Source organism: Edaphobacter aggregans DSM 19364 (assembly GCF_000745965.1).
GTDB classification, from domain to species: Bacteria; Acidobacteriota; Terriglobia; order Terriglobales; family Acidobacteriaceae; genus Edaphobacter; species Edaphobacter aggregans.
Window position 1 is genome coordinate 1 of record NZ_JQKI01000035.1, and the last position, 57,671, is coordinate 57,671.

Here is a 57,671-nt window from a genome sequence, read left to right on the forward strand (position 1 = left end):
TCTCAACCTGATGCGCAACGCCATTGAAGCCTCGCCGCAAAGCGGGTCCATTCTGATTGCCGTCCTAAAGCAGTCCAGACAGAGTCTTCAGATCAGAATTGAAAATGCGGGTCCTGCGATTCCGCTCCGTGTGGTGCATCATATCTTTGAGCCATTCTTTACCGCGAAAGAGGGTGGTACCGGTCTTGGCCTTGCGATCGCCAGAAGCATTGTAGACAGGCACCATGGTGAACTGCATCTGGAGCGGAACGACACAGACCACATCGTCTTCACGATCAGGGTTCCTTCCATAGATAGAGAAGATACGGTGCAAACGCACACAGTGAGGGAGCTTTAGCATGGCCCGAGTTCTCATCGTTGAAGACGAATCCAATATGCGGAAGGTACTTTCCGCAAACCTTCGGCAGGACAGGCACGTCCTGGTGGAAGCAGCAACAGTCAAAGAAGGGTTGCAGGCGGTCAATGGCAATGACTTCGAAGTCGTCCTGCTCGACCAGAAGCTACCTGATGGCGAAGGCTCCGAGGTTCTCAAAGCAATCCAGCAGCCGGAACCATCTACAGCAGTAGTTTTGCTAACCGCCTACGGCACAGTTCAACTCGCAGTCGACGCAATGCGTAACGGAGCGTTCGACTTCCTAACCAAGCCATTTTCTTCAGACAACCTGCGGGCAGTTGTTCAGCGCGCGGCAGAATGGGCCTCGTTGCAGCGCGAAAACCATCTGCTACGCAATACCGTCGACAGGCTTGAAGGACAATCGGAGATCAGGGGCAGCAGCATACCTGTCGCAAAATTGCGCCAACTCATCTCACGGGTCGGACCGACAGAAGCAACGGTACTGATAACCGGAGAAACAGGAACAGGGAAAGAACTCGTAGCAAGAGCAATCCACAAAAACAGCACGCGAGCAAACACGCCGCTCATCAGCGTCAACTGCGCAGCATTTTCCGAAACACTGCTGGAGAGCGAACTCTTTGGGCATGAACGAGGCGCATTCACCGGAGCCGACAAGACACGCCACGGACTCTTTGAAGCGGCACACCAGGGAACGCTTTTCCTGGATGAAGCGGGAGAGATGTCCGCCGCGGCCCAGGCCAAGCTCCTGCGCGTTCTGGCGGAAGGAAAGATCACCCGCGTTGGCTCTACGGTTGCGCGGGATGTCGATGTCCGCGTGCTGACGGCAACGCACCGCGATCTGAGGAAAGAAGTGCAGGAAGGAAACTTCCGCCAAGACCTCTACTACCGGCTCGCCATTGTCCCTATCGCGGTCCCACCGCTGCGCGAGAGAATCACAGATATTCCTGAGATCGCAGAATACCTGCTGCACCAGATCACAAGCGACCTAAAAACGACAAAGCGTACGCTTCACCCGGATGCTCTGCAGCAACTCATGTCATACAGCTTTCCTGGCAATGTGCGAGAACTCCGCAACCTGCTGGAGCGGGCCTGCATTTTGACGAACGGCCCGGAGATACTCTGGTTTGATTTACCGGAGGTTCTACAGAATGAGACAGACGCAGAATCCGGTCCTCCCGTGTTTAATGGAGCGTCGCTGCCGGAAGAATTTCACTTGCGCAGCACGCTCGCGTCCTGGGAGCGAAGGATCATTGAGCAGACGCTGACGAAGACCAATGGATCGAAGACGGAAGCGGCAAGGAGGCTTGGTCTTTCCAAGAGCGATCTCAGCTATAAACTCTCGAAATATGGCTTGTAGCAGGACTTCACGTTGTTCAAAACTTTGGACGCGGGTTTGAATGTTTGTCCACATTGGAAACCGTGCGGTCGTAATCACCCGTTATTGCAATAGCCTGGTACATGATTTGTTTGGCCTTTCAGTTGCCTTATCCACGTCAGGCATATGAAGCAAACAATATCCAGATGGCTAGTTTCTCTGACTGTAGTGATTGCCGTTTTGGTTCTCTTCTCGCCCTGCGGCTTCGCGGAGGATCCATCAGCGCAGGCGCTCTCTCTTAGCGACGCGATTACGTCGGCCATGAGCAAGCGGGCAGAGCTGCAGGCGGCGGCGCAGGTTGAGGCATCAAGTGCCCAGCTGCGCCGCCAGGCGGGATTTATTCCCAACCCCAGGCTTTTTTATCAGTCGGAAAATCTGCGGCCTGACATGAACTTCACCCAGAACGTCGATACGTACGCCTACGCGACCGAAGCGCTTGAGGTGTCTGGAAGACGGGGAGCGCGCATTGCCACGGCCAACAGCGCCGTTTACCGGTCTCAGCTCACGCTCGAGCAACGGAAGAGGTCAATAGAACTTCGCGTAGCTCAAACTTCCTGGGATGCCCTGCGCCTTCAGTATCTGCAACTTCTGGCGGAGCAGAGTGTCGGGTACTATCGCGAGATTCTTGACTATAACGAGAAGCGCTTCAACGAGGGAAAGATTGCCGCAGTCGATCTTCTGCGCGTGCGACTGGAAGAGGCTCGCGCCGAAGCGAATACTGAATCCAGCAGATTGGCAGAATCCGAGGCAAAGCAGCAACTTGCCCGTGAGATGGGATTGGCCCAAGCAGGGAACTGGCGGTTGAGCGAACCCTTTGAATTACTCAACGAGCCAAAGAATCCTGATTCTGCGGACAGTCCACAGAACGAGCGTATCGAAGTTAAGCTGGCTCAGCAGGCAATCGATACCGCCCGCGCGAATCTTATGACGCAGAAGGCTCAAGGGCGACCTGACATTGATGCACTCGTCGGATACAAACGCACGGCTGGCTTGAATACGATGGTTGCCGGCTTTCAGATGAACCTGCCCGTCTTTGACCGCAATCAGGGAGCGGTAGCCGCAGCGCGATTCGATATCGAAGCCAACAGGTCCACGCTCGCTGCTGTCCAACAGCAGAGTGCGAGCGATCTGACGTTGGCCCGCATGTCCTATGGGATGTGGAAGCGTCAGGTTACGGATCGTTATCGACCTCTTCTCGACCAGGCAGTTGATATTGCAAATATCTCGCGTGCGGCATATCGCGAAGGCGGCACCGATCTACTCCGGCTGCTGGATGCGGAGCAGTTGCGTGTGGACACCCAGAGCGCATGGGTGGAGGCGCTGGGCAATTACCACCAGAGCGTTGTTTCACTGGAATACGCAGAAGGACTAGAGCCATGAATATAGAAACTGATTTGGAACTGCAACGGCGAGAATCTATGAGATTGTGCGCGGAACAACAGAAATGGAAATGGTATGTCATAGCGATGCTGGTGCTTTCGGTCCTTGCAGCGATCGCAGGCTTCGCGAGCGGTTGCCACAGTGCGGCAGCAAGTGAGTCCAATGCTCGAGCCAATGCCTCGAGTCAGATTGCAGCATCGAAGAGCGCAAGCGACGGAGCGGAGATAGTGCTTCCCGTCGCCGAACAACGGGGAGCTATCGCCACCACAACGCTCGCTGTCCAGCAGGAGTCGGACCTGCTTCAGTCTCCGGGGAAAATTGTGTTACCCGACAACGAGAGCTGGCATGTTGGTGTGCTCACGACCGGGCGCATCGAGCGTGTCTACGCCAATCTGGGAGATTACGTACATAAAGGCGCGGTGCTGGCGCGCATGCACAGCCACGCCATACACGAAGCTCAGGCCGCATATGCGATGGCTGTTGCCGAGAAAAGCCGCCTGCAGTCCGCTGAGTCTCTGGCGCAAGTGAACTTCGACCGCATGCAGCGTCTTTATGCTCTCCGCGCCGCTTCGGTCGAACAAACAGAGCAGGCGCGGCAGGAACTGGTCAATGCGAAAACAGCCCTTGAGAATGGCCAGACCGATGTCGTCCGCAGCAGAACACATCTGGAGGAAAACCTCGGTATTTTCGCCGACCTGCCGGCAAACGCAAATGACGAAACTGCGGAACTGATCCCGATTGTCGCACCGGCGAGCGGATACGTTCTGCAGAAGAATGCGACTCCCGGTACGACCGTGGCGCCAGTCACCGACATCTTCGTTCTCGGAGACCCGAAGCACTTGTGGATGCTCGCCTCCGTAGGTCAGGAACAACTCAGTCAGTTGAAGGTTGGCCAGAGCGCATGGGTGACGCTTCCAGGGGGCACGGGGCAACGATTCGCTGGACGGATTAGCAATCTCGGTCAGGAGTTCGACCCAACAACGCGCCGTCTTCAGGTTCGTATCGACATAGAACACAGCGGGGGAATTCTGCGCCCCGAGATGCTGGCAACAGCAGAGATCGCTGTCGGTGAAACACGTCCGCTTATCCTGATTACGCCAGAGGCCGTGCAGCAGGTGAACGGCCAAGACGTTGTCTTTGTTCGCCAGGCAGCCGACCGCTTCACGCCGCGCCCCGTGCGGGTTGGCAGTTCCGTGAATGGCAAAGTCGCCCTCGCTGAGGGCGTGCGCCCAGGTGAAGAGGTGGTGACCCAGGGCAGCTTTCTACTGAAATCTCAACTCCTCAAAGCTTCCATGCAGGGGGACTGATCCGACATGTTCGCAAGAATTCTTACTTTCTCGCTTGCACATCGCTGGACCGTACTGCTTGGCGTTCTTGTGCTGACTGCGGCAGGCTGCTGGGTTATTTACACCATTCCTGTCGATGCCTTCCCTGACCTGACCAACAATCAGGTCGTTATCGTGACCGAAGCGCCGTCGATGCCTCCCACGGAAGTCGAGCAGCTTGTCACCTATCCTGTTGAGCGCACGTTGATGGGAATGCCGAAGCAACAGGAGGTGCGCTCCCTCTCCAAGCTGGGGCTATCGATGGTGACCGTGGTCTTCGACGACACTGTTCCTACCTATTTCGCGCGCCAGCTGGTCAACGAGCGTCTGCAACAGGTGGCAACTTCGCTTCCCGCGGGGATACAGCCAGTCCTCAGTCCGCCATCGACCGCCTTTGGGGAACTCTATCAATACACGCTTACAGGAAACGGACTCTCACCCATGGAACTGAAGGATGTGCAGGAGTGGGAGATCAAGCCGCAGCTACGAACGATCCCCGGTGTCAGTGATATAAATACCTGGGGCGGCGAGACAAAGCAATATCAGATCAAGGTAGATCCAGCCCTTCTACAACAGTATGGACTCACGCTCAAGGACATGGCCACGCGAGTCGCCGAGAACAACACCAACTTCGGTGGCGGATACATCGAGCACGCGTATGAACAGTACACCTTGCGCGGCCTTGGCAGGACCACCAGCGTCGGCGATATTGGCAACATTGTTCTGCTTGCCAACCAGGGCACGCCGGTCATGCTGCAGGATGTCGCGCAAGTGACGATTGGACCAGCGCCCCGCCAGGGCGCAGTCCTACGAAATGGCGAGGCCATCTCGGGCATGGTCATCATGCTGAAAGGCGAGAACGGCAAAAATGTCATCGAACTGGTGAAGCAAAAGATCGCCAGCCTCCATTTGCCGGCGGGCGTCACGCTCAAGCCCTTCTACGATCAATCGACTGTCATTGACGGAACCATTCACACGGTCGAGCATAATCTTTTTGAAGGCTTCATCCTGGTCACAGTCGTATTGCTGCTCTTTCTCGGCAGCTTCCGCGCCGCACTGGTGACGGCATCGATCATTCCACTCTCTCTGCTCTTCAGCTTCCTGGGGATGAAATTCTTCGGCATCACCGCTAACCTGATGAGCTTAGGCGCTATCGACTTCGGCATGATCGTCGATGGCGCGGTCGTGATGATCGAAAACTCAGTGCATCGAATGCAGGAACATGGAGAAGAGGAGTTTCCGACGACTTCGATTGCCACTGCGGGCCTTGAGGTCGCTCGGCCAATGGCATTTGGCGTCGGCATTATCATCGCCGTCTATCTTCCTATCCTCTTTCTGGAGGGGCTGGAGGGACGCATGTTCCGCCCCATGGCCATCACGGTCTGCACGGCGCTGCTCGGCTCCTTGCTGCTAGCCCTCACCGTCATTCCCGTGTTCAGCTCCTTCGTATTTCGCAAGGGACTTCGCCGGAAGAAAAAGGAGACGAACCAGCACTGGATGGAGCCGTTGAGCCACCGTTACATCGCAGGCCTGTCCTGGGTGATTAGCCACCGCATCGCCATCATCGCCGCAATGGCCGTCGTCATGATCGCCTCGCTGGCTTCACTGGCATTTATCGGCACCGAGTTCATGCCGCGTCTCGACGAAGGCTCCATCTTGGTTGAGACACGCAAGCTCCCGGGTGTCTCGCTCACTGACTCCATAGAGATCTCGAAGCGGGTCGAGAAGACACTTCGCGCCTTTCCAGAAATTGAGGATGTTACGACCAAGATCGGCCGCCCCGACTTTGCCACCGAGGCCATGGGCATTAACGAAGGCGACGTCTATGTTGCCCTCGCCCCAACTCACGAGTGGAAAAGGTTCCACTCCAAAGAAGAACTCATCGATGCCATGGACAAAGCGCTCACGCAGATTCCCGGCATTAGCTACGACTTTACCCAGCCAATGGCCATGAGGCTCGACGAGACCGTGTCCGGCGTGAAAGCCGATCTGGCCGTCAAGGTATTCGGAAACGACTTCCAACAGCTCGACTCGCTCGCGCAACAGGTGCTCCGCCAGGTAAATGCCGTACGCGGCGCTGCCGACGCGCAGATGGAAATCAACTCCGGCGTTGCGGAGCTGACCGTGAAGATTCGAAGGGACGCGCTGGCGCGCTATGGATTGAATGTCCTCGATGTGCAACAGGCAGTGGAAGCGGGCGCTTCGGGAGCGGTGGTCTCGCAGGTGATCGACGGCCAACGCCGTTACACTATAGCGCTACGCCTGCCCGATCGGTATCGCTCCGACTTCGCATCGATGCGTGAAATCCCATTGCATGCTCCAGGCGGAGAGATGGTGACGCTGAGTCAGGTCGCGGACGTCGATGTGACGCGCGCAGCCGAGAAGATCAATCGCGAACAGGGACAGCGGCGCATTGTCGTCATGTCGAATGTGAGAGGCCGCGACCTTGGCAGTTTTGTTGCGGAAGTCCAGCAGAAGGTGAATAACAATGTGAAGCTGCCTGCCGGTTACACCATCACTTATGGCGGTCAATTTGAGAACCAGCAGCGCGCAACGCGGCGACTCCTGTTGGTGGTCCCGCTGGCGCTCGCGATCGTATGCGGCCTGCTTTATATGACATTCCATTCCATCAAGCAGGCCATGCTGATTCTGGTCAACGTGCCATTCGCACTGGTAGGCGGCATTGCCGCTCTATGGATATTCCACCTCAATCTGAATCTCTCCGCTTCGGTAGGCTTCATCGCCCTGCTGGGGGTCGCAGTACTTAATGGTGTAGTGCTCGTTAGTTCCATCAACCAATTGAGAGACGAAGGCGCCTCGCTACACCATGCAGTCCTGCAAGGAGCAGGCCGCCGTTTGAGACCGGTACTGATGACAGCCCTTGTCGCCAGTCTCGGATTCGTTCCCATGGCTATTTCCACTTCAACTGGAGCCGAAGTCCAGCGGCCCTTGGCGACAGTCGTGATCGGCGGACTGATCAGTTCAACTTTGCTGACTCTATTTTTGCTGCCCACATTCTACGATTGGTTCGATAGATCCCCTAAATCTCAAGACGCAGCACACAATAGGGATCTGACAGCTGTCTGATCCGAAGCTCAAAAAAAGGTCACTGCGTGAGTCCTTGAACCTCACATCAAAGGTCACGCTTGAACAAGTTTGACGGCCTCGGCTTCTATTTTCCGTTGATCCTGCACAGACAGCTTCTTCCATGACTCCCAGTCAAATCGAAACATTTGATGAAGAACGCTGGAACCTTCAAGGGTAATCGGAACGCTTGGCAACTCAGGCACGGTATTTCCCTCCAATCAATCCCAACCATCAGTCTAAGCGCCGTCCTCAACCTTCCATCGTCGAGGCGCATTGGTTACGCGCGTCTCAAGAGCAGCGCCAGGCTCAGGACGTTGCTGCTTTTACAAAGTGGTTGCGAACCGTAGCGGAATCGATCGCAATGCCGGATGCATAGAATCTCGCACGAGCCGCGTCAATGTTGCGCTCTCGCAGCTATTCGGAAAATGCAATATCAACTATAGCTCAGCCAATCTACCTCCACGCTTGCTGGTGCGATACGCTCAAGTTGTTTCGATGAGCAACCTGCGCACAGCAGACGCAAAAAGGGAAGAGAACGCCGCTCGCATCAAGAATTCGATCTCTATGGGCAACCGTTCCGGGGACTCCCGCTGCGGCTTGAAGTGAGGGAGCGGCCTGGAAACCAACAACCAACTATGAAAGAGAGGAGAATCATGAAGAAACTGACAACAGCGTTCGGCGCTCCAGTTAATGACAATCAGAATATTAAGACCGCTGGCAAACGCGGGCCGGCCTTACTCGAGGACGTATGGCTGATCGAAAAGATGGCCCACTTTGACCGCGAGGTGATTCCAGAGCGGCGTATGCATGCCAAGGGCGCAGGCGCTTTTGGAACCTTCACCGTAACGCACGACATCACCCAGTACACCAAGGCGAAGATCTTCTCCGAGGTGGGCAAGGTGACTCCGATGTTTGCTCGCTTCTCGACGGTTGCCGGTGAGCGTGGTGCGGCCGATGCCGAGCGCGACATCCGCGGCTTCGCGCTGAAGTTCTATACCGAGGAAGGTAACTGGGACCTGGTTGGAAACAACACCCCTGTCTTCTTCCTTCGTGATCCTCTCAAGTTCCCCGATCTCAACCACGCCATCAAGCGCGATCCGCGAACCGGCATGCGCAGCGCAGATAGCAACTGGGACTTCTGGACGAACCTTCCCGAGGCTCTGCACCAGGTCACTGTTGTCATGAGCGATCGTGGAATCCCGCGCTCCTTCCGTCATATGCACGGCTTTGGCAGCCACACGTACAGCTTCATCAGCTCGGAGAACAAGCGTTTCTGGGTGAAGTTCACCTTCAAGACCCAGCAGGGCATTCAGAACCTCACAGATCAGGAGGCGGAAGCCCTTGTGGGTAAGGATCGTGAGACCCACCAGCGCGATCTGTACGAGGCCATCGAGAGGGGCGACTTCCCCCGCTGGAAGCTGTATGTGCAGATCATGAACGAGGAGGATGCGAACACCTACCACATCCACCCGTTCGATCTCACGAAGGTGTGGCCTCACGCGGACTATCCTCTGATCGAAGTCGGCGTCATGGAGTTGAACAGGAATCCCGAGAACTTCTTCGCGGATGTCGAGCAAGCCGCCTTTGCTCCGACGAACATCGTCCCGGGAATCGGCTTCTCGCCGGATCGGATGCTTCAAGGACGTCTGTTCTCGTACGGCGACACGCAGCGCTACCGCCTCGGTGTCAATCATTATCAGATTCCGGTGAACGCTCCAAAGTGCCCGTTCCATGCTTATCATCGTGACGGCGCGATGCGCGTTGACGGAAACTATGGCGGCACGACCAGCTACGAGCCGAACCGTCATGGCGAGTGGCAAGAGCAGCCCGATTACTCGGAGCCGCCATTGGCAATCAACGGAGATGCTCAGAAGTTTGATTTCCGTGAGGACGATCACGACTACTACTCACAGCCTGGCAATCTCTTCCGGATGTTCAGCGCGGAGGAAAAGCAGCGTCTGTTTGAGAACACGGCTCGGGCCCTCGGTCCGGCCTCCAAAGTAGTCCGGGATCGCCATGTTGCGAACTGCGCCAAGGCGGACCCAGCTTACGGGAAAGGTGTTGCAAAGGCTCTTGAAGCTTTCCTCGCAGGCACAATTAGCGCAGAATCAATACCCGTAACCGTATAAGTGACTCACCTGGCTCCGTAACAAGCACTCTGTTGCGGAGCCGTTTTTCCATTGGCTTCCCCTGAGGGGAGAGGAGAGGACAGTTGTCGAAGAATGATTTTGGATCCGATCCACGAGGCAGGGAATCTATAGCTCGGCCGGAACTGTAAGCCTCCTCTCCAGAGTCTCGTAGCTTTTCAATCGCTACTACGCCAGTTCCAAAGACGGCTATCATAGAGATGGCCATGGAACTTCAACAGCTTAGGTACTTTTGTTCGGTCGTTCGATATGGCAGCTTCACAAAGGCTGCAGAGCAGGAAGGGATAGCTCAGCCGACGCTCTCTCTGCAGATTCGCAGATTAGAAAAATCAGTTGGATCGACCCTCTTTGTGCGGCTGGCCAGGTCAGTACGCTTGACGCACGCCGGGGAGATCTTCTACTCCCACGCAAAGGAAATACTGAGCCGATCCAAGGTCGCTGAGTCGCAAGTCCGGCAGCTGGAGGATGGCATCCGTGGACCGCTTCGCATTGGCGTGATCCCGACGGTCCTTCCCTACCTGCTCGCACCCCACCTTCCCGAATTCTCGACCCTGTATCCGGAGGTCGACATGATTTTGACGGAAGACATCACAACGAACCTCGTCGATAAGCTCCATGCAGGCGATCTCGACGTGATCATCGTGAGCCTGCCTCTACGTCAACCTGATCTTGTCTGCAGCGAATTATTACGCGAGCCCCTTGTTCTTGTGGCTCCAAAGGGGCACACACTTTGTCAGGCACAACCCGCCAAACTGGATCTTTCAGGCGAGCGGCTTCTCCTTTTGAAGGAAGGTCATTGCTTTAGGGACGACATGCTTATTGCCTGCAAGCGAGGCAGCGCGGAGATGGCACCCGTCTTCGAGTCCGATCACTTTGGATCCATCTTTCCTCTGGTAGCCTCGGGAGCCGGAATAACGATCGCGCCGCGAATGGCGGTGATCCAGGCTGATGGCTGTGCTGTCATGCCCCTGCCTAAGGAGCAGTCGAGGCGCATTGGTTACGCGCGTCTCAAAAGCAGCGCCAAATTCAAGACATTGACTGCTTTTACGAAGTGGTTGCGAACCGTAGCAGAATCGGTCGCAAAGCCAGACGCATAGAAACTCGCACTAGCCGCGTCAATGGTGCGCTTTCACAGCTACTCGGAAAATGCAATATCAACCATAGCCCAGGCGATCTACCTCCACGCTTGCTGAGGCGATATGCTCAAGTTACTTCGGTGAGTAACGGCGCGACTGCAGATGCTCTTGCCCAACAGTTGGACGATCCGGAGATACTCGGGATTTTGAAACTGGCCCCAAAGGCCGATTGAAGATGTGAATGCAGTAAACGGTGTGCACCGATCTGGTGGTGAATGGAGTTGAGATGAAAAAGGAAATTCAAGCTAACCCAAAAGAAGCGGTCCTGTTGCTCGCGCACGGAACTCCGGACGTGCTCGGAGAGATGGAAGAGTACCTCAAGCTTGTAACCGGTGGACGCGGTGTTCCGCCTCAGGTTGTGCATGAGCTTCAGGAGCGATACGCTGCAATCGGCCTCCGTGACACACCCTCAATTGCAGGTCCGCACCTGACTCGCTGGACGATGCGGCAAGCAGACCGTTTGCGTGAGCGCCTGGGCTACCCGGTGTATGTCGGCATGCGTAATTGGAAGCCGTTCATCCGCGACGTCGTCGATGACATGAGGTTGGCTAGTATCGAAAGAATAAGGGCGATTTGCCTGGCGCCTCAGAACTCACGGACCAGCGTTGGTCTGTTCAAACGGGCAGTCGAGAATGCGGTTTCTGGATCGTTCTCTGTCGACTTCGTCGCAGGTTGGGCGGACCATCCCATGCTCATCGATGCCTTCGCGCAGAGGATGCAGGCAGCGTTGAGTGCCGCTCGATCGAAACGTCACGACCGTGTCGCCGTTTTGTTCACGGCGCACTCAGTTCCGACATGTACTATCGAACCTTCCGAGGCCCCGGTTGAATACCACGGGATGATCCTGGCGCACGGTCCCGACAGCTATGCGGATGACTGCAAAGAAACAGCCCGGTTGGTTGCTGAGGAGTTGAAGGATATCCTGAGCCCCGATGACTGGTGCTTCGCGTTCCAGAGTCAAGGCATGAGCGGTGGGCCGTGGATCGGTCCAACCGTCGAGGACACCTTGTCGCAGCTGAAGGCGGATGGTTACGAAACGGTTGTCATCCAGCCCGTTGGCTTTCTCTGTGATCACGTTGAAGTCCTCTACGACATCGACATCGCGTTTCAGGAGACAGCAAAGAATCTGGGACTGAAGTTGATTCGCGCTGGGAGCCTCAACGACTCCAGTCTTCTCATCGATGCGCTAGCGGACCTTGCGCTGTACGGCAAGGACTATCCCGCCTCCAGTTCATCAGCTTCGGTAGATGCATTCCTCCACCGGAATGCCGGTAGTCCCAATTTGAATAAGCTCACTGCTTGACACTCGCGCAGCGGCCGAGATCTGAGAGACGAGATCTCGGCCGCACACCGAGTATGTCCTGCGTGACACAAACAGCCTGTCGGCGTTTCATCCTGTCAGCACACGCTTGAATTGCCCAATCCTCTTCAAGGACAATTTCCCTCTGTATGTTGGCGGATGCAATGGATCAACTGAATCAAGCTCCAATTAGTGCGACGCCGGTTGCGGACTCAATTTGGCAACAAGCTGTTGCCAAATTAAGTCCCCGTGTTGGGAACAAGAGGTTCGCTCGCACTTCCAAGATTCTCCAATTGGCATGGCGACAAGGAAGTGCAGCGTTGTCGATGAGCGTGTATTCGACGGATGCGGTGGGGCAGGGAAGTCCGTTTTGACTTTGACTAACCGTGCTGACCTCTATATCGTCCTATAGCGCGTAGCCTACAGACTGCAACGGGCGCGACGATAGGGGAGGGGAGTTCACAAAGATCCTCCCATCCGCACTTGCGGTTACGCCATTCCAGATCGTGATCGCTTTGAGCGATCGCCTCAAGCCCGTCGTTTGGATTCTCCGGGACTGCCGCCATGGACCTAACGGCAAGCATGGCGAGCCACGCGAAACATACTAACCGTGCAAACTTGCCGCCACGGCATCCCGGATGCCGATGTTCCGTCTCCGCTTTCGCGCACACCGATGGAGCAAACTTACCTCGGGACGGAAGCAATCATTCCACCGTCGACTCTTAATGACCAAGATCAAGAAATTGCAAATCCGTAAGAAACACAATATTCCCACGAGCCCCACGAATTCCGCGAAAACCTCGATAAACAAATCAGCCTGATCTCGCCTGTTTTTCAAGCACTTATGGTTGGCATTCGGTTTGCATCCACAATCGTATCAGGGCCGGGACATACATCTCGGCGGGAGGCGATGCCAATGACCTTCAAATCAGAGACACATACAAATTGGAGAACACAAATGAGAGACTGAGAGACACGCCACAAAGCAGTGGAATTCTGCACACGGACCTCGCGAACTTGGCAATCGAGGCCCACGGAGGGATGGAACGCTGGAAAGCAGTTCGAGTTTCTGACAACTCGGTGGTTCAGGCGGTGTCCTCTGGGCGTGAAAGGAAAGGCCGGATCCTGGAGCGCACAAGCGTCAAAGTGGATTTACGGAAAGAGCGGGCGTCGCATTGGCCCTTTGTGCCCACCGATTGCTACCCAACTGGTTCTTACGGCCTAGACTGACGTAGAGGGAGATGCAGGATGAACACATCGCCATCGCCAATTAAAAGGCGCGCGCGGTTCTTCACTCGACCGCGTACTTCTAGTCGCACCATCGTTGCAGGGGGGGGTGCCGAGAAGGGCAAGAAAGTGAAACCCAGAGAGACAGAGGGACTGCGACAGGCGCTGCAATCGGCGTCAATCAAGCTTTGCCCTAGTTGCGGTTGCGCATGTAGCGGTGAACCTACGTGCGCAGCATGCTTTCTATAAATATTGAGATAATGCGAGGACGTCTAGTGGTGGAACCATCAAAAGAATCTGAGTTGAGTGCGAATTTCTCGGTACGAGTGGCTCAGAATCAGCAGAGGCTGGCTGAGAATATCTTGAGCGCATACGACTTTGTCATCTGCGGAGCCGGCAGTTCCGGTTCGGTTGTAGCTCGACGACTTGCGGAGAATGCCAACGTGAAGGTGCTGCTTCTGGAAGCAGGAGGGACTGATGATTTGCCCTCCTGCACAGATCCCAACCTCTGGCCGTCGACACTCAAATCAGATCTGGCCTGGCAGTTTGAAACACAGCCAGAAAAGCATCTTCAAGAGCGCACCATCCCATACCCAATGGGAAAGGTTCTTGGTGGAGGGTCCAGCATCAACGCGTGCGTATGGGCCGTAGGTCACAAGAATGACTGGGACTTCTTCGTAGAATGTACAGGGGACCCGGCATGGAGTCACGAAGCCGTTCGCAAGCTATATCACCAGATCGAGGACTGGCGCGGAGACGGAGATATTAAGTACCGCGGATGCAATGGTCGAGTTTATGTAGCACCGAATCCCAACACACCTCTAGCGCCCGCCTTTCTCGAAGCAGCAGAGGCGGCCGGACTTCCACGGTTCGACACTCAGAATGGTCCTCTGATGGAATCGGACGGCGGCTGCTCCATAGCCGAATTGAATGTCCAAGATGGGAGGCGCCAGTCCATCTTCCGCTCCTATACCTATCCCGTGATGGACCGTCCCAATCTGACCGTACTGACAAGGGCAATCGTCACGAAGATCCTCTTCTCTAGCAACAAGGCAACGGGTGTGGAATTCATTCACCTGGGCAAAGTAATCACCGTACTGGCGGGTGTGGAGGTTGTGGTTTCATCTGGCGCGATACAGACTCCAAAGCTGCTGATGCAGTCCGGGATTGGTCCACGCGACCAACTCGTTCGCTTTGGTATACCAGTCATTAACCACCTGCCTGGTGTTGGCCAGAACCTTCAGGACCACCCGCTATCGGGCTGTCTCTGGGAAGCACCGGAGTCCCCCGAATCGACTTCTATGCTGACACAGGCCATTGCCCTGTGGAAGAGCGCTCCTGAGAAACTCTCTCCGGACGTGGCTGCGTTCCTGATTGCACGCCCGCTTGCCACGGAGAATGGAGTAGGCAAGCCGAAGAAACTGATCTGCGGAATTCGGTCGGCTGTGCTTCAGCCCAGAAGCCGTGGCCAATTGCTCTTGACTGGTCCGCAGGCCTCGGACGGCATGCGCATCGAGCCGAACCTCTTATCAGATCCGATGGATATGAACGCTGCTCTAACTGCCATCAACTTCTGTCGTGAGCTAGGGAATTCGCCTTCCTTGCGAGCAGTCGTTGATCGCGAGTTGGAACCGGGGACGCTCGACGATGCAGCTATGGAAGGCTACCTGCGGCGTACCGTACAAACCTTCTGGCACCAGAGTTGTACGGCGAAGATGGGTAACGATGACATGTCGGTAGTCGGCGGCGACTTGTTGGTACATGGAGTGCAGGGACTTCGAATCGCCGACGCTTCGGTGCTTCCTCGTATTACCACGGGCAACACTATGGCACCTTCCGTCGTGATTGGAGAGCGAGCAAGCGCCGCCATACGAAGCTGCCATAGCGTCTAACGCTTCCGGCGCAGCGGTCTAAGTTCGCCTCTGGCGACGGTGTCTGACCGGGTGAAGGCGTAGCGGTCCTCTCGAAAGAGGAGCGGCTGATCCTGCTGCGGCTCCTCAAAAAACTGGGAAAGGGAAGGTAGGATGAATCTTAGCGGAAGCACGATGATTCACGATCCTGAGCCCCAACAATTCAGCGGATCAGTCGAGATTGGAGTCTTCACCCTTCAATCGAAACAGATTGCTCATCTTTGCAAACAGAGCCTGCCGAAGGGAACTACTGGGCCGGAAGATGATGCCTCCGGGGACGACCAGCTTAATTTCGGTTCCGGAGGTTGAGGTCACGAGTGTCAGTTTGCCGCCGACGCGATCCGCCCGCTCCCGCATTCCCTGCAGCCCGAAGTGCCCGTCCTTCCCTTTATCTGTAATCGATGGGTCGATACCTATGCCGTTGTCACTGATACGCAGCGTAAGCTCCTGCGAATATCTGAGCTCGATCGCTAATTGGGTGGCCGAAGAGTGCAGACAGGCATTGCGTATCGCTTCATACCCGATGCGATAAACCTCATCACGGACGACTGGATGCATCTCACTGGCATCACCGAGCACAGAAAACTTGACCGTCATTGATCTCGGAACGAAGCCATTCTCCGTTGCCCTCTGTAATGCCTCCGCAAGATCGTTCTTCTGTGTGGTTGAGGTGCGCAGCGAATTCAATGCTGCTCGTCCCTCCTGGATTGCGCGAGCAAGCCACTCGGAGAGCTGTTCCATAGCCCGGTGCATTTGGACGGGGTCGCTGGACCGTTTCAGTGCATGATCCGCAACCAACTTGCTACCTTGAACAGTCTGGAGGAATGCATCATGGAGCTCTCTTGCCATGCGCGTGCGTTCCGCCAGCCGTTCGTCGAAGCGGGCGCTGGCGGCATTTGCGATCTGCCGAAGTCGTACTCGATACAGCACCCACACTACGAGTAAACTGGCAACCACACACAGAACACGGAGCCAACCCGTTTGATACCACGCGGGCGCAACACTGAAGTTGAGCTTGGCTCCGAGTTCATTCCATACACCATCATTGTTGCACGCGATTACCCGGAAGACATATTTTCCAGGCCCGAGATTTGTGTAAAACGCTTGCCGGCGCGAACCTGCGTCATGCCATTCGTCGTCCCAACCTTCCATCTTGTAGCGGAACCGTACTCGCTCAGGTATCGAAAGACTTAAGGCCGTGTAGTCGATTCGAAGATTCCGGGTTAAGGCGGGAAGTGACAGGTCGATAAAGCTGGAATATGTTCTATCGTCGGCGACGACAGCTCGAATCACCACCGGTGGTGGAAATGGATTCTTAAGGATATGAGAAGAGTCTATCCGCGCAACTCCCGCGCGCGTGGCAAACCAAAGCAAGCCATCGTCGCCCCGAATTGCTCCCGACGAATAAGTACCACCTCGCTGGAGTTGCTCGGGCAGATCGCTAATGAGATCAAAGACCTCGAAGTCTACCCCGTGTCCAGGATGCTGGAGCGCATTTTCAATCTCAGTTTGAGAAATGTGAACGATACCTACGTCAGCACTGAGCCACAGTCCATCATCCGGCGACGCAACCATACCTGTAATCGATCCAAATCCGCGGCCGTCGGCCCTCGTAAGGACTTTGAACCGGTCTCCGCGCAGATACGACAATCCAGACTCCCCGCCGACCCAAACCTGCCGATTACCTTCAAGGATGACATTGAATGGACCGGTTGTAAGACCATCGGCCTCGCTGAACGTCCGAATCCTGCCGTGGTCTATCTCTGCTACTACGTTTCCGTAGGCGAGCCAAACATGATCCGCAGCATCTGTAAACGCATAGTTGGCCGCCCAATCTGGATGTTGTGACAGGACTTCAACAAATCTCCAAGCTCCATCCTTCCATACAAATTCGCCGCTGCCTCCAAACGAGACCCAAACGCTCCCCGATCCATCTTTTGTTATGGAGGAAGCAATAATCGGTTCCCTTGGTGTTGTGGAGAGGCTCAACTTTTCTACTTGTTCAGGGGGAGGAATTCTTGTGAATTTATCGTGTTTCCATTGCCAGAGTGAATTTCTTGCGCTAATCCATATGGAGGCGTCTGGATCGCGGTATGCCGTCATTACATTTGTGGGGGCCTTCAATGCACGTTTGTGATCTTGGACTCTTAAGACCGGCACGGTCTTATCTCCACTTGAGCCAACCCATATATCGCCGTGGTTTCCTGGGACTAAACTGAAACTGTCGCCGGGCAACGAATACCATTGAAGATTACGATAGCGAAATCGGTCAAGTCCGCCATCGGTTCCGACCCAGATATTCCCCTCTCGATCCTCCAGGAGGGTTTCAACAACGTCGTCCGTTAATCCTCGCACGTGGGTGAATTTTTCTGAGATCTCCTTGGATTTGCGGGTGTGCGCTTGCTCCGGAAACGGAATCCGAGTTAGGGTATCGCCCCCAATCCAAAGTTCGCCATCTCGATCGAACAAAGCAGCCCTCGCATGCATGTGAAGGTCAGGTAGTTCCTCAATCTTTCCGTCTCTGCTGCGGCGTATGACGCGTACAGCGTCCTTATCGTTATCATGAAAAATGATCGTTCCATCCGGTGCTTGGATAAAGGCAAACACCCGACCTGTTCGGATTCCGGTATCCTGAAACCGCTTTTCTCCTTCGGGCAAAACAAGGATCTGGTTTCTTGCGGCAACCCAGAGTGTTCCGTCCCGGTCAACCAAAAGCTTCCAGGCCGACTTCTGCGGGAAGTTCCAATCGGTACGGATTGTTCGCCACCGCAGTCCTTCTAGCCGAGTGAAACCGCCTACGACTGCAGCCCATACAGTTCCTGTTCGATCCTGGGCGAAGGATCGAACAGCACTGACTGGAAAACCATCGCGCTCGGAGTAATTGGTCACGTGTCCCTGCCTTAGAAAACTCGCACCTCCTCTGGCGTAGCCGATCCACAAGCCTCCGTCATAGACAGACAAGAGAGCTGAAACGAAATTGGAAGGAAGTTGGCCTGTTTGTGCTCCATATCGCTCGAAGGAGATACCGTCGAACCTATAAAGACCGTCGGTCGTTCCAACCCATAGAAAGCCGTCCGTTGTTTGCGCCAACGCCGTTACAGTTCCGTTGAGTCCATTCCGGGCGTCCCACGAAGAATGGTATAGCTCATCGAGGGGCTGACAGGGATTTAATGCAAAGAGGGACACGCACAGGAGCATCGGCAAGATGCCGTTCGCAATCAGCGACATGTTCCAGCGCCACCCAGCCGACGTTGATGTTAGAGCACCAAATGGTGACGGACTAGCGTTGAGCGGGAGGGAGCGCAATTTGCTCATTTTTGTCTGTTTCCAAGCTTGCCTGTCATCGTCAGCTTTGCCTTAGGTCCCCAGCCACTCTGCAAATAGAGCAACCGAACAGCTCCTGGAGCACGATTGCTCAAGCCAAAACATCAAACAATCAATTTAACGGGTCTGTTCCACTTTGGAAACCACGTTATCTTCGGTGAATTACCTGAACTTTTTACAGGTCGGGCAAACGGTTCAGAAATGAAGCAGGCCGCGTCGTAGCGCAATCGTTACCGCATGCGTCCGGTCATTTGCTCCCAGCTTACTCACCAGATTCTTAATATGGAAACTGACGGTGGTTTCCGCGATCAGCAGTTGATCGGCAATTTGTTTATTGCGAAAGCCATCTCGAATGAGCCGGAGCACCTCCAGTTCGCGAGACGTGAGATCTTCCTCCCCTAGGTGTTCGGCTAGTCGCACTGCTACTTCCGCCGGAACATGTCGACGGCCCGCATTGACCAAACGTACCACCTCCAGTATTTCTTGCTGGGGCATGCTCTTGAGAATGTAACCCCATGCTCCCGCCCGCAATGCCCGCTGGATATCAGCGTCGCCGTCCGAGGTCGTCAGCATAATGATCCGAGCATCTGGATATTCTCCTCGAATGGAGATGAGTGTGTCCGTACCATTCGTGCCGGGAAGCCGAAGGTCCATTAGGGTGATGTCGGGAACATGACGACGGAACTCGGTGATAGCCTCCGCCGTATTTGCCGCCTGTCCAACCAGAAGCATGTCTGGCTCTGACTCGATAATCGTGGTCAATCCTTGGCGGAAGACCGGGTGATCCTCGACCGTCAGAATACGAATTGGTTTGCCATGATCCATATCCAATTGTCTCGCCTCGGACAAATACGAAGCAACTTGGTTCGGCTTCTGGTCACTGAGGTGTTCGTTCCCCGCAACTTCATCGCGGGGGCCCTTCATGGAAGGGGAGAGAATCGCAGTGAATTCCTCTTTTATCGGCAACTTGACGATCACAGCCAAGTGTCGGTCTTCCCAGCGGAAGCCCTGTCTGCCTATTCAGTTCTCTTTTCCGCTGCCTCTCCGTGGTACACAGAACCTGCAAGAATCGTAGGTGCAGCACTACGCTTTCTGGGGTTTCCTAGAAGTCTGTAACCGTCTATCCTTGAGAGAAGAAGAGAGAAAGGAGGATCTTGATTCAGGTCGGACGGCCGGAATGGGTTCAGATCTGGAACGAAGGGTCATTTCCTTTGGCTCTCCTGGCCGCCCTTTTCATGTAGTTGTGAGGTGAACGATAATTGCAGTTGGTGGCCCGATCCAGGACATGCGATGCAAACTCATACTCAACAAGCTCCCGAAGAAGAATCATCTGTCTCGCTCGCGGAAGTCCCGTCGCCATCGGTCTCCGGTCAGGGCATTTTGATGGGGAATCCGGTGAAGACGTCGGAGGATCAACTTTGGGCAATCATCGACACGATTCCGGCGCTGGCCTGGTCAGCCCGTCCTGACGGTGCGGCTGAGTTCTTCAACCGACGCTGGCTGGACTATGCTGGAATCTCTATCGAGGAGGCGCGTGACTGGGGGTGGACGACCGCTGTTCACCCAGATGACCTGAGCAGGCTCACCGACTACTGGCGATCGATTCTGGATTCCAGGGAGGCCGGTGAGATTGAAGCACGCCTGCGCCGGTATGACGGAGAATATCGATCGTTCTTGTTCCGTGCGACTCCGTCGTTTGACAACGAGGGAAGGGTTATCAAATGGTTCGGAACAAACATCGACGTCGAAGACCGAAAGCTCGCGGAATACTTGCTCGCCGGAGAGAATCTCGTTCTGGAAATGACTGCAAAGGGCAGTTCGCTGGAATCCATTCTCGAAGCCCTCTGCCGAGTTGTAGAACAGTCCGCCAGCGGGTGCTGCTGCAGCATCATGTTGATTGATCCCAGTGGCTCGAAAGTCCAACAGGCTATTGCTCCGAGCCTTCCATCCAGCTATCGCGACCGGTTTCCAGGCACACCGGTGGATCGTGAAGGCGGACCCTGCACTCTGGCGGCCCGCCGCAAGACACAAGTGGTTGTATCGGACGTGGCTGCGGACAGGCAATGGGACGCGTATGGATGGCGCGTGGCCACGTTGGCGCACGGTCTAAAGGCGTGCTGGTCGACCGCGATAATGGCCTCGAATGGCCTTGTGTTGGGCACCTTTGCGATCTATTGGCGCGAGCCGCACCGCCCAACTGAGCAGGACAAAAGAAACATCCAGCAGATGACGCATCTCGCGGCGATTGTGATGGAGCGGAAGCGCAATGAGGCGGCGCTAACTAGGGCTCTTGAAGAAATAGCCAAATCCGAAGCTGAACTTCGAATAATCGTGGATGCAATACCGCAGCTCATCGTCGTGATTGGCACCGACGGAAATCTTCAGTACGCGAATCAGGCGCTACTGGAGTACACCGGACTGACGAGGGAAGAAGTCGGATCGGAAAAGTTTCGTGAGGCTTTTCGTCCGGAGGATAGCGAGAGATTGCGCGGCCAACGCGATGCGGCAATCTCGAGAGGGATCTCATTCGAGTACGAACGACGAGTGCGCCGCAGGGATGGTCAGTATCGTTGGTTCCTGGCCCAATACAAGCCGCTGCTGGACGAACGAGGAGAGGTGATCCGCTGGTATGCGACCGGTACCGACATCGACGATCGCAAACAAGCGGAGGAGAAATTACGGCGAAGTGAATGGAATCTGCTAGAGGCCCAAAGACTGGGACACACCGGCAGTTGGAGCGTGGATATTGCATCTGGAGCTGCGACCGCCTCGCCTGAAATGCTTCGATTAGTTGGCTTCAAATCGGGCGAGGATTATTCGAGGAATGACTATCTTATTAACAAGATGCATCCGGAAGATCGGGAGCGTGTCCGGGACCTGTTTGTAGAATCTGTAAGCAAGCGAGTCGATTTTGAAGCCCACCACCGCATGCTTGGTGACGGTGGAGCTATCAGGTACGTGCATTCCATCGGCCATCCGGTCTTGAACGAAGCAGGCAACCTCATTGAATTTGTGGGTGCTGTTCTCGATACCACGGAGCAGGTGCGGGCTAGGATTGCATTGGAAAACGCTCTTGCGGAGGTCAAGCTTTTAAGAGACCAGCTCTATAAGGAAAATCTAGCGCTTCGGGATGAAGTGGATCGCGTCTCCATGTTCGAAGAAATCCTGGGTACTTCACAGGCTTTACGAGCGGTCGTGTCTCGGGTGGTCAAGGTTGCCCCCACTGATTCCACCGTGTTGATCACAGGCGAGACTGGTACGGGCAAGGAGCTAATTGCGCGCGCTATTCACAAGCGATCCACGCGATCGCAACGGGGCTTCGTCAGCGTCAACTGCGCAGCTCTGGCGCCTTCGCTGATTTCCTCTGAACTATTTGGTCACGAAAAGGGAGCATTCACAGGGGCGACCCAGCGCAAGCTGGGCCGTTTTGAGCTGGCAAACGGCGGAACGATTTTTCTCGACGAAGTCGGTGAGCTGCCAGCCGATATTCAGGTTGCGCTTCTCAGAGTGCTGCAAGAGCGGGAATTCGAGCGAGTCGGGGGAACGCAATCGATCCAGGTCGACGTCCGTGTGGTTGCGGCCACGAACCGTGATTTGGAAACCGCGATAGCAGATGGAACGTTCCGCGAGGATCTGTTTTATCGGCTCAACGTTTTTCCAATCCAAATGCCGCCCCTGCGTGAGCGGAAGGACGACATTCTGGCGCTGCTTGAATACTTCGTCCAGCGTTTTGGCCGAAAGCTAGGCAGGACCTTCTCGAAGATCGACAAGCGCACTGTCGAATTGTTTCGATCGTATGATTGGCCAGGCAATGTCCGCGAGTTACAGAACGTCGTCGAGAGGTCGGTTATCGTAAGTCCTGATGACGTGTTTTGTGTTGACGAGGCCTGGCTGTCTACAGACGTAGCGAAGACTCAGTCGGCGCAACGCATACCTGAGTCTACGAATGGTGACTCGGGTCGCGAGCGGCAGATCATTGAAGCGGTACTCGCGGAAAGTGGAGGCCGGGTTTACGGTACCAACGGAGCTGCAGCCAAGCTTCGAATTCCACCGTCAACCCTTGATTCCAAGATCAAGAAACTGAAAATCCGTAAGAGCCACTTCAAACTCAACTAGAGCCGTCTACCCTAGATGAAAACCACGGATTCCGCGAAAACCACACTAGACAAATCAATCTGCACCGTTGCTTTTCAAACGCTTACAAATGGCATTCGATTTGCATGATGCGGTGGGAGTCTTCGTCCCGTGTGATCACTGTACCCCGACGCTGAGGCATGCAAGATGTTTTCGGTTCAGCTCCATCCATATCAGCTAAATTCGATGAGCTACCACTTATGCTTCTGTGGAGTGGTCAGCTGTGAATTCACTAGAGCAGCAGCATCGGAACCATCCGGCCGACAAGACCAAGAAGCTTAGCGGCAAATCGCCAGTCCGAAAGGCCCCGACACGAGATCGTGGAGCCTTTCTCGACGCTAGACCTGAGCCATTGCCGCCATCAACAGCCAGTTCGACACCTGTTAGGAAGCTCGAATCATCGACGAGAAACACTGCGGAGCGTTGACTGAACCTTGAACGCGAATCACAAATTGCTCTGATTCAGTCACGCATTAAACCCTACTACCAACTGGGTACACCAACTCCATCGAGTTCTCCCCCCACCTCAGACCGTGACGAGAACGGGCGAACGGGATAGATAATCACCGTCTGGAGTTTGCCAGTTGAGTGCGGCGGAGCTGGCTCCATAGCTCGATCATTCAGTCGGGTCATTAACAGGCAATTTCGGAGAATGTTTGTTGGAGACGAGATCAGGCTGACTTTGGATCGTAGAATTCATGGAATTCCACGAATTCCATGAATTCCACGATAACGACTTTGCTTAATTCGACGCCTTTTCAGATGTTTGTGGATGGTATTCGACTTGCACTGTCAATCGCGCTCCTGATCGTCATTTGCGCTTCGGCACGGAGAGCGATGCGAATGCCCTTCAAGATTGAAGAACTCGTCGGCGGACCCTTTAATCCGGACGCAATAATGCGGCGAACAGGCCTCATGCAATCTGTGTGTCTCAACAACATCAATTGGAAAAATAACCAGAGAACTGGAGAACAAATGAGCGTCAACCTCAGTCGCTTGACAAGAAAGACTACGCGAGTTCGTAGCCTGTTCGTAGCCATTCTCGTGCTCGGATGGGTATTCGGCAGGGTCGCCCATGCTGGGGCGCAGAAAATCACGCCTCCAACCACTCCTAAAGCGCTTACACCACCAGCGGGAAACTCTGCATTTTTGTTGGGTCAAGCGGTGGGGACTCAAGGCTATGTTTGCCTGCCCACAAGCGCAGGCGCTTCGACCGCTTCCTGGACCGTAAACGCCGCTCGCCCCGAAGCTACCCTTTTTGTTAATGTCTTTGATCGGTACGTGGAGGTAGTCACACACTTCCTTAGCCCCGATACCAACCCCAACCAGGTCGCCCCAAACCCGCTCCCGTTCGGCAGCGCAAGCTGGCAGAGTTCCTTCGACAGCAGCAAGGTGTGGGGAAAAACGCTGCAATCGATTCCCGCTGGCTCCGACCAGAGTTGCCCGAATAGTGGCGCCATTCCCTGTCTCTTATTGCAGTCAATCGGGACGGAAGCGGGACCAGCTGGCGGTAGCTTCTTGGCCAAAACCACGTTCATCCAACGTTTGAACACCCAAGGAGGATCTGCCCCCAACACCGGTTGCTCGATCCTAAGCGATGTGGGTAAGCAAACGCTCGTGCCGTACACCGCCGACTACTACTTCTTCCAAGGGGACAAATAGCGAGTCACACTCCTCTGTCGCCGATCATCCACGAGCACAGTCTGCCTAATCGGCGATCTTAGAGATGACCCGCAACACAGAACGAGAGGGAATTGCCGGTCTGTGCTCCAACCAACAATAGCATCAGAAAGAGGACACAATGAGGGGAAGTCGACCTTTCATTTCGGTGATAGTTGACACAGTGATTCGGTGATTGATAGCCCTGTGGACATTGGTCCGGGAGTGGACCAGATGAGAAAGTGTTTGAACACGATATTGAAACGAAGCACGTCTTGTTCTCTCAGCATCCAAGGCAGCTGATAAGGAAAATAGAGTTAAGATGCCGAACATGAATGCAGGACCTCGGGAACAGATCCTTCCCATGGCTTTAGACTTCTGGAAAGCACGAGCGACGATGCCTTCACTATGAACGACACGAAAGTAAACATAACGCAGATAGCCAACGTTCATACGGATGGTGACTTGGTCGTAATGTTTGTAGAAAGATCGATGGGTTGATTCGTGCCACTGAAGCGAATCACTCGTCTCGAAGATAGAACCACAGTCATTGCTCTGATGACATTGCCTCTTTAAGGGGGAATCAATGCTGTGCTAACGCAACTGGATCTTATGAAGTAACGTGAGCTGTCGCTCGCGTGCTTCGGGAGATGTGCCATATCACTTATGAGATATCAAGACGCTGTTGATCACTTATACGCCCGCGGATATGAACTGGCACCACACCCTGGTGAAACTTCACCCAGTGAGTTTGACGTTAATCATATGCGTATTCTGGCTGGTGCGCTCGGGGACCCGCACCTTAAGTTCTCTTCTATTCTGATCGCCGGCACCAACGGCAAAGGATCAGCCGCCGCCACTCTTGCCAGCATTCTCGATGCCTCTGGCTACAAGACAGGCCTTTATACTTCACCGCATCTTTCTCGCATCAATGAACGTGTCCAGACGTCGGCACAGGATGTCCCAGGCAATCGCCTCCGCTCCATCGGTGACGATACCTTCGCTCGCCTCTATGTTCAGGTCGATGATGCGGCTACCGAGCTTGTTCGCCAGGGCGCTCTTCCGCATTCACCCTCACTCTTTGAGGTCGTGACGGCTCTCGCCTTTCTCCACTTTGCCGAGCAGCAGGTCGAAGTAGCCGTTATCGAAGTTGGCCTTGGCGGGCGCCTTGATGCCACCAACATCGTCCAGCCTCTTGTCTCCGTCATTACGGACATCGCCCTCGATCACATGGAGTGGCTCGGCAGCACTATCGCCGAGATTGCCCGCGAAAAGGCAGGGATTCTCCGCCCTAAAGGCATTTTGGTGACTCTGCCCCAACATCCGGATGCCAACAACTCCATCGATAATGTCGCCGTTAGCCTCGACGTCCGTCGCATTAATGCAGCCGATTACATCCCTCCCCGTACCGAACGCCTTCAAGACACGCGCAACCAATACACGATTGCCTTTGCCGGTCGTTGCCTTCATGTAAACTCGCCTCTTCCCGGCGAACATCAGCGTCGCAACGTGGCTTTGGCCCTCGCCGCTGCAAATGAGCTTCAGAAGAATCAGCACTTCACAAGAATTACTCAGAGCTCCATCGAACAGGGCATCCGTCAGACCCATTGGCCAGCACGTCTCGAATCCCTTTTGGGCGATAACAACACGCGCATTCTCCTCGACGTCGCCCACAACCCCGCCGGTATTTGGACGCTTCGCTCTTATCTTTCGTCACTTTTCAGCAGCGACAATGTCGCACCGCGCCACCTCATCTTTGGAGCGCTCCGTGACAAGTCCATTCAGGAGATGGCGCAGGTACTATTCCCACTTTTTACCCGCCCCACCGATCGCATTCATCTTGTAGCTGTGAACAATCCACGTGCAGCCTCGCTGGACGATCTCAAAGCAGCGTCCGACGCTATCGACACCCCAACCTCTACGCATGTCTCTATCGCCGATGCTCTTAAAGACGCCCCAGCCACCGGTAACTCCATCATCGTCATCGCAGGCTCACTCTACTTGGTGGCTGAGGCGCGCACTCTACTCCTGGGTGACCGCATATGAACACATCGCCATCGTCCATAAAAAGGCGCGCGCGGTTCTTCACTAAACCGCGTTCTTCTAGTTGCACCATCGGGACCATAATCGTGGATTTTATGAGACCGCTTCTAGCAATATTGGCTTTTTGCCTGCGGTGAATCGATGTCAACCATAGTTCGGGTTCAGTCGTCATCGGAGTTGCTGCGCCTTGAACTTCTTCGCCTTCGAACATAGGCTCTCTATATCTGCTTCGTGATGAGGGGCGGAATTAGTGGAAAAGAGTCGTGACCTCGATCGGCCTCGAAGAGTTTTTCTGGCTGGTGGAAACGGGCCAGTCTGTTCTACCTGTCATAGCCGCAGAACTCGTAGGCAGTACCTCCGTCAAGAATTGGCGGGATCTTATGATTGGCCAGGTAACGTCCGCGAGTTGCAGAACGTCGTCGAGAGGTCGGTTATCGTGAGTACCGATGAGGCGTTTTGTGTGGATGAAGCCTGGCTATCTACAAGCTCTGCGAAGAAGCGATCGGCGCAACGTGTGCCTGAGCCTGCGGACGGCGACTCGGGTCGCGAGCGGCAGATCATTGAAGCGGTACTCGCGGAAAGTGGAGGCCGAGTTTACGGTACCAACGGAGCTGCAGCCAAGCTTCGAATTCCACCGTCAAATCTTGATTCCAAGATCAAGAAACTGCAAATCCGAAAGGGCCACTGCAAACTCTACTAGAGCCGTCTATCCCAGATGGAAACACGCATTCCGCGAATTCCGCGAAAACCCCGATACCAAATTGGGCTACTTTAACGCCTTTTCAAGCACTTGCGAATGGCAATCTGCTTGCTGTGGTAAACACGCATCCTGGTCGTAACCTTTGGCTCGGCGGGGAGGCGATGCCAATGAGATTCATGATATCGACCGGTTCGTCAGCGAGGGAATGCCATCGTGTTTCGTGTGAGTGGACGGATGCAAATCGAATGTGTGGACACGATCAAGGAACTGATCGAAATGGATGCGTGCGACTCGCAAGACGAAGTCGGCGTGAAACTCTTTGCTCATATCGCAACCGATGAAATCCTTGTGCGAGCGGCTAAGTCAGGGGATCGCTACGCGTTCGCGGAGTTGTGGGAGCGACAATCGAACACAGCATTCAAGGTGGCTTATCGGATCATGAAAAACCGAGACGACGCAGATGACGCGATTCAGGATGCATGCATGAAAGCCCATGTTCATTTGACAACTTTCGATGGTAGGGAAAAATTTTCGACTTGGCTCACGCGTATTGTAAACAATTTGGCGCTTATGACTCTACGTAAGAAAGACACTCGCCCTGAGACTTCTATGGAGATTGCTGACGGCAAGACCCGGCAGCAATGGGAGATTGCAGACCAAAACGAAGAATGTTGAAGAGCGATACGCAAGGCACGAAAGAATAGAGCGCTCGAAGCGAGCAATCTGTCGTCTACAGACGCCTCTGCGAAATGTGGTTGAGATTCATCAATCGAATCATAGGTCGGTAAAGGAAATCGCCGATCTCGCAGTCCTCTCTGTTGCCGCAACTAAGTCTCGTTTGTTACGCGCCAGAAGAGCCCTGCGTAAGGATTTGGTGGAAAGACGAGAGAAGCAATGCCCCGTTGTTCAAGAAAAGTATCGATAAGTATTCCATTCGTCCCGGGCTTAGACAATGTACCCGTCTCGGTCACGAGATTGGTCGTCACGTTCACTTTGCATTTGCTTTGGGTAGGCATTGGCTTATAGGGGATAAGAATAACTGTTTGGACGTGTCGCGATTAGCGGCCGATACTCGGGATTGAAAAGGAGACGCACCATGAAAGCAGCAACCTCACATCAACTGGCTAAGTCGGTTTTTGTAGCGTTCACGGCATTGGGCATAACATTCACCCTTCATGCAGAAATCCGCTCAAAGTCGCAGGGATTGATCGTCGTCCAGCCACGCGACCTGCCAGAAGTGGCGCAGATGCCTGGCAATTCGTTATTTCTACATTCAGACGGTTCTGGTGAAACCTATCTTTACATCGAGCAGCAGCAGGGTGCGCGCCTCACGACCTTTGATGTCACCGACCCAAGCAAGATCAAGCTGGTGGGGTCGATCACGCTAACCGTTCCCAGCGCGTTCGACTTCGTTCGTCCGCTCGATGGTCATGGAGAACTTGTACGATTCCGCGATAGTAAGGGAGTCGCTGTTCTCGATTTGCACAATGTGAAGGCACCGTCGTTGCGAATGATCAGTGGTCTATCTGAGTCTGGCTCTACACAGTCACTTGGTGAGACTGGCTTGCTCATGGTGGATGAACCCTACAACTACGTGCGCGCAACTCCCCGGGATTATCAGGTGGTCGATATCTCCTTGCCCTCCGAGCCTGTGCTGCTGACAACGGTTAAGGAGGTCAGGCACCAAGTGGTGAGAGACGATACTGGCACTACGTTCCTGCTAGGTAGCGAAGGGTTGACGGTAGTTCGGCGCACCAGCGTCGAAAATGACTACAAGACACACCTGATGCAGATGTCTTCTAACTAAACCGCAGCGGGGAGGGTGCTATGCACGGTAACCTTCTCCCCAATTACGGACTTTTGATTAAGAAACTTCGCTAGAGACGGCCATGAACATTCAGCAGCTTAGGACGGACGAGACAAGTAAAGCGAACCATCTCATATCCGACTTTGCCAGGGATGTGAATGTCGAAGGCAAGCATGTAGTCGACACAGAGCAGTATGGGGCCATGGCGCGTCCTCATTTCGACGACGTTGCCTTTGGGCTTTCTCTCTTTATGATGCTTTTCCTTATCGCATCTGTCGTTGCGATTGCAGCTTATACCGTTAGCTAGATCGGGCGGATTCCGCAGGAGTAACAGTATGCGACATAGTCATGGCGATGCGAAACCTGCCGAAGGCCAAGGTTGCGTTGGGTACGAGCGCGACACTGGCGGGGTGTCCTAAAGGGCTCTGCAGTCGCGTGAGGTATCTCATGATCAAAGGGAAAGAAGGGAGTTGACTTGAGGTGAAAAGCGTACGTCGGGATTTTCTCAAAGCCACGGGAATGCTGGGACTCAGTGCTTTTGTTGCCGCTTGCAAGAACGGCACAATAGCGTGGACAGTGATCGATACAGGCGTCCCTGAATCCAAAGGGACGGGATCGAATCTCAGGACCTGGGCGAGGTATCCGGAGAAAGTTGATCTGATGATGTTGGCTGATCGACCGCCACTTCTTGAAACACCCCTGCGTTACTTTTTGAAGGATCTAACCCCCAATGATGCTTATTTTGTTCGCTGGCACTACGCTGGACTACCAACGCGTGTCGACTTGCGAACATTCAGAACGCAGGTGACCGGTGCAGTCGATCGACCGCTGCAGCTATCGTTTGAAGACTTACGAACGAAGTTTGAACCCGTTACGATGACCGCCTTCAGCCAGTGTTCGGGCAACTCGCGCAGCTTCTTTCGTCCGCAGGTGCCGGGCGCGCAGTGGACCAACGGTGCGATGGGAAATGCACGCTATGTTGGAGCCCGATTGAAGGATGTGCTGAAGGCCGCGGGAGTCAAGGCCGGAGCCGTGGAGGCGAGCTTTCGCGGCTTGGATGTGCCTCCCCTGCAGTCATCTCCTCACTTTGAGAAGCCCCTTACGATCGATCACGCGCTGAATGGGGAATCGATCATTGCTTACGAGATGAACGGCGAGCCGCTACCGATGCTGAATGGATTTCCCGTGCGTTTGATAGTGCCCGGCTGGTTCGCCACGTACTGGGTCAAAGCTCTCAGCCAGATCACCGTCCGTAGGGAGACGCTGCATAACTTCTGGGTGGATACCGCGTACCGAGTTCCGACGACGCCGGGCTACTCCGAAGACCCACATCACCCCAACGAGCAGACTACCCCAATCACCAGACATCCGACACGATCGGTATTTGTAACACCAGAGCCCTCCGCGCAATTGAGAAAAGGCTCTCAGGTGGAAATCCAAGGCATAGCCGTCGATGATGGCACAGGCATTCGACGCGTGGAAGTATCGACAGACGGTGGGCGCGCCTGGACCGATGCGGCCCTCGACCGCGTGATCGATAAGTACTCGTGGCGGCGATGGCGAATGAACTGGCGTCCGACGGAAGTTGGTCGGTACAGCCTGCAATGCCGTGCGACGAATGCCACCGGAGAGACGCAGTCGGCCTATGAGTGGAACCACGGCGGATATTGCCGCAATGTCATCCAAACACTCGATGTGGACATAGTAGCGTAATGCAGACTCTGCGTGTGGTCGTCGTGTTGTTGATCGTTGCTGTGGCGATGCTGGCCTATGCCCTGTGGGGGCGGTCAGGACGCGAACGCAGTGCCGCGTTGCCGACACCAACGCCGGTGATTCCGGTCTCTCGCCTGACAGAAGTCAAGCCCGTAAAGGAAATTGACTTGGAGTATCATTCGCCCGATCTGCCACCGGGGCCTGGGCAAGACGTCTTTGCGACGCAGTGTGTCATCTGCCATTCACCTCGATATGTGCTCAACCAGCCCGCCTTTCCGCGCAAGACCTGGACGGCTGAAGTACACAAGATGGTCAAGGCGTATGGAGCGCCGATCGCCCCAGAACAGGAAAAAGAGATTGTCAACTATCTGGTTTCCTGGCATGGCAAGGAAGATATGCCGGCTCAATCGAATTCCAAGGTGAAGTAGCCACCCCCTTCGTTGGACACAGCAAACACGTTTTGGAGGGAGCTTTGAACGGTAGACAGCATACTGCAGACAACAAGTACACCGCTGACGAGCCAATGATGAGGGCAGAGCTGCCGCGCGTCGACTACGACCTCATTCGATGGCACGGCCATGCCGCGTTGATTACGGTTCTTATCTCGGCGCTATTCGGAATTCTGGTGGCAACGAAGTTCAATTTCCCAACCTTCCTGGGCGGCCACGCATGGGAGACCTGGGGAAGGCTCCGTTACAACCACACCCAGGGTATCTTCTTCGGTTGGCTTGGGAATGTGTTCATTGCCTTCTGCTACTACGTTGTACCCCGATTGACAAACCGTCCGGTCACCAGCCGCAGACTTGGCTGGGGCATCTTTTGGGTGTGGAACTTTGCCGTTGTGCTGCCGGGATGGATTCTGGTATGCGCAGGCTTCAGTCAGCCGCTCGAGTGGGCTGAGTTTCCCATCATCGTTGATCTGTTCGTGATCCTCGCATTTGTGCTGATGCTGGTGCAGTTCGCAAGGCCAATTCTTCGTGTGCCTGCAGGAGATCTCTACGTTTCGGGCTGGTATATCGTCGGCGGCCTGGTATTTACCACCCTGGCCTACCCGATCGGAAATCTTGTTCCAGAGCTGGCATCGGGGGCAAAGGGTGCGGCCTTTAGCGGACTGTGGATTCATGATGCGGTGGGGCTGTTCGTTACTCCTTTGGCGCTTTCGATGGCGTATTACGTGATCCCCTCGGTGACGCGAAGACCGATCTACAGCCACTTTATCTCGATGATGGGATTCTGGCTGCTCTTCTTCATCTATCCGCTGAACGGAACTCATCACTACGTGTACTCCGCGATTCCAATGAGCGCCCAGCGTGGCGCGATCATCGCATCGATCTATCTCGGCCTAACCGTAACTCTGGTAGTGACCAATCTTCTCCTGTCGCTACGCGGCTCGTCAGATAAAGTCGGCGGAAACGTGCCTTTACGCTTTGTATGGTTTGGCGTGGTGGCGTATCTGCTCGTGAGCCTGCAGGGATCGATGCAGTCGATTATGCCGGTAAATCGGTTCATTCACTTTTCAGACTGGGTGATCGGCCACTCGCATCTCGCCATGATTGGATTTGCGAGCTTCATTGCCGCCGGCGCTTTGGCGCACGTCTGGAGCAGCCTCCCCGGCGCACGCTACAACGTGGAGGCGATAAGCTGGGCCTATTGGTTGCTCGCTATAGGACTTAGCCTGATGGTGATTGATCTTACTGCGGCTGGATTAGTGGAAGGTCAGTTGTGGGTCAGTCGCGCACCATGGATCGATTCGGTTCGGGCTATGTATCCATACTGGCTGACGCGAACTATATCGGGCATTCCAATTCTTGCTGGCTTTCTGTTGTTCTGGATTGGCCTCGTGACCGGGCCCAGGAATGCAGCGCGGCCAGCGCCCGCGAATATCAAGAGCACCCTCGATGGCAGCGCAGGGACTGGCCAGGACGATCTTCAGGACAAGCATATCTTTCACGGAACTCCATCGATCCTCGGCTATGCGTTTGTGATTGCATTTGTAGCTGGGTTTGGCTTTTTCATCCTTTCCTTTGTGGTCCTGGGCATTCTGCCCGCGCGACAACTCGAGGCGGAGATCAAGCGCACGGCGCCACATGCGATGCAGCCGTTGACAGCTGCTGAACAGCATGGTCGCGAGATATATGGACGAGAGGGATGTGCTTATTGTCATACAGAACAAGTGCGCGTGATCACCGCTGATGTAGTGCGCTTCGGTGGTCCCACTGCCCCATGGGAGACACAGTATGACTATCCGCACCTGTGGGGAACTCGACGCATTGGACCGGATCTTTCCAGGGAGCATGGGCTGCGCGCCGATGACTGGCACTTTGCTCACCTTTTTGATCCGCGCGCGACGGTGCCCGACTCGATCATGCCTGCTTACTCATGGATGTTCAACGGATCTGCCGCCAAGCCGAACCGGGATGCTTTGGACTTAGTCGCTTACCTACGATCGCTGGGGCGGGAGCGGGAACTTGCTGGAGATTCGGGCAATGAGCAAGTCGATCACGGTATGGCAATGGAGATGACTTCGGGTTACACCGCGCAAGGCATTCCGGATACCAGGCCGCTCATCGACGTAGGAGGCATTAATCCGGATGCGCCCATTTTCGCAATGGCTGGAATGTCAGATGCAGCAAACAAAGCACGTGGAAGAAGCGTCTTTCAGCATAATTGCTCCGGATGTCATGGTGTGAATGCAGACGACCACGGCATAGCGCGTCCGGGATTATTGCCAGCTCCCGCGAATCTGTTCCATCATCACTATTCCGACGCAGACCTGGCGACTATTCTCTGGGACGGAGTCTATGGTTCCGCGATGCCGACGTGGAGGCAGTTGGACAAGGCAGACCTGGTAGCCGTGGCTGCCTATGTGGAATCGTTGCAGGCGCCGATTACAACAGTGTCCATGTCGCCACAGGATTTGGATGCCGCGTCCAAACTGTTTGCGGCTAATTGCGTGAGCTGCCATGGAGAGCACGGTGACGGCGATGGACCGTCAGCCGGTGCACTCAAGCCATCTCCAGTCAACTTCCACGTTCGTCAGCCTACGGCAGACAGAGCATGGTCGGCGATTGAACGGGGAATTCCCGGGAGTTCCATGCCCGCATGGAAAAGCCGCCTGAGTGATGACGAACGACGCTTGCTGGTGAAGTACGTCCAAAGCATGTACGACAGCGGGCAGAAGGAGGCGCAAGACCAATGATCAATACAATTGTTGGAGCCATAACCGCTATCGCTTTCGGCATTCTCATATTTTGGATATTTCGGCCTGTCGCCCGAGAATGGTTCGAGTTTCCAAAGTACAAAATGCTCGAGGATGACAAGCGATTCTACGAGTTTGATGAGGACCGGGATCCGCGCGGAGGAGATAGCCCGAAAATCTGATGGAGCGATTACACCTTGCTGCATTAGAGGAGATGCATAAAAGATCGTGAAAAGCCATGCTTGGACGGATGCTCCGGATTACCGGAGCATCCGTCTCACATTGTTACGCGCCAGACGGATTTTGCGCAACGCTTTTCAACTCAAAGAATCTATCCCTTCACACTGCTCAATAGCGACCTGCGGAAAGAGTAAGCACGAGTAAGCCCCAAAAAGAGAAGCGAAAGCGGATGCCGATTACTTGCGCTCACTGAGCGAAATCAAGGTTATGGCGATCGTCAGGCTCGCACTCGGCTCTTCACATTTATCTATGCTGATGGGCGAAATTTAGGGAAGGTGTGCTTCGAGGATTGACTCGATACGTCGGTTTGCGGCGAGATTTGTGAGCAGCGTTTTAGGATGTTCCGAGAGGCGGGGAGCCGCTTCAAACTTAAAATTCTGCTAACCCATCTACTCAGATAGAAACACGATATTTCCGCGAAATCCGCGACTTCCGTGAAAACCCCGATAACAAATCAGCCTACATCGAGTGCCTTTTCAGGCACTTAGGAATGGCAATCGACTTGCATTAGTAATCGCACATTCTGGCCGTAACTTACGGTTCGGCGGAGAGCGATGCAAATGGCCTTCAGGATTGAACGGCTCGTCGCCGGGAGAATGTCATCGTGTCGCGTGCGTGTGACCGGTGCATATCGAATGTGAACTAGTGAACCACCGATCTCTTCCGCGGAAGGATAGTGGCAGGACCAAAGCCAGCATCGTTCTCCGTCAATACTTTGATCGGGATAAACGATATCGAATCATTTCTTGATTTATTTGCCGACGACCCGAAGGGTTGTCGATGACACGGAAAGGTCAAGTTATGCGGGAATTTCTCGACATCATTGTTAGTGCCCGTGCGATGCTTCCTAACGGCCTTTCAGATATTCCATCACGGCAGGTCCCCACTGGATGATCATGTGCTTTTTGATCCGAAAGCCACCGGACTGCCGACCACGCACAAACCGACCGGCGCGCGTGTGCACAACATGGGACGCCCATAAAAAAGGAACTTCAAAAGGGAGAAATACGATGTCCGTCGCCAAAGCAACAACTCAACGTCCTCCGTTGCCGTCATTTACACGCGAAACGGCTATTGAGAAGGTTCGACTGGCAGAAGATGCCTGGAACTCTCGTGATCCGGAAAGGGTAGCCCTGGCTTACACAGTTGACTCACGCTGGAGAAACCGCTCGGAATTTGTGAACGGAAGGCAAGAAATCGTCGCGTTTCTCAGACGCAAATGGGCGAAAGAGCTGGACTATCGACTGATCAAAGAGCTTTGGGCGTTCGAGGGAAACCGTATCGCCGTGCGCTTTGCCTATGAATGGCACGATGCCTCCGAGAATTGGTTTCGCTCGTATGGCAATGAGAATTGGGAGTTCGATGAAAACGGGTTGATGCGCTTGAGGCTTGCTTCAATCAACGATCTGACAATCAAGGAGACGGAGCGCAAGTACCACTGGGCACTCGGGCGCCGCCCGGATGATCATCCGGGACTAAGCGATCTTGGCTTCTAGGACCAATCCATTCACGTACAGGCGAGCACTTTATCTAAGGTGTGAAGGTTCCAGCGGCCCAGTTGCTTCTGCACATGGCCTGGCGGACGTGCAGCCGCCAGCTAAGTCAATTAGTACTGTAAAGAAGATCTATCGTGCCACTCGCTCGAAAGGATCTTGCGGAGGGTAAGACTGCCAACTACCACAGGACCATCGGAGAAGTGCTCTATGACGCACGGGTTTAGTCTTGAACGCCCGAAGGACGATCGCTTCGAGCTCATCGCGGAGCATCCAGCCCAAGATTTCAACTTTGATCCCAGCTTCTTGGGCATTCAGCGATCGAGAGCTGCATTTTTATCCAGGTACGCTCAATGCTGGGCTAGCCGTGGATCAGAAACGTGCCTTTTGCAAAGCAATCGCGGACGGATCGCACGAGCGTCACAGCCTGCGCAGGGAAGGCGTGTTCATTCGTCTGGTCGAAATCACCAAAGAGAACTGGTCGTTTGGAAACGGTAAGGCACAATACGAAAAATAGGTGGGAACGCCGCACTTGACGAGCAGATCAGACGTTGCGCATACGAATCTATCTCGAAACCAGAATATGGATGTGACTACTTGTCGCCAAATTGTCCTCGCCGCCCGACGAGAGGGGAAACCCCAATTGACCGACCCATTAATTCTGATAACCGGTGAAATAGGACTTTTATGCAAACCAGTTATTCCCCATCTCCTAGGCCTTTGACGCTCGCAGAAATCCGGACGCTTGCTCTCGCGTCCCTTGGTGGGGCCCTAGAGTTCTATGATTTCGTCATCTTCGTTTTCTTTACCGCTGTGATTGGCAAGCTGTTTTTCTCTTCCAGTCTTCCAGAGTGGATGCGGGAAATTCAGACCTTTGGCATCTTTTGCCGCAGGTTACCTGGCACGCCCTTTGTGCGGCGTTGTTATGGCACATTTCGGCGACATACACGGCCGCAAACGCATGTTCACGTTGAGCATTCTGCTGATGGCAATTCCTACCTTACTGATCGGGTGTTTGCCAACATATCATGCGGCAGGAGTGGTAGCACCCTTGCTCCTCATTGCGATGCGGCTATTGCAAGGAGTCGCAATCGGCGGCGAAGCGCCTGGAGGTTGGGTGTTTGTCGCCGAGCACGCACGACCGCAGCGGGTCGGACTTGCCATTGGACTGCTCACCGGTGGTTTGAGCTTAGGAATACTGCTGGGATCTTTGGTAGCAGTCGGCCTCAATGCCAAGTTCAGTCAGGCAGAGATAGCAAGTGGTTTTTTGGCGAATTCCATTTGTGCTTGGAGGTGTCTTTGGCTTTATTGCGATGTTCCTGCGGCGTTGGCTCAACGAGACGCCCGTTTTTGAAGGGATGCGACGGCGGGCGGCGCTATCTCGCGAACTGCCTCTACGTGCTTATTAAAAAGCCACGGGCGAGCTGTAGCTACCTCCGTAATCAGCACCTGGATGCTGACAGCAGCCATCGTAGTCGTAATTTTAATGACACCGTTGCTGTTGCAGAAACTCTTCGGGCTTTCGCCTCGTGAGACCCAGATGGCAAACCTCGTCGGCACAGCAGCGCTTTGCCTCTCGACAGTAGCGATAGGAGCCGCAACAGACCAGTTCGGCATTCGGCGCGTCTCCATCCCAATCCTGTTGTTGCTGATTGCCGCGACTTATGGACTCTATTTCGGCGCTGAACATGTACCCTCCGCACTACTCTCGCTTTACTCGCTCGGTATCGGCGCAGGCGGAGTGGTGCTGACTCTCATTCTTATGGTTCGCGCGTTTCCACCGCAGGTGCGCTTTACGGGTGTCTCATTCTCCTACAACATTGCTTAGGCGGTCTTCGGCGGTTTGACTCCGTTAGTCGTTTCGTGGCTCGCTCACGCCGACCGGTTCAGCCCGGCACACTACATCGCGGTTGTAACAATGTTAGGTCTTGTAGCGATGTTTATGGCACCGGCAGCTGCCCTTCGAAACGACAGGAAAGACAGCGTCGTGGCGAGGCTCTCATGAGACGGAGCTACGGCGACTCATTGGACCCAACGGCTGTCCGATGTGAGCAATCGCCGACCAGGTTCCTGAATAGCTTTATCAACCAGAGAAAAAAAGGCACGGGTCTTTGGGACATCATTACAGTTGGAAGGATATCGAATGCATACCTCACAAAAAGGACTTTTCAACCGAGTTATCAAAACAACGGACGAACCCATGTTTACGGTAGTAGGAATTTTGCTGCAGTTTGTATCGACACCTGATCAGAACGGCGGAGATCTGAGCGTGATGCGCGCCGGATTACCGCCACAAGCTGTCATCCCACTACACAGCCACAACGACGCGGAAATATTCTACGTGCTTGAAGGAGCGATGGACGTCTATCAAGACGACGAAATATCTTCAGGATGGCAGACATCTAGCGCCGGTGAAGTCGTAACGATCGCGAAAGGGGTCAAACACGCGCTTCGTAACCCAAACTCAACGCTGGTGAGGATGGTTTCGGTGAGTGAACGACAACTTTACTGCTTTTTCCGTGAGTTGGCGGAGCCTCTTGATCCTAACGCCCCGCCATCAGCCCCGACACCGGAGGCAATGCAGAAGCTTTTTGAAGTGGCTGCGCGTTATGAGTATTGGATCGGCTCACCATCAGAGAACGCAGCCATCGGGATAAATCTGGGCTGACATTGTGGGAGTCAACCCAGCCGAAGGATGTTCTTCGTTTGCCGCACCAGCCAATGAACTGCGCAGAGTAAAAATTGAACTGCGGGCCAACCCGATTCACCGCTAGCTTCCTGCACGTCATCCAAGGCAAGAAAGGAAGAGACACAGCCGAGCCGACTCCAGCAAAGAGGCCGATCCTCGGACAAGTCAAGATTTGGGAGCTGCGAATAAACTCCTAGCGTGGGTGCTAGTTCCACAAGAAAGCCTGCTAATGATTCCGCGTTGTGGGAAAGGCACCACAAGGGCAGGGCCCTTCGGGGCGAAGTGAACACAAATTCGATATGGCGGAGTCGCTCGTATTCGATAGGCGACACGGAGAAGGGCTGAGATCATGGGACCGGATACGCGCATTCAGGATCTGCTGGGCATTGAACTTCCGACTCTTCTGGCGCCTATGGCGGGAGCCGTTTCGTCCGAATTGGCGATTGCTGTGGCTGAGGCCGGAAGACGTGGCTCTCTTCCTTGCGCGATGCTGAGCACCGGTCAGGTACGAGCCGAGCTGGCAAGAATCCGGCAGCGCACCGCGCGTCCCATCAATCTCAACTTCTTCTGCCACCATTCGCCTGCGGTCGATCTGCAGTGGGAGATGGCCTGGAGAGAGCGCTTGTCAGGCTATTATCTTGAGCTTGGTCTGGATCTTAAGGCACCGGTTCAAAGTACTACCCGCACGCCGTTCGATGGCGCGATGTGGGATCTAGTGGTCGAACTTAGGCCGGAGGTGGTCAGCTTTCACTTTGGTCTTCCGGACAAGGAGCTTCTTGCGCACGTCAAGGATACGGGCGAGAAGATCCAATCTTCCGCAACAACCGTGGACGAGGCGCGATGGCTCGAGGACGCGGGCTGCGACACGATTGTTGCACAGGGCTATGAAGCGGCCGGCCATCGCGGAATGTTTCTCACGCAGGATATATCTACGCAGCTAGGCACCTTCGCGCTGGTGCCTCAAGTGGTCGATGCTGTGAAGGGGCCAGTTATCGCGGCCGGGGGCATCGCGGATGCGCGAGGAATTGTAGCGGCGTCCGGCCTCGGCGCGTCGCCGGTTCAAATGGGCACGACCTATTTGTTTTGCCCGGAATCCACGATTGGGTCGGGTACGTCCGCAAGCACTGAGGAGAGCAGCGCATCATGAAGACTGCTCTGACGAACGTATTCTCAGGTCGTCCGGCGCGCGCAATTGTCAATCGGATTATCCGCGAACTTGGACCGATGTGCGACTTGGCGCCACCCTTTCCCCTTGCTGGTGCCAGCCGTGGCGCCCCTAGGTCGAAATCAGAGGCGGCAGGAGCGGAAGACTTCGTGCAATTGTGGTCAGGTCAATCAGCTCGTCTGGGGAGGGAACTCCCGGCTGGAGAACTTACAAAGCAGCTCGCGATGGAGACTCGCGCAAAACAGAGGCAGTAGCCACCTCCTGCCGAAAATCTCTCTTAAGTGTTATCGTCTGCCTCATTCGGTGGCGGCCAGTGGTTGGATGTGCCCAAATTGGGTCCTTGAGCGCGAGAGCTGCAAACAGGCAGCCGGTCTCAGGATGATCCTGGTGCCGGGTGGACAAATAGTCCTTTGCCAGAGCTGCGAGTGGGTCTCCAGATGCCTCACCGATGACCCTTTCCCACTTCGCTGAAGTGCTCCTCATGGCCCGCTGCGAGGCTCTCGATGAGGTCCGCCGAGCTTCCGGCATGCTGGAAGCGCTCACGCATCGACATGGCGTACTCACTTCTGCCCTAATCGCTATCGGGTCTCCGAAGGACACCATCCTTGACTTTGTCGATCACACTGAGGCCGATGTCCTGATCATCGGCCGAAGCTCCCCAACTGGGTCGACTGGCCGCTTGACCGACCTGACGTATGCAATTGTGAGGATTCTCCCTTTTCCGTTCTGAGCGTATAGGACAGCGGAGGGAACCCGAGGCTCTCTTTGCGGACGGCCAGGCACTTGCTTCAATCGGGCTCGAGCTAATTGCATAATGCCTCAGTGAGATCAAAGTGAAGGGCATGGGCGGAGTGGCCGATGCCCCTTTTGAGCGTATGGGAACAGCAAATCGTCACGTTACAAAGCACGCATAAACGCCACCAGATCCTTCTTCTCCTGGTCAGTCAGCTTAGTGCCAAGCACGAGGTTAAAGTACTCCACCGTGTCATCCAGCGTCAGCAGTCGTCCGTCATGCATATACGGCGGCGTGTCCTTGATTCCGCGCAGCGGGAACGTCTTGATCGCGCCGTCGCGGGCCATCATCATGCCGTTCACTAAATGCTGCTTGTAAAAACGCTCTGCATGCAGGTCGTGCATGGTGTTGTCCGTGAAATATGGGCCTGAGTGGCACTCTGCGCATCGGCCTTTGCCGAAGAAGACCTCTTGCCCATGTAACTCGGCAGGGGTCGCCTTCGTGGGATCGAGCTTGCCATCCCATCCCAACTTCGGCGCAGGAGGAAAGTCGAGAATATCCTCGAACTCAGCCATGAAGTGTACCTGGCTTCCGCGATCCAGTAGATTCACGCCCTTCTTCGCCGCAATCACATGATCGCCATCGAAGTAGGCTGCCCTCTGCTCGAACTCCGTGAAATCCTCTACCGTCTTCAGCGCCCTCTGTGAACCGAAGAGCCGCTGAATATTCGCACCACGCAGTGCCGGCGTCTCGATGCGATGACGGAACTCCTGTGGCCGGATATCACCTACCAGGTGGAACGCACCGTTGGTTCCGCCATTCGTATGACAGTCCAAGCACGCGACTCCACGGCTTGGTTTCTCTGAGCGCCGATCGATCGTCTCATTGAACTGTTGCTGCGGAAACGGTGTCATCAACAGCCGCAGGCCATCAAGCTGCTTTGGGTTCAGAATGCCGCTGAACAACTCGTAGTAGTTGTCCATGGTCACCAACTGGCCCTTCGAGACATCGCCCAGGTCAGGCCGCGTCGTCAGGTACATTGCCGCAGGAAATTCCGCCAGAAACCGCTCCGGAATATCGAAGTCCAGGTCGAAGCGCGTCAGGTCGCGATCCTCTTGCTTCAGCACCTCCTGAATCTCCGACTTAGGAAACACCATACCGCCCTCAGGATGGTTCGCATGAGGCAACGGCAGGAACCCCTTCGGATACGTTCCCTTCTCGCGAATCTGCTCCGGCGTCTCCTTGGACAACTCGGCCCAAGTCACACCTTGCGGTAGCTTGACCCGCACCCCTTCCTGTACTGGCTTTGCGCGATCCATCACCACGCCGCTCGCTGGATGGTCGCTCAGATCATACCGCTCTTCCAATAGATCAATCTGTCGCTTCATGATCCCAGCTTTGGCAGCGACCATCCGACCATGGACCGTGACGAAACTCTCCTTATCATCCACTGGCGCGTAGCTGTTCTTGACGGGTTGCGTATCCTGGCCTGCGGCAGAAACTAGGTTGCCGCCCAGAAAATATGCACCAACGATACCGGCACTCACCAAGCCGGCGGCTTTCACTAACTGCTGCATAGTCCTCATGGTCCCTCACTTCCAGAAATAAGAAGAACAAGCCTGGGAACAGAATAGTTACGAATCGTTGTCATATCGTCTCGTTGTCGATCCATCCGCGAAGAAAAGGGGGGCTATTTCTGAGTTCGATACCCTTGAGCTCGCAACCTGCAAGAAATGTGGCTGCGTCGCGACCAGCAAGCGTCACCTCTGAAAGGTCGAGTACAATCTTGGCGTCTTCCGTTTCGATCAGTTCCTTGAGCGTGCTCAAACATTCGATATCCACTCGTCCACACACATGCAACACGATGGCATTCTCCTTGTTGAAGAGCCGTTTGATCTTGAAGGTCATTGGCATCGCTCCCTGCCGAGCCTAAGTTGCTGCCAGGACGCGCGTTTACCAATGCAAGCCAATTGCCGTTCCTAAATGCTTGAAAAGGCGCTGAATTAGGCTGATTCGTTGTCGGGGTTTTCGCGGAATTCGCGGAAATCGTGTTTCCAACTATGGGTAGGCGGCTCCAGTAGAGTTTGAAGTGGCCTTCCGGAAGTTGATCCTAAGAGCTAATGAAGGGCATCAATGTTTCCGTCAATGTTCCCAGGCGATCATTCCTTTGTTGTGTAACACGACCATCACTACCGCACAGCCACACAGTCCGCCGAGTCCGACACTAACGATCAATGCGCATATCCGAACGAACGCTGGAGCTTGGGGCATAGAGAAGTAAAGGAACAATATGGCTCCTAAGATGGTGCCAAGAACGGTACCACCAGCAGCCAGGAAGAGCAGCAGCATATCCGCCATTCTGTCAGCCTGGTCCGGATCCGGAGTATCTGTAATCAAGCTGGTAAATCTCACCAACGCGGGTTCGTCTGAATGGGTGGACTCGGTACCACGATCTTTTGCGCCATCGATCACAGTTGCCTCCTGCGTACTTTGCTGAACATTGGATTTCATCTATTTCGTCTCTGCCGCAATCTACTAATGCAAACCGAATGCCTCTTGATTCCAGGATCAAGAAACTGCAAATCCATAAGCGCCACTTCACCCTGCTAGAGATGTCTACGCTGGGTGGAAACACGAATTCCACGAAAACCCCGAAAGCATATCCGCCTTCCTCCTCCGCCTTTTCAGACACCTACGAATGGCAGTCAACATGCATTAGTAAATGTGCATCACGGCCACAAATTACGCTTCGGCGTGGAGGCAATGGTGCCAATGACCTTCAGGGTCGACCGGCTCGTCAGCGAGGAGAACGTCATCGTGTTGCACGTGTCTGGACGGGTAGATGTGGAATGTGTGAACACGATCAAGGAGCTGACGGAGGAGAAAACGACTATGCTCGCCCTCAACCTTTCAGAAGTGACGCTTGCTAGTCGCGACGCAACGACGTTTCTTGCAGCTTGCGAGCGAGGAAGTGCCCCGCTTTTCTTCGTGGGTGGATTGACAAAGAACAAGAATGCATTACCTCGTAGCAATTTGCCGAACCTGTGCCTACATCGGCTACTTGACTCTTCGCCACAACCCACGATCACTTCAAATGGGAGACACACATGAAAGATACATACAAAGCAGTGGAAGTCTCCGCACCCGGCGTGCTTCGAGCAGTGGAACGGCAAATCTCCGAGCCCGGAGCGGGTCAGGTCCGGATTCGAGTCGAAGCATGTGGAATCTGTCACACCGATGCCGCCACAGTCACTGGCACTTACCCGGGCCTAACCCTGCCGCGCGTTCCGGGGCATGAAGTTATTGGCCGCATTGAGGCGTTGGGTGCAGGCGTATCCCGGTGGAAGATCGGTCAACGGGTGGGTGTCGGCCTCATCGCTGGCGAAGACGGGACGTGCGAACCGTGCCGACGCGGGGACATGGTGAATTGTCAGAATCCTGTGGTCTCGGGAGTCACCGTAGATGGAGGATATGCGGAAGTAATGATTGCTGAAGCGCGCGGCCTCGCCTCCATTCCCGATGAGCTTGGGTCCGCAGAAGCCGCCCCTCTCCTCTGCGCTGGCATCACGACCTACAATGCTCTTCGTAATGCCGGCCTGCGCGGTGGGGATCTGGTCGCCGTGCAGGGCATTGGTGGTCTTGGGCATCTTGGCATCCAGTTTGCGCGGCAAATGGGGTTCCATACTGTTGCAATCGGACGTGGAAGCGAGAAAGAAAAGCTTGCGAAAGATCTCGGCGCGCACGTCTACATCGATACCGCCGTCGACGATTCCGCGGCGCTACTGCAGCGTATGGGAGGAGCCAGGGCGATACTTGCAACAGCTCCCAGTGGTGATGCTATGGGACTACTGGTATCCGGTCTTGCTGCCCGCGGCAAGCTCATCGTTGTGGGTGTGCCGCAGGACCCGATGCAACTGAATGCGTTTCCGCTCGTCTTTGGAGGACGCTCGGTCTATGGCTCGCTGACCGGAACGGCAATTGAAACTGAGGATGCCCTCGCCTTCAGCGTCCTAGAGAACATCCGTCCGATGATCGAAACAGTTCCTCTCGAAGAGGCAGCGGATGCTTACGCTCGTATGATGCAAGGCAAAGCGCGGTTCCGCATGGTGCTGGTTACAAAGAACGGAGCTGCGCAGAGTGCGCCAGTCCACTGATGAATCAACTGTATCTGAAGGAGACACCTGATGAACGAACTGCTTGCTCGAATTTTTGACGCGCACGGCGGCATGGATCGCTGGAATCGATACGAAAAAGTCGAGGCAACGATTGTGAGTGGCGGCGGTTTGTTTCCACTCAAGGGAGTCGTACAGGACCCAAGCCCGCGTCGCATGACCGTTTGGTTGCAGGAGGAACGCTCGTCAGTCTCTCCGTACGGAGCGCTTGATCAGCGCACGATGTTCACGCCAGACAGGATCGCCATTGAGAAACTCGATGGCACGCTTGTTGCCGAGCGCGGTGCGCCCAGAGACTTGTTCGCCGGCCATCAGATGAGCACGCCCTGGGACGCGCTACATCGTGCCTATTTCAATGGCTACGCCCTGTGGACCTATCTCACCACGCCCTTCCTTCTCGAGATGGATGGCGTACAAGTCAAGGAGACCGAAGCCTGGCGCGAAGGCACAGAGACGTGGCGCGTGTTGCGCGGATACTTTCCTGGTTCGATCGAGACGCACAGCCTCATTCAGGATTTTTTCTTCGGTGAGGATCTGATGCTGCGCCGCCATGACTATAACGTGAATATCGCAGGCGGCTTTAATGCGGCGCAGTTGACTTCGGATTATGTGGTGGCGGATGGCATCCGTCTGCCAACCAAGCGACGCGCCTACACGCGTGGGCCCGATCGCCGGCCGATCCTGGAAATGCTGATGGTTTCAATCGATATCAGCAACGTGCGGTTTGAGACGTGAGACCTGTTGCCAAGGAACGTCGGACTACCTACTGCTGCGATCTTGCCTCTGAGAGGCAAGCAAGCCGAAGTTTAGGAGATGCACATGAGTGAGCTTCTTGATTTGGTTTTGCGGGCGGACGAAGATCGCTGACCGGGAGCGATGAGCATCGATGAAAACACGAAGAGACTTTCTCGCGACTACGATAGCTGTTGCGGCTTTACTGACCAACAGTTCCGGCCAAACTGCGGCTCTGTCTGGACTCTCTACTATGGATGAAACCGGACGGAAAGATATGGTGTCCAATGGCCCAACTCCAGGAGACCAATACATGACATATAAAGGGGAAGATCCAAGAATTACGAGGGCGCGTCTCTCCGGCCCTGAGCAGGTGACCAAAGACGCGACGGTTGCCGAAATGGCTGCCGATGGCACTTTGACAGTTCTAGTAAAAGGAAACACCGAGTGGGTTTGCACACCGGGGAACGAAAACAAAATCGGCGACCCACCGATGTGCATGAACCCCATGGGTATGCGATGGATGATGGATGCCATGCAGGGAAAGCCGAAGCCGACGAACACCGCGCCCGGAATGATTTACATGCTGTGCGGTGCCACACAGAGAAGCAACACCAATCCTGCGGATAAAACCAGTCCCGCCATTCCCATAGGACCACACTGGATGATCACGTGGCCTTTCGATGCCGCGGCAAATGGGCTTCCGACCACAGTTCGCGACACAGGCGCTTGGGTGATGTTCGCGGGAACCCCCTATGCGTATCTGCACGTCTGCGGCAGCCCGTGGGCAGGCAATGAATACCACGAGGGCGATAAGGCAGTATGGACCATGTCTTACGCTCGTCACTGATTGCTGCATGAGACGTCCACGAACAAAGCGCGGGATACTCTCGGTCGGTCCCCCGCAGTTTCGCTGCACGTCAGTCAGAAGGAGATATGAACGGCTTCAGGCACTGATATCAACGACCCCGAAAACAAAGCCATGAAATTCAGGCGATTCACTGGCGACCCTGATTTCATGCTCTCCTTCGCCAAAGGCTTGGCTGTTCTTGAGGCTTTCGGCTCGGAAATCAAATGCCCGACGATCGCAAAAATCGGCGCCGTAACAGGTCTCAGCCGCGCGGCTGTCAGAAAATGTCTGTACACACTGTGCCAACTTGGATATGCGAGCACGGTTAATGGACAAGGTTATGCGGTCAACACTAGGCTTTCGACAGTCAACCAGGCCAATAGCCTACGAAGAAGAATGGAGCAGAGGCATGAAATCTACAGAGATTCGGGTGGAGCGATTCAACGTAGTATCGACAAAATCCTTTGAGGAGACTCTCGCCGGGCTCAACGCAGGGATCGGCCGCCCCGAAATGAGTTCGCTTGCGCCAAGGTTGGCTGCGGCCGAGTCTTTTTCGGAGTTTGAACAGCTCGTCAATGGAGCGGTAGGCACTGCTGACTTAATGGAATTCCTCCGCCTGGATTTGGGTATGGCCTTGCGGAAGGACCCCGCAGCAACAGCCTACAAGATGATACGCATCATCGCAGGCAATCCTCTGATCATGAAGCGAATGGCGGAGCATGTTCCCGACGTTGGCTCTTACGCTCCGGTCACCATTCTCATCTACGAGAGTCAGGACGGGATACATCTCGCTTACGACACAATGGCAAGCTTTCTGTCTCCTTATGGAAACGCGAAAGCATTGGAGATAGCTAAGGATCTAGATTCTAAAGTCCGAAAACTGATTTCCCGGGCTGTCTCCTAAGATCAAGGCATCCGACATTTGGAAGGGGGATCATGCCCAGTGCTATAGGAGCACGGTCCAGGGCAGACGTGCCTGACGGCGGGCACCTGAAAACTCCGAAGACGAACCCAAGGTGACATAAGGAGACAGTTGTGAACAATTCTCATTCGGACGCGCTTGTTTTCTTCGGAGTAACCGGCGACCTGGCGTATAAAAAGATCTTTCCCGCATTGCAGGCAATGCTCAAGCGTGGTCACCTCAATGTGCCCGTTATCGGGGTTGCGAAAGCCGGCTGGACATTGGACCAACTCCGAGCGCGCGTCTTCGATAGCCTCGAAAAACATGGCGGAGCCGATTCCGCTGCCTTCGAGAAGCTCTCTTCCTTTATCTCCGGTTCCGGATTAGCCCGGATGTGTCAATTGCCATGGGCACATCGGCTGCGACCAGGCACGCCGGGTGACATCACAGGCTCGTTGACATGCTGCTCCGCCTATTGAAGGCAATATGTCGGTCCGGGAGGGACACCGAGAGCAGCAGGCTTGCCCGTTCGTCGAACGGAGATTCTCTTGTTCGTCGGGCGTTCCAACCTGGGCGACAATGCGCATTGCCTCGATCGTCTTGTCGTCAAGGTTCAATTCGAGATGGTTCCCTGGATTCAAGATGAGCGGCGTGGCGGTCTTTGCGAGTTCCTACGCGCTCGCCCTGCAGGCTGGAACCCAGATTGATCTGGGAGGGCGTCAGCGCATCTCTGCCAATCGTCCTCTTCGCCCGAGCAACGCGCGTAGTCTCCTGGGATCCCGACTTGTGGGGCCGTATTCGGCGGAATATCGAAAGTGCAGCGACGGCCGCACAAGCCTCCTCTGCTGACCTCGCCGATGTTCGCATGAGCCTGCAGGGCCAGTTGGCTGCTATCTTCTTTCAGCTTCGGGGAGTGGACCTTCAGACGCAGCTTCTTGACGACACTCTCAACGCTTACCAGGACTCACTCAATCTCACGCTCGATCTCGGTCGTCGTGGTCTTGCCTCCGACACGGACGTGGAGGAGGCAAAGGCCCAATTGGAGACCGCACGCGCGGAGAAGACGGCCCTTAGAGTGCAACGAGCGCAGTACGAGCATGCGATTGCTGTTTTCGTGGGTCAGCCAGCCTCAACCTTCCATATTGCCTTTCGTCCGCTGAATGCTCTTCCTCCCCGCATTCCTGGTAGGCGTGCCTTCGCACTTGCTCGAACGCAGTACCCGATATTGCCGCGGCCGAACGGCGGGTTGCCTCTTCCAACCCTCGGATCGGTGTAGCCAAAGCGGCCTATTATCCAAACCTCGATCTGGGCGCAGGCGGCGGTCTGGAGAGTGATGCGCTGGGCGAACTTGCGACAGTCGCCACTTCTATGACGAGGTGGACGCTGGCCAAGTACCTCCGCCCGGATGTGCCCACGGCCGCAGGCCGGCGAACACTGCTGCTCCATAAGACGCGAAAGGTGGGGCTGAATAGGCGAAAATCCCGCCTCTGGCGTGATTGCGGCAGGCGGCCCCGATGAGGCCGTTGGGACATACTCCATGAGAAGGCTGCCGCGCCCTCGTCGCCCACCATGCTGACCAGGAGTAAACTTGTTCTCCCGCCGACTGCCGTGCGGGGAAGGAAAGTGAGGTCGAGAAATGATAGAGCGGAAGCTTACCCTCGTCGAGATCATGCTCATCGCTGGAACCCGCGTTGCATTGGGCACCGGTATTGGGCTTTTGCTTGCCGCCCGGCTCAACAATGATCAACGCAAAGCTGCCGGATGGGCTCTGGTCCTGGTCGGAGGCCTTACTACGATTCCGCTGGCCCTGGGCGTGATCGCCAAGAAGAGTGGGGAAGAGATCAGTCGAGCTGCTTAGGCCCGAGCTGCCCTATAAGCGGAATCAGAGCGCGGTGAGCAATCTGCAAGCGCGTTGCCTCCGCCGCAGCCGATCAGTGGCTCCTCGGAGAGGTACCAAGATAACGAGCTACTCTTCTCCCAATCCGATTATGGAAAAGTAGCCGACCATACGGAAATAACCCGGAGCGGCCTTGCCAGCCCCTGGAAGCCGGCCCAAATATCGGTGTTGCCGACACCGTCCACTACTCTCTCAATGAGCGATAAGCGCTGTTCTCGCTCTACGAGTCCTCGAGATGGAGGGCTGGCACTGAACAAGCCGCAGTCACGGCGGCGCGAAATTCGGTCGCACTCTGGACAGCACGTTACAAGCGTGGCCTGTCTTCGTACCTCGAGGTTTTAACCAACCAGACAGTTGCTCTGACCGACGAACGCGCCCTGGCAGCGATCTCCACTAGTCGAGTCGTTTCAAGCGTTCAGCTGGTCATGGCGCTTGGTGGTGGGTGGGATACGGCGCAACTTCCGAAGGATTAGAATCGAAGGAGGGCCGGTATGGATTGTAGAAAAGAGCAATTGCTTCAGGGAGAACGGACGAAGTTCTGGCGCGCTGATGATATCGGTGACGTCGAACTCCTGCATGCGCGGTATCTTAAGCACTCCTTTGGACGGCATACTCATGAGGGATTGGCGGTCGGCGTAATCCGACATGGAGTGGAAAGTTTTACCTGTATGGGCAGCGGACACTATGCAGTAGCGGACCAGATCATCGTCTTTAACCCGGAAGAAGTGCACACGGGGGAGGCGGCTGATGAGAAAGGCTGGGAGTTCCGTATATTTTACTTCGATTCGGAACTGCTACGGACCGCGGCCTCCCTGGCAAGTGGAAAGCAGGTTAACTTACCTGCTTTCAGAAATCCGATCATTGACGACCCCGAGTTGGCTTTACAGATATGCAGTTTGCACGCTGTGCTCGAGATCGAAGAGTCGAGGCTGACGCGACAGGAACTATTCCTGTTGACATTCGCGGAGCTTGCGAAGCGGCATGCAGATGTGAAACTCGTGGAACCTAACCGGGGCTTGGAAAGACAAGCAGTGCGACGGGTACGCGAGTACCTGGATGCAAATACGCGACGGAACGTGGCTCTGGAAGATCTATCGGCGTTGAGCGGGCTTAGCCCGTACCACTTGATACGCGTATTTCGGCAGGAGTTAGGGCTGTCGCCCCATGCTTATTTCGAACAGGTACGGATCCACCGGGCACGGCGGCTGCTGAAGGAAGGCCTGGCTATTGTGGATGTGGCGGTGGATCTGGGTTTTACCGATCAAAGCCACTTGAACCGCCACTTCAAGAAGCTGACCGGTGTGACGCCGGGAGCCTACCGCAGCGCAACAGTGTACAAGACGGACATCCCGCAAACGCCATAGCCTTCGAGAGACAAGAACCGGGGCACTATTGTGTGTGGCCCCGTAGAGGTCAATACCAATTCGAGAATTAACTTCCTCTCATCAGGTCTCCATCAGGTACTCGCAATGATGATGCGCGATCCCACGAACCAACTGGTCAAAGAAGAACCTGTTTAGCTCTCGTGTGCAAACCAGTTTCTTCCTTGGCGTTAAGAGAGCGGGGTGCGAGCATACGCATCGTCAAAATAAATGCAGGAACAAGGAAGACGATGGAATTCAGAACCCACATTTCCGATCCAGCGGCGACCTGGTCCTGCAATGGTGTAAGCCGACATATACGTGGTGCTGCGGCGTACGAGGAATATAGGACACGACCGCAGAATGCCAGAAACGCCGATAACATGGTGTTCACCACATCTCCGCTCAGCAGGTAAGGAATCACTGCCCACCGCGGCCAGCGTGGACGGCTTGGCCAGGGATTCAGCACCCTCCACCAATACATGACGGATGTTCCGAAAAAGCAGAGGTGCTCGAAATCGTGCCAGTTTTCCGACTGGAAAGTCAGTTCGAATGCGGCAGGCGTGTGCCAACCGAGATAGGCGAGGTTCATAGCAAGCCAAGCCACGACCGGATGTGCGGTGAAGCGGAGCAATCCATGGAACCACCTAGCCGCGAATAGCGGGCGCAGCACACGACGAATGAGAACGCGCGGCAGTCCGCGAAGCATTGGTACCGTGGGGGCACTCAATACGATCAACGGCGGCGCGATCGACATGAGGATGAAATGCTGCACCATATGTGCGGTGAGCAGGTAATCGTCCAACGCGTCGATGGGAGACGCGATTGCGATCCACAGCGAAAAAATCCCGCCGACGAAACAAAAGGCTCGCCAACTCGGCAGTTGCTGGGGCCGCGTTCGAGACGCGAGCACCCATCCCCGAAAATAGATGAATGTCACGATCAGAAGGCAGGCAAACGGCAGGACCGGGAACGACCACTGCCGAAGAATGCCTCCGGGAAATTCGCTCACAGCTGCACGATCCTGCAGCGACTGCACGCCGCGTTTCCATGTAGTGGAATGCAGGTTCCTATCATCGTGGGGCCTTCGTCTGGCCGACACCACGCTCCATCGTCGTGCTCTCCGGCAATGTGCCATGAGCTGCCACATATCGCGAGGCATCGCCCGCTGCTGGTTGGTAGTTGGGGTGCAATGTGTCCAGAAAGTGAACGAGGGCGGTTGTCTCTGATGGTGAGAGCGCGCCACCATATGCCGGCATGTTGCCCCCGCCCAGGAGCACCTGACGGATCATCTGATCCTCTGTCAGGCGAGTGGCCACGTCATCGAGTGCCGGACCGCGCTGACCTCCCAGGCCTCCGACGGAATGGCAGTTGCGGCACTGCTTCTCCTGAAAGACGTTCGCACCCTGACGCTCCAGGGGTGTTCGATGCTGCAGGTATTTGACCGGTACTGCATCGCCGCTCCACGCATTCATCTTTGGGCTCCAAGGCGTATATGTTCCCAACTGGGTGAACACAGCCCAGCAGATAGCGAGGAACATCACCGAAAAGACCGCGACCGGCCGGCGCCACCAGCTCTTTTCACCGACGCCGGCAACGAATGGCAACGCGATCAACACGGCAACCCCGATCATCGGCGCGATCAGGATGAATGGTGTCTCCATCTCCGGCGGAAGGAACGAGAGCACCGTATATATCCAAAGGAAGAAGAAATCTGGCTTAGGGACCGTCTGGATAATGGTGGGATCTGGCACGCCCTTCGGCCCAAACGGACCGAAGACCGCCGCACAGAACGCAACCGCAAAAAGAATCGCGGCGGAAAACACTAGGTCTTTCCAGACGGCGCCAGGCACAAACGGGATTCCGTCACTGTGCGCGAGTTCGTTGTACTCCTTGATGTATGTTTCGCGGCGTACGATGCGGCCAGGCATCGGCCACTCGTTGACACCCAGCTTCAACACCATCCATACATGGAGACCTGTGAACGCGAGCAACATACCTGGAATCACGAAGACATGCAGGGCAAAGAACCGCGTAAGCGTCGCACCGTTGATCATCGGGCCGCCCAGCATCAAATGTACGAGCTGTCCGCCGACGAACGGTATGCGCCCCATGATGGATGCACCAATGCCGAGACCCCAATACGCATCCTGATCGAAACGAAGGACCTGGCCAGTAAATGCCATGCCGAGTGTCATCAGCAGCATGAACACGCCAAGGATCCAAGTGAGTTCACGGGGGAATTTGTATGCGCCGAAGAGAAACACCTGCGCCATGTGGATGAGCACGACGGCAACCATGAAGTTCGATCCCCAACCATGCATCGCGTGCAGGAACCATCCAAGCGGGAGTTGGTGATTCAATATTTCCAAAGACTGCCATGAGTGCCCCGCCGACGGTACGTACACGAGCGCCAGCAAAATGCCGGTGACTACCTGGAGGATGAGGAGGGTCAGGCTAGCGCTGCCGAAGACATACCACCAACTGGCTGTGCTCTTCGGCACATAGTGCAGCGCCGCTTCTTTAACGGGGCCTTCGATTTGAATTCGCCGTTCTAACCAGTCGTAGGTCCGCTTATACCAAGGCATAGTGCCCTCCTGCTCCGATCCTGCTAAGTAATCTGTACGAGGGCGGTGCCATTCCGTGGTTCACCCGGTTTCGGACAGGGTGTAACGCCAGCACGATTCTGAAGTGTAGGCATCTGCCCCGCATTGATCATCAATTTGCCGTTTTCTATCCTTTGCTCATAGGTAAACAATCCCCGCTCAGGCGGACCAGAGGCGCGGCTTCCGTCCGCGTAATATACTCCGCCGTGGCAGGGACACATGAAGAGTTGCGACTCGGAGAACCAGCGCACCGGACAGCCAAGGTGCGCGCAATTGATTGCGAAGACCGTATAGTCTCCTGGCGCGGTGGAACGCACATAAGCTGGGACCATCGCTGTATCGCCGTCCCATGGGTTTGTAAACGGATTTTTGAAGGTAATGAGCTTCGTCTCCCCCGGTGGAAAATCGTCCGGGCTACCTATCGGCACCCACGCGAGGTACTCCTTGCGGCGAGTTACAGGACCCAGCAAGTACGCCGCAACTGGTGTCGCGATTGCAAGTGCTACGATCGCGTTCAGCGCAATGCCCACATTCATAAGGAACGTCCGACGCGTAACCCGCTTTTTCTCGAGCCGCTCCTCCTGTTCGTCGGGGGATGGCGATGGTAGCTTCTCGTCCATTTGATACTCCTCCATAAAATGCCGCGATGGTTAGGGCTGCGTCCTCTTTACTGCTTTTGGCTGTGCCTCATCAGGCTTTTCGCTGGTGGGTCGAGTACCGTGGCTGTCGAGGTAAGGCTGTCCCGGGTTGGCCGGCGTTTGGGCGACCAGCCAGGCAGAGACATCGGTCACTTCGGCGTCCGTCAGCGGCCGTCCCGGGATTAGATTGCGCCAGTCCGGCTGGCCCACATCTGGCCGTCCTGCGATGATCGTGGTGCGGATCGTGTGTTGATTGATTAGGCTGAGGAATGCTCCATCCACGATGGAACCTGCCGGTCCGGGGTGCTGTGCCGTTGCACCATGGCAACGGGCGCAGGCTTCTGAATACACCGCTTGACCATCACCGATGTTGCCAGGGCGAGTTGCCTTATAGGGCGGAGCGTTCTGAGCAGCTAGTACATTGCCCTTGAACCAATGCGCGCGCATCCCTCGAATGATTGCATCGATCTGGATATCTGTCAGATCGCCGCCGCTATGCACACTGAAGCTTGGCATCAGCGTGCCCTTCTCGCCATTTGTAATCACGTTCCTCAGAGACGCGTCGTCGATCAACGCCTCGTACTCGGGATTGGCGAGGTTGGTTGCGGGTCCGTTCTCTCCGTTTTCGCCATGACATCCCGCACAGTTTTCCCCATAGAGCTGTTTGAAATTTGTGATCTCTTCTGGCCGTGGCACCTCCGGCCCCGGACCAGGCCTTCCAGGCAGATGGCAGCCGGTTAGCAAAGCGATAAGAACCCCTGCAATGGCAATGGTATTCCGGCCTGCGCTCATAGCTTCGGCTCTTTCCCGTGCTCGCCGGGATGAAGACCTGGCGCCTCCACGCCAAGTCGCACCGGGAGCGGCGATTGAGCGAGCCGTTTGATTCGGCCAAGCTTCGTTACGGTGTAACCTGCCACCAAACCAAACAGGACTTGCGAAGCGGCGAACGACCACCAGTCGATGTGCTGTTGAAGGTAAGGATTCACGATGCCAAGGACGCTATGCAGGAACCCGGTCCACAGCACCGGCGCGACGATACCGCCCAGCAGAATTGGTCGTTTCGGCCATATCGGAAGCAATGCCCCGTATAGCAAACCAACCAACAGCGTCGTGAGGCCCTGGATGATATTTGCGGTGATGAAAGCACCCAGCCGGAAGTGTGCAATTTGTGCCGGTGTCGGGTTAACCCATTCTCCTACGCCAGCACCTCCAAGCAGGTTCACTACGTACCAGATGCTGTGATAACGAAGGATGCTATAGATCTCGGCTGGAATCAACATCACAAGACCACCAAGGATGCCTCCCTTGATGCCGCTCGAAACCGGGTAGGTCTGGAGCGGGAGTTGTGCACGGTGTGTCACGTCCGCCTCAATGCGGGCCACAGGTGCCTGCGAGGGCAGAATCTCCACGACTTCAAGCTCGACTGGCACATCTTCATGCTTCTCATGTGGGAGCACATTACAAAACCACCCGATGCCGGAAGCTACGCTGAGAACGAGTCCGAGAATTCCAATACCGACATTGGTGAGTAGCCCGGTGAAAATCAGCGTGATCCCGAGTGATAACAGGAACGGCCACGCTGTCGATTTCGGCAGCTGAACGGTCGCGCGCTCCATCCCTTCTCTGTCCGGTACCGTCTTGATTTGCGGATGTGTCTGCATTTATCGCCCCACCACGTACACCACGGTGAATACCACGACCCAAACGGCATCGACAAAATGCCAGTAGAGGGCCAACACCTGAACGCGCTCACTATGCTCCGGCCGCAGCCGACCTGTCAGTGAAAAGAGCAGCACCAGCAACAGCATGAACAGGCCAATAATGACGTGGGAGGCATGAAGACCTACCAGCGAGTAAAACGTAGTTCCGAACAGATTCGTGCCGATTGTCAGATGGTCATGCGTAATCAGCTTGTGCCACTCCATTCCCGTCCCTGCCAGGAAAATCGCACCAAGAAGAAATGTGATGGCCCACCACAAGCGGAATGCGGCCATTTTGCCGTGCTCGATCGCGCGCTCCGCAAACCAGATAAATAAGCTGCTGGAGAGCAGACAGACGGTATTGAAGATCGGAAGCTCGAGCACGTCGTGGGGTGTCGGCCCGTTTACGTCGCGACCAAGATAAAAAACATATGCGACGACAAAGATCGTGAAGATCGCAGTTTCCGCAATGATGAGCCCAGCCATGGCGACGCGTCCCCGCGACGGCAAGTGCCAGACTTCCTCATGCTCGATATGTTCAAGCGGAACAGTTGTCATGGTTTCCTGTCTGCGCTACTCGAATGCTGAATCGGGATCTTCCGGGTGCTTCAAGTCCCACAATGGACGGCGGCTCGCTACCACCGGGTCAACCGCGAAGTTATAAGCTGGAGGTGGCGAATGAGTCGACCATTCCAGCGTCCATCCATCCCAGGGATCCGGTCCGGCCGGCTCTCCCCGAAAATAGGAATGCACGAGGTTATAGACAAAGATTGCGATCGCTACCGCCTGAACAACCGAGCCTGCGGAGACTATCTGGTTCCAACCAGTCCATCCGCGGTCTGCTTCATACGTGTAGATCTGCCGTGGCATACCCAGCAGACCTGGAATATGCATGAAGTCAAAGGTGACGTGGAACCCAATGACCATGAGCCAGAAGTGCCACTTGCCCAGACGCTCGTTGAGCATTCGCCCGGTCATTTTCGGATACCAATAATAGATCGCTGCGAAGACCATGAACAGAATGGCGCCGACCAGAACATAATGAAAGTGCGCGACTACGAAATATGAATTGTGTAGCTGCCAATTCCAAGGGCTCACTGAAAGCATGATTCCGGTCAGCCCCGCGATAACCCATTGGAAGAGAAACCCGATGCAGAAGAGCATCGGCGTGAGGAATCGGATCTTGCCGCCCCACATCGTCGCTAGCCAGTTGAATGTCTTGATCCCCGTGGGTATGGAGACCAGCATGGTGGACAGCGTAAAGAACGCATTGCCAAATGTGGTCATGCCAATGGTGAACATGTGGTGGGCCCACACGCCCATACTGATGAACCCAATGCCAACGCTGGCGGCGACCATCGCCGGATACCCAAAGATCGCTTTCCGCGAGAAAACCGGGATGATTTCGTTGGCAAAGGCGAATGCGGGGAGCACCAGAATGTACACCTCCGGATGGCCAAAGATCCAGAAGAAATGAGCCCAAAGGACGGCAGAACCGCCGGCCTGAGTATCGAAGAAGTGTCCTCCCAGATATCGGTCGATCATCAGCATCGCTTGCGCTGCAGTCAGTGGGCTTACAGCGATCAGCGTCATGAAGGCCACTGTGGCATAGAGCCATGTAAGCAGGGGCATACGAAGGAGCGTCATGCCCTTGCAACGCATGCAGAAGATGGTAGCCAAAATGTTAATCGCTGTTCCGATGCTGCCGATGCCGTTAACCATCAACGCCACGGCCCAGTAGTCCACCGGATGCCCAGGAGAGAAAGCCCGCTCAGTCAGAGGAGCGTAGGCAAACCAACCCACGTCCGGAGCCGTGCCTACACCTGTGAGGCCAAGACCGCCGATAAAGCTGTAATAAAGCAGAATGCCCGCAGCTGCACTGATCCAAAAGCTGAATGCGTTCAGCCGCGGAAAGGCCATGTCCCGTGCACCGATCATCAGCGGGACGAGGTAATTACCAAATCCAAACACGAAAAACATGCCAACCAGAAAAATCATGGTGGTTCCGTGCATGGTGAAGATGCGGTTGTACGCCTCGGGACTGACGACCGTCTTATTGGGGCCTGCAAGCTGCAAGCGGATGACCAACGCCTCCACGCCCGCGGCTAGCATAAAAATCAAGGCATAACAGATATAGAGAATGCCGAGTTTCTTATGGTCAACAGTTGTCACCCAGCTATGGACCGTCTCGAGATAGGTCCCGCGCGACCGCGACGGATGCGTCTTGTCAACCGCATCTTCGATATCGCCTGGCACTGGCATGCTTGAACTAGACATTCGTCTCTCCAGCTGGGTTCATTTCAGCGTTGTCATATATGCGGTGATCTGCTCATTCTGGCGGTCGGTCAAGTGCATCGCCGGCATGAGCGAGCCCGGCTTGAAAATGTTCGGATCGGTGATCCACAGCTTCAAATTTGCAGGAGTATTCAAGGCCGCACCGGAAGCTATCGTGTCACGGCTCATCAGGTGCGTTAGATCAGGACCATAGCGTCCATTGGCAACAGTGCCGGAGATGGTATGACAATTGATGCACGCCTGCTGCTCGAACACGCGCCGCCCATTTTCCGGTGTGATTGCCCGCAGGTCGTCTTGCGAAACTCTCATAAAGGTTTGAGGCGTATTCGGCGGTATGCCCGCCTGAGGTCCCGGATTGGGCTTCTGCAGTGAAGCCTC

The 57,671-nt window shown here is 55.1% G+C and carries 49 protein-coding genes (1 of these 49 running past the window's edge); 36 read left to right on the top strand and 13 right to left on the bottom strand.

From position 1 onward, the window contains the following. The 9 genes from Q363_RS15170 to Q363_RS15215 form a co-directional block, all read left to right on the top strand. Window positions 1–337, top strand: a 337-nt coding sequence (locus Q363_RS15170; RefSeq protein ID WP_157466931.1) for an ATP-binding protein, incomplete at its 5' end; no start/stop codon positions are given. Between the two features lies 1 nt (window position 338). Then, window positions 339–1,712 carry a sigma-54-dependent transcriptional regulator gene (locus Q363_RS15175; protein WP_035351692.1) on the top strand — a complete coding sequence of 458 codons (1,374 nt, stop codon included), beginning with the start codon at window positions 339–341 and terminating at the stop codon, window positions 1,710–1,712. Window positions 1,713–1,991: 279 nt separating this feature from the next. After that, a complete protein-coding gene (locus Q363_RS15180; RefSeq protein WP_211256193.1) occupies window positions 1,992–3,110 on the top strand; it encodes a TolC family protein in 1,119 nt (372 codons plus the stop codon). Window positions 3,111–3,148: 38 nt separating this feature from the next. After that, the gene (locus Q363_RS15185; protein WP_169747000.1) at window positions 3,149–4,417 is read left to right on the top strand and encodes an efflux RND transporter periplasmic adaptor subunit; all 1,269 of its coding nucleotides are present in this window, start codon (window positions 3,149–3,151) and stop codon (window positions 4,415–4,417) included. 6 nt (window positions 4,418–4,423) lie between these two features. Beyond that, entirely contained in the window at window positions 4,424–7,522 is a 3,099-nt protein-coding gene (locus Q363_RS15190; RefSeq protein WP_035351701.1) for an efflux RND transporter permease subunit, read from the top strand. A 653-nt stretch (window positions 7,523–8,175) separates the two neighbouring features. Beyond that, on the top strand, window positions 8,176–9,651 hold the full coding sequence (locus Q363_RS15200) for a catalase (RefSeq protein ID WP_035351706.1): 1,476 nt from the start codon (window positions 8,176–8,178) through the stop codon (window positions 9,649–9,651). A 224-nt stretch (window positions 9,652–9,875) separates the two neighbouring features. Beyond that, the gene (locus tag Q363_RS15205; RefSeq protein WP_035351708.1) at window positions 9,876–10,766 is read left to right on the top strand and encodes a LysR family transcriptional regulator; all 891 of its coding nucleotides are present in this window, start codon (window positions 9,876–9,878) and stop codon (window positions 10,764–10,766) included. 265 nt (window positions 10,767–11,031) lie between these two features. Continuing rightward, on the top strand, window positions 11,032–12,108 hold the full coding sequence (gene hemH / locus Q363_RS15210) for a ferrochelatase (protein WP_051978802.1): 1,077 nt from the start codon (window positions 11,032–11,034) through the stop codon (window positions 12,106–12,108). A 1,586-nt stretch (window positions 12,109–13,694) separates the two neighbouring features. Further along, on the top strand, window positions 13,695–15,224 hold the full coding sequence (locus tag Q363_RS15215; RefSeq protein WP_245632239.1) for a GMC family oxidoreductase: 1,530 nt from the start codon (window positions 13,695–13,697) through the stop codon (window positions 15,222–15,224). 189 nt (window positions 15,225–15,413) lie between these two features. Here the strand turns inward: Q363_RS15215 and Q363_RS15220 are convergent, their stop codons facing one another. Together Q363_RS15220 and Q363_RS15225 are read right to left on the bottom strand one after the other, a co-directional pair. Next, window positions 15,414–18,470, bottom strand: a complete 3,057-nt coding sequence (locus tag Q363_RS15220) for a sensor histidine kinase (RefSeq protein ID WP_035351714.1) — start codon at window positions 18,468–18,470, stop codon at window positions 15,414–15,416. Between the two features lie 291 nt (window positions 18,471–18,761). Next, a complete protein-coding gene (locus Q363_RS15225) occupies window positions 18,762–19,544 on the bottom strand; it encodes a response regulator (RefSeq protein WP_342667418.1) in 783 nt (260 codons plus the stop codon). A gap of 405 nt (window positions 19,545–19,949) precedes the next feature. On the opposite strand from Q363_RS15225, the gene Q363_RS36125 reads away from it, so the two are divergent. The 18 genes from Q363_RS36125 to Q363_RS46265 all read left to right on the top strand — a co-directional run bounded on the left by Q363_RS36125 (window position 19,950) and on the right by Q363_RS46265 (window position 39,662). Then, window positions 19,950–22,682: a sigma 54-interacting transcriptional regulator gene (locus tag Q363_RS36125; protein ID WP_051978803.1), complete on the top strand. Its 2,733-nt coding sequence runs from the start codon at window positions 19,950–19,952 to the stop codon at window positions 22,680–22,682. An 861-nt stretch (window positions 22,683–23,543) separates the two neighbouring features. Continuing rightward, window positions 23,544–24,362, top strand: a complete 819-nt coding sequence (locus Q363_RS36130; protein WP_169747001.1) for a DUF3455 domain-containing protein — start codon at window positions 23,544–23,546, stop codon at window positions 24,360–24,362. A gap of 762 nt (window positions 24,363–25,124) precedes the next feature. Then, window positions 25,125–26,405 carry a bifunctional folylpolyglutamate synthase/dihydrofolate synthase gene (locus tag Q363_RS15240; protein WP_342667417.1) on the top strand — a complete coding sequence of 427 codons (1,281 nt, stop codon included), beginning with the start codon at window positions 25,125–25,127 and terminating at the stop codon, window positions 26,403–26,405. 247 nt (window positions 26,406–26,652) lie between these two features. Then, window positions 26,653–27,102 carry an AAA-type ATPase lid domain-containing protein gene (locus Q363_RS47470; RefSeq protein ID WP_483782893.1) on the top strand — a complete coding sequence of 150 codons (450 nt, stop codon included), beginning with the start codon at window positions 26,653–26,655 and terminating at the stop codon, window positions 27,100–27,102. Window positions 27,103–27,351: 249 nt separating this feature from the next. Beyond that, window positions 27,352–27,777 carry a sigma-70 family RNA polymerase sigma factor gene (locus Q363_RS44100; protein ID WP_245632240.1) on the top strand — a complete coding sequence of 142 codons (426 nt, stop codon included), beginning with the start codon at window positions 27,352–27,354 and terminating at the stop codon, window positions 27,775–27,777. A gap of 421 nt (window positions 27,778–28,198) precedes the next feature. Further along, entirely contained in the window at window positions 28,199–28,909 is a 711-nt protein-coding gene (locus tag Q363_RS15255) for an LVIVD repeat-containing protein (RefSeq protein WP_035351720.1), read from the top strand. Window positions 28,910–28,991: 82 nt separating this feature from the next. Then, window positions 28,992–29,216: a hypothetical protein gene (locus tag Q363_RS15260; RefSeq protein WP_035351722.1), complete on the top strand. Its 225-nt coding sequence runs from the start codon at window positions 28,992–28,994 to the stop codon at window positions 29,214–29,216. Window positions 29,217–29,389: 173 nt separating this feature from the next. Beyond that, entirely contained in the window at window positions 29,390–30,622 is a 1,233-nt protein-coding gene (locus tag Q363_RS15265) for a molybdopterin-dependent oxidoreductase (RefSeq protein WP_035351724.1), read from the top strand. Then, complete coding sequence (locus tag Q363_RS36135) at window positions 30,622–31,050, top strand: cytochrome c (RefSeq protein WP_051978806.1); 429 nt, start codon at window positions 30,622–30,624, stop codon at window positions 31,048–31,050. The genes Q363_RS15265 and Q363_RS36135 overlap by 1 nt, the downstream gene beginning before the upstream one ends. A gap of 44 nt (window positions 31,051–31,094) precedes the next feature. After that, a complete protein-coding gene (locus Q363_RS38200) occupies window positions 31,095–33,821 on the top strand; it encodes a cbb3-type cytochrome c oxidase subunit I (protein WP_084080387.1) in 2,727 nt (908 codons plus the stop codon). Beyond that, the gene (locus tag Q363_RS15285) at window positions 33,818–34,003 is read left to right on the top strand and encodes a hypothetical protein (protein WP_035351726.1); all 186 of its coding nucleotides are present in this window, start codon (window positions 33,818–33,820) and stop codon (window positions 34,001–34,003) included. Before Q363_RS38200 ends, Q363_RS15285 begins: the two co-directional genes overlap by 4 nt. Before the next feature lie 1,068 nt (window positions 34,004–35,071). Further along, window positions 35,072–35,557, top strand: a complete 486-nt coding sequence (locus Q363_RS15290; RefSeq protein WP_035351729.1) for a nuclear transport factor 2 family protein — start codon at window positions 35,072–35,074, stop codon at window positions 35,555–35,557. Between the two features lie 289 nt (window positions 35,558–35,846). Further along, a complete protein-coding gene (locus Q363_RS42790; RefSeq protein ID WP_211256195.1) occupies window positions 35,847–36,071 on the top strand; it encodes a tautomerase family protein in 225 nt (74 codons plus the stop codon). 357 nt (window positions 36,072–36,428) lie between these two features. Beyond that, window positions 36,429–36,908 carry an MFS transporter gene (locus Q363_RS44105; RefSeq protein ID WP_245632241.1) on the top strand — a complete coding sequence of 160 codons (480 nt, stop codon included), beginning with the start codon at window positions 36,429–36,431 and terminating at the stop codon, window positions 36,906–36,908. Between the two features lie 99 nt (window positions 36,909–37,007). After that, the gene (locus Q363_RS44110) at window positions 37,008–37,382 is read left to right on the top strand and encodes an MFS transporter (RefSeq protein WP_245632242.1); all 375 of its coding nucleotides are present in this window, start codon (window positions 37,008–37,010) and stop codon (window positions 37,380–37,382) included. A 315-nt stretch (window positions 37,383–37,697) separates the two neighbouring features. Continuing rightward, window positions 37,698–38,222 carry a cupin domain-containing protein gene (locus Q363_RS15305; protein ID WP_035351731.1) on the top strand — a complete coding sequence of 175 codons (525 nt, stop codon included), beginning with the start codon at window positions 37,698–37,700 and terminating at the stop codon, window positions 38,220–38,222. Between the two features lie 370 nt (window positions 38,223–38,592). Further along, window positions 38,593–39,390 (top strand): NAD(P)H-dependent flavin oxidoreductase, encoded by a 798-nt coding sequence (locus Q363_RS15310; protein ID WP_211256196.1) that lies wholly within the window; start codon window positions 38,593–38,595, stop codon window positions 39,388–39,390. Next, the gene (locus Q363_RS46265; protein WP_211256197.1) at window positions 39,387–39,662 is read left to right on the top strand and encodes a nitronate monooxygenase; all 276 of its coding nucleotides are present in this window, start codon (window positions 39,387–39,389) and stop codon (window positions 39,660–39,662) included. Before Q363_RS15310 ends, Q363_RS46265 begins: the two co-directional genes overlap by 4 nt. A gap of 643 nt (window positions 39,663–40,305) precedes the next feature. Here Q363_RS46265 and Q363_RS15320 read toward each other — a convergent pair. From Q363_RS15320 to Q363_RS15330, 3 genes are all read right to left on the bottom strand, one after another. Beyond that, window positions 40,306–41,727: a cytochrome b6 gene (locus Q363_RS15320; protein WP_035351736.1), complete on the bottom strand. Its 1,422-nt coding sequence runs from the start codon at window positions 41,725–41,727 to the stop codon at window positions 40,306–40,308. A 61-nt stretch (window positions 41,728–41,788) separates the two neighbouring features. Next, on the bottom strand, window positions 41,789–42,049 hold the full coding sequence (locus Q363_RS15325; RefSeq protein WP_035351738.1) for an STAS domain-containing protein: 261 nt from the start codon (window positions 42,047–42,049) through the stop codon (window positions 41,789–41,791). 234 nt (window positions 42,050–42,283) lie between these two features. Then, window positions 42,284–42,652, bottom strand: a complete 369-nt coding sequence (locus tag Q363_RS15330; RefSeq protein ID WP_157466933.1) for a hypothetical protein — start codon at window positions 42,650–42,652, stop codon at window positions 42,284–42,286. Window positions 42,653–43,248: 596 nt separating this feature from the next. On the opposite strand from Q363_RS15330, the gene Q363_RS15340 reads away from it, so the two are divergent. The 9 genes from Q363_RS15340 to Q363_RS15375 all read left to right on the top strand — a co-directional run bounded on the left by Q363_RS15340 (window position 43,249) and on the right by Q363_RS15375 (window position 50,057). Then, window positions 43,249–44,295 carry an alcohol dehydrogenase catalytic domain-containing protein gene (locus Q363_RS15340; RefSeq protein WP_035351746.1) on the top strand — a complete coding sequence of 349 codons (1,047 nt, stop codon included), beginning with the start codon at window positions 43,249–43,251 and terminating at the stop codon, window positions 44,293–44,295. A 30-nt stretch (window positions 44,296–44,325) separates the two neighbouring features. Beyond that, window positions 44,326–45,048, top strand: coding sequence for a hypothetical protein (locus Q363_RS15345; protein WP_035351748.1), 723 nt, complete (start codon window positions 44,326–44,328; stop codon window positions 45,046–45,048). 310 nt (window positions 45,049–45,358) lie between these two features. Further along, window positions 45,359–45,895: a hypothetical protein gene (locus Q363_RS36140; protein WP_051978807.1), complete on the top strand. Its 537-nt coding sequence runs from the start codon at window positions 45,359–45,361 to the stop codon at window positions 45,893–45,895. Window positions 45,896–46,063: 168 nt separating this feature from the next. Next, the gene (locus Q363_RS46270) at window positions 46,064–46,363 is read left to right on the top strand and encodes a helix-turn-helix domain-containing protein (protein WP_425387683.1); all 300 of its coding nucleotides are present in this window, start codon (window positions 46,064–46,066) and stop codon (window positions 46,361–46,363) included. Further along, complete coding sequence (locus tag Q363_RS15355) at window positions 46,305–46,799, top strand: DUF302 domain-containing protein (RefSeq protein WP_035351751.1); 495 nt, start codon at window positions 46,305–46,307, stop codon at window positions 46,797–46,799. The genes Q363_RS46270 and Q363_RS15355 overlap by 59 nt, the downstream gene beginning before the upstream one ends. Window positions 46,800–46,930: 131 nt before the next feature. Next, entirely contained in the window at window positions 46,931–47,275 is a 345-nt protein-coding gene (locus tag Q363_RS15360) for a hypothetical protein (RefSeq protein ID WP_035351754.1), read from the top strand. Between the two features lie 224 nt (window positions 47,276–47,499). Next, window positions 47,500–48,072 (top strand): TolC family protein, encoded by a 573-nt coding sequence (locus tag Q363_RS15365; protein WP_051978808.1) that lies wholly within the window; start codon window positions 47,500–47,502, stop codon window positions 48,070–48,072. Window positions 48,073–48,432: 360 nt separating this feature from the next. After that, entirely contained in the window at window positions 48,433–48,654 is a 222-nt protein-coding gene (locus tag Q363_RS15370) for a hypothetical protein (protein ID WP_035351756.1), read from the top strand. Between the two features lie 530 nt (window positions 48,655–49,184). Continuing rightward, window positions 49,185–50,057: an AraC family transcriptional regulator gene (locus Q363_RS15375; RefSeq protein ID WP_035351758.1), complete on the top strand. Its 873-nt coding sequence runs from the start codon at window positions 49,185–49,187 to the stop codon at window positions 50,055–50,057. Window positions 50,058–50,193: 136 nt separating this feature from the next. Here Q363_RS15375 and Q363_RS15380 read toward each other — a convergent pair whose 3' ends face one another. The 8 genes in view from Q363_RS15380 to coxB are tightly spaced (at most 45 nt apart) and all read right to left on the bottom strand, a layout consistent with a single transcriptional unit that may run on beyond the window. Beyond that, a complete protein-coding gene (locus Q363_RS15380; RefSeq protein ID WP_051978810.1) occupies window positions 50,194–51,093 on the bottom strand; it encodes a cytochrome c oxidase assembly protein in 900 nt (299 codons plus the stop codon). Window positions 51,094–51,127: 34 nt separating this feature from the next. Further along, complete coding sequence (locus Q363_RS15385; RefSeq protein ID WP_051978811.1) at window positions 51,128–52,642, bottom strand: cytochrome b N-terminal domain-containing protein; 1,515 nt, start codon at window positions 52,640–52,642, stop codon at window positions 51,128–51,130. Window positions 52,643–52,665: 23 nt separating this feature from the next. Then, on the bottom strand, window positions 52,666–53,280 hold the full coding sequence (locus Q363_RS15390) for a QcrA and Rieske domain-containing protein (protein ID WP_035351813.1): 615 nt from the start codon (window positions 53,278–53,280) through the stop codon (window positions 52,666–52,668). 30 nt (window positions 53,281–53,310) lie between these two features. Next, window positions 53,311–54,090, bottom strand: a complete 780-nt coding sequence (locus Q363_RS15395) for a c-type cytochrome (protein WP_051978812.1) — start codon at window positions 54,088–54,090, stop codon at window positions 53,311–53,313. After that, window positions 54,087–54,914, bottom strand: a complete 828-nt coding sequence (locus Q363_RS15400; protein ID WP_035351760.1) for a hypothetical protein — start codon at window positions 54,912–54,914, stop codon at window positions 54,087–54,089. Before Q363_RS15400 ends, Q363_RS15395 begins: the two co-directional genes overlap by 4 nt. 45 nt (window positions 54,915–54,959) lie before the next feature. Next, window positions 54,960–55,556, bottom strand: a complete 597-nt coding sequence (locus tag Q363_RS15405; protein ID WP_035351762.1) for a cytochrome c oxidase subunit 3 — start codon at window positions 55,554–55,556, stop codon at window positions 54,960–54,962. Between the two features lie 15 nt (window positions 55,557–55,571). Next, window positions 55,572–57,275: a cytochrome c oxidase subunit I gene (gene ctaD / locus Q363_RS15410; RefSeq protein WP_035351764.1), complete on the bottom strand. Its 1,704-nt coding sequence runs from the start codon at window positions 57,273–57,275 to the stop codon at window positions 55,572–55,574. Between the two features lie 18 nt (window positions 57,276–57,293). Further along, on the bottom strand, window positions 57,294–57,671 hold the end of the coding sequence (gene coxB, locus Q363_RS44115; RefSeq protein ID WP_064742647.1) for a cytochrome c oxidase subunit II. 699 nt of this gene lie beyond the right edge of the window; the window shows 378 of its 1,077 coding nt (coding positions 700–1,077); the start codon falls outside the window, past its right edge; it ends in the stop codon at window positions 57,294–57,296.

Excerpts from the sequence above, each read along its gene's own strand:
- Q363_RS15175 (WP_035351692.1), top strand. The coding sequence starts at position 339 with ATGGCCCGAGTTCTCATCGTTGAAGACGAATCCAATATGCGGAAGGTA.
- Q363_RS15180 (WP_211256193.1), top strand. The coding sequence starts at position 1,992 with ATGAGCAAGCGGGCAGAGCTGCAGGCGGCGGCGCAGGTTGAGGCATCA.
- Q363_RS15185 (WP_169747000.1), top strand. The coding sequence starts at position 3,149 with ATGAGATTGTGCGCGGAACAACAGAAATGGAAATGGTATGTCATAGCG.
- Q363_RS15190 (WP_035351701.1), top strand. The coding sequence starts at position 4,424 with ATGTTCGCAAGAATTCTTACTTTCTCGCTTGCACATCGCTGGACCGTA.
- Q363_RS15200 (WP_035351706.1), top strand. The coding sequence starts at position 8,176 with ATGAAGAAACTGACAACAGCGTTCGGCGCTCCAGTTAATGACAATCAG.
- Q363_RS15205 (WP_035351708.1), top strand. The coding sequence starts at position 9,876 with ATGGAACTTCAACAGCTTAGGTACTTTTGTTCGGTCGTTCGATATGGC.
- hemH (WP_051978802.1), top strand. The coding sequence starts at position 11,032 with ATGAAAAAGGAAATTCAAGCTAACCCAAAAGAAGCGGTCCTGTTGCTC.
- Q363_RS15220 (WP_035351714.1), bottom strand. The coding sequence starts at position 18,470 with ATGTCGCTGATTGCGAACGGCATCTTGCCGATGCTCCTGTGCGTGTCC.
- Q363_RS36125 (WP_051978803.1), top strand. The coding sequence starts at position 19,950 with ATGGGGAATCCGGTGAAGACGTCGGAGGATCAACTTTGGGCAATCATC.
- Q363_RS36130 (WP_169747001.1), top strand. The coding sequence starts at position 23,544 with ATGCCCTTCAAGATTGAAGAACTCGTCGGCGGACCCTTTAATCCGGAC.
- Q363_RS15240 (WP_342667417.1), top strand. The coding sequence starts at position 25,125 with ATGCGTATTCTGGCTGGTGCGCTCGGGGACCCGCACCTTAAGTTCTCT.
- Q363_RS15255 (WP_035351720.1), top strand. The coding sequence starts at position 28,199 with ATGAAAGCAGCAACCTCACATCAACTGGCTAAGTCGGTTTTTGTAGCG.
- Q363_RS15260 (WP_035351722.1), top strand. The coding sequence starts at position 28,992 with ATGAACATTCAGCAGCTTAGGACGGACGAGACAAGTAAAGCGAACCAT.
- Q363_RS36135 (WP_051978806.1), top strand. The coding sequence starts at position 30,622 with ATGCAGACTCTGCGTGTGGTCGTCGTGTTGTTGATCGTTGCTGTGGCG.
- Q363_RS15285 (WP_035351726.1), top strand. The coding sequence starts at position 33,818 with ATGATCAATACAATTGTTGGAGCCATAACCGCTATCGCTTTCGGCATT.
- Q363_RS15290 (WP_035351729.1), top strand. The coding sequence starts at position 35,072 with ATGTCCGTCGCCAAAGCAACAACTCAACGTCCTCCGTTGCCGTCATTT.
- Q363_RS44110 (WP_245632242.1), top strand. The coding sequence starts at position 37,008 with ATGCTGACAGCAGCCATCGTAGTCGTAATTTTAATGACACCGTTGCTG.
- Q363_RS15305 (WP_035351731.1), top strand. The coding sequence starts at position 37,698 with ATGCATACCTCACAAAAAGGACTTTTCAACCGAGTTATCAAAACAACG.
- Q363_RS15310 (WP_211256196.1), top strand. The coding sequence starts at position 38,593 with ATGGGACCGGATACGCGCATTCAGGATCTGCTGGGCATTGAACTTCCG.
- Q363_RS46265 (WP_211256197.1), top strand. The coding sequence starts at position 39,387 with ATGAAGACTGCTCTGACGAACGTATTCTCAGGTCGTCCGGCGCGCGCA.
- Q363_RS15320 (WP_035351736.1), bottom strand. The coding sequence starts at position 41,727 with ATGAGGACTATGCAGCAGTTAGTGAAAGCCGCCGGCTTGGTGAGTGCC.
- Q363_RS15325 (WP_035351738.1), bottom strand. The coding sequence starts at position 42,049 with ATGACCTTCAAGATCAAACGGCTCTTCAACAAGGAGAATGCCATCGTG.
- Q363_RS15330 (WP_157466933.1), bottom strand. The coding sequence starts at position 42,652 with ATGAAATCCAATGTTCAGCAAAGTACGCAGGAGGCAACTGTGATCGAT.
- Q363_RS15340 (WP_035351746.1), top strand. The coding sequence starts at position 43,249 with ATGAAAGATACATACAAAGCAGTGGAAGTCTCCGCACCCGGCGTGCTT.
- Q363_RS15345 (WP_035351748.1), top strand. The coding sequence starts at position 44,326 with ATGAACGAACTGCTTGCTCGAATTTTTGACGCGCACGGCGGCATGGAT.
- Q363_RS36140 (WP_051978807.1), top strand. The coding sequence starts at position 45,359 with ATGACATATAAAGGGGAAGATCCAAGAATTACGAGGGCGCGTCTCTCC.
- Q363_RS46270 (WP_425387683.1), top strand. The coding sequence starts at position 46,064 with ATGCTCTCCTTCGCCAAAGGCTTGGCTGTTCTTGAGGCTTTCGGCTCG.
- Q363_RS15355 (WP_035351751.1), top strand. The coding sequence starts at position 46,305 with ATGAAATCTACAGAGATTCGGGTGGAGCGATTCAACGTAGTATCGACA.
- Q363_RS15370 (WP_035351756.1), top strand. The coding sequence starts at position 48,433 with ATGATAGAGCGGAAGCTTACCCTCGTCGAGATCATGCTCATCGCTGGA.
- Q363_RS15375 (WP_035351758.1), top strand. The coding sequence starts at position 49,185 with ATGGATTGTAGAAAAGAGCAATTGCTTCAGGGAGAACGGACGAAGTTC.
- Q363_RS15385 (WP_051978811.1), bottom strand. The coding sequence starts at position 52,642 with ATGCCTTGGTATAAGCGGACCTACGACTGGTTAGAACGGCGAATTCAA.
- Q363_RS15390 (WP_035351813.1), bottom strand. The coding sequence starts at position 53,280 with ATGGACGAGAAGCTACCATCGCCATCCCCCGACGAACAGGAGGAGCGG.
- Q363_RS15395 (WP_051978812.1), bottom strand. The coding sequence starts at position 54,090 with ATGAGCGCAGGCCGGAATACCATTGCCATTGCAGGGGTTCTTATCGCT.
- Q363_RS15400 (WP_035351760.1), bottom strand. The coding sequence starts at position 54,914 with ATGGAGCGCGCGACCGTTCAGCTGCCGAAATCGACAGCGTGGCCGTTC.
- Q363_RS15405 (WP_035351762.1), bottom strand. The coding sequence starts at position 55,556 with ATGACAACTGTTCCGCTTGAACATATCGAGCATGAGGAAGTCTGGCAC.
- ctaD (WP_035351764.1), bottom strand. The coding sequence starts at position 57,275 with ATGTCTAGTTCAAGCATGCCAGTGCCAGGCGATATCGAAGATGCGGTT.